The organism is Aquincola sp. J276 (assembly GCF_024700035.1).
In the GTDB taxonomy this organism is placed as follows: Bacteria; Pseudomonadota; Gammaproteobacteria; order Burkholderiales; family Burkholderiaceae_C; genus Aquincola; species Aquincola tertiaricarbonis.
This window is the reverse complement of the sequence record NZ_JAJONC010000001.1, coordinates 3436287-3492319: the sequence shown is the minus strand read 5'-3', so window position 1 is coordinate 3492319 and position 56033 is coordinate 3436287. Positions and strand designations below refer to the sequence as shown.

At 70.0% G+C, this 56033-nt stretch carries 53 protein-coding genes and 1 pseudogene (2 of these 54 cut by a window edge); 5 read left to right on the top strand and 49 right to left on the bottom strand.

What is annotated here, in order from left to right; all coding sequences use genetic code 11:
- Positions 1-158, bottom strand: partial view of a tripartite tricarboxylate transporter substrate binding protein gene (locus tag LRS14_RS16220; RefSeq protein WP_257800167.1) — the 5' end (the start) only. Its footprint begins 829 nt before the window's first position; 158 of the gene's 987 nt are visible here — the first part of the coding sequence; its start codon is at positions 156-158; the stop codon falls past the left edge of the window.
- A 238-nt stretch (positions 159-396) separates the two neighbouring features.
- On the opposite strand from LRS14_RS16220, the gene aqpZ reads away from it, so the two are divergent.
- Positions 397-1083: an aquaporin Z gene (gene aqpZ / locus LRS14_RS16215; protein WP_257800166.1), complete on the top strand. Its 687-nt coding sequence runs from the start codon at positions 397-399 to the stop codon at positions 1081-1083.
- On the opposite strand, the gene LRS14_RS16210 is transcribed toward aqpZ, so the two are convergent.
- The 19 genes from LRS14_RS16210 to LRS14_RS16120 form a co-directional block, all read right to left on the bottom strand.
- On the bottom strand, positions 1053-1280 hold the full coding sequence (locus LRS14_RS16210) for a hypothetical protein (protein ID WP_046111044.1): 228 nt from the start codon (positions 1278-1280) through the stop codon (positions 1053-1055). The two genes, aqpZ and LRS14_RS16210, sit on opposite strands and share 31 nt — an antisense overlap.
- Before the next feature lie 17 nt (positions 1281-1297).
- On the bottom strand, positions 1298-2233 hold the full coding sequence (gene lpxC / locus LRS14_RS16205) for a UDP-3-O-acyl-N-acetylglucosamine deacetylase (RefSeq protein WP_257800165.1): 936 nt from the start codon (positions 2231-2233) through the stop codon (positions 1298-1300).
- A 62-nt stretch (positions 2234-2295) separates the two neighbouring features.
- Positions 2296-3531: a cystathionine gamma-synthase family protein gene (locus LRS14_RS16200; RefSeq protein ID WP_257800164.1), complete on the bottom strand. Its 1236-nt coding sequence runs from the start codon at positions 3529-3531 to the stop codon at positions 2296-2298.
- Positions 3532-3680: 149 nt separating this feature from the next.
- Positions 3681-4904, bottom strand: coding sequence for a cell division protein FtsZ (gene ftsZ / locus LRS14_RS16195; protein WP_046111042.1), 1224 nt, complete (start codon positions 4902-4904; stop codon positions 3681-3683).
- A gap of 89 nt (positions 4905-4993) precedes the next feature.
- Entirely contained in the window at positions 4994-6223 is a 1230-nt protein-coding gene (ftsA, locus tag LRS14_RS16190) for a cell division protein FtsA (RefSeq protein WP_046111041.1), read from the bottom strand.
- An 18-nt stretch (positions 6224-6241) separates the two neighbouring features.
- The gene (locus LRS14_RS16185) at positions 6242-7057 is read right to left on the bottom strand and encodes a cell division protein FtsQ/DivIB (RefSeq protein ID WP_046111040.1); all 816 of its coding nucleotides are present in this window, start codon (positions 7055-7057) and stop codon (positions 6242-6244) included.
- 4 nt (positions 7058-7061) lie between these two features.
- Complete coding sequence (locus LRS14_RS16180) at positions 7062-8048, bottom strand: D-alanine--D-alanine ligase (RefSeq protein ID WP_257800163.1); 987 nt, start codon at positions 8046-8048, stop codon at positions 7062-7064.
- Positions 8045-9454, bottom strand: coding sequence for a UDP-N-acetylmuramate--L-alanine ligase (gene murC / locus LRS14_RS16175; RefSeq protein WP_046111038.1), 1410 nt, complete (start codon positions 9452-9454; stop codon positions 8045-8047). Before murC ends, LRS14_RS16180 begins: the two co-directional genes overlap by 4 nt.
- A gap of 128 nt (positions 9455-9582) precedes the next feature.
- Positions 9583-10629, bottom strand: coding sequence for an undecaprenyldiphospho-muramoylpentapeptide beta-N-acetylglucosaminyltransferase (murG, locus tag LRS14_RS16170; RefSeq protein WP_404977560.1), 1047 nt, complete (start codon positions 10627-10629; stop codon positions 9583-9585).
- Positions 10626-11912: a putative lipid II flippase FtsW gene (gene ftsW / locus LRS14_RS16165; protein WP_257800162.1), complete on the bottom strand. Its 1287-nt coding sequence runs from the start codon at positions 11910-11912 to the stop codon at positions 10626-10628. Before ftsW ends, murG begins: the two co-directional genes overlap by 4 nt.
- Positions 11912-13717: a UDP-N-acetylmuramoyl-L-alanine--D-glutamate ligase gene (gene murD, locus LRS14_RS16160; RefSeq protein ID WP_257800161.1), complete on the bottom strand. Its 1806-nt coding sequence runs from the start codon at positions 13715-13717 to the stop codon at positions 11912-11914. Before murD ends, ftsW begins: the two co-directional genes overlap by 1 nt.
- Positions 13718-13725: 8 nt before the next feature.
- Entirely contained in the window at positions 13726-14907 is a 1182-nt protein-coding gene (gene mraY / locus LRS14_RS16155; protein WP_046111036.1) for a phospho-N-acetylmuramoyl-pentapeptide-transferase, read from the bottom strand.
- The gene (gene murF, locus LRS14_RS16150) at positions 14897-16297 is read right to left on the bottom strand and encodes a UDP-N-acetylmuramoyl-tripeptide--D-alanyl-D-alanine ligase (protein ID WP_404977559.1); all 1401 of its coding nucleotides are present in this window, start codon (positions 16295-16297) and stop codon (positions 14897-14899) included. The genes mraY and murF overlap by 11 nt, the downstream gene beginning before the upstream one ends.
- Positions 16294-17871: a UDP-N-acetylmuramoyl-L-alanyl-D-glutamate--2,6-diaminopimelate ligase gene (locus tag LRS14_RS16145; protein ID WP_257800160.1), complete on the bottom strand. Its 1578-nt coding sequence runs from the start codon at positions 17869-17871 to the stop codon at positions 16294-16296. The genes murF and LRS14_RS16145 overlap by 4 nt, the downstream gene beginning before the upstream one ends.
- Complete coding sequence (locus LRS14_RS16140) at positions 17872-19620, bottom strand: penicillin-binding protein 2 (protein WP_257800497.1); 1749 nt, start codon at positions 19618-19620, stop codon at positions 17872-17874.
- 89 nt (positions 19621-19709) lie between these two features.
- Complete coding sequence (ftsL, locus tag LRS14_RS16135) at positions 19710-20021, bottom strand: cell division protein FtsL (RefSeq protein ID WP_046111033.1); 312 nt, start codon at positions 20019-20021, stop codon at positions 19710-19712.
- Positions 20018-20995 carry a 16S rRNA (cytosine(1402)-N(4))-methyltransferase RsmH gene (gene rsmH, locus LRS14_RS16130; protein ID WP_257800159.1) on the bottom strand — a complete coding sequence of 326 codons (978 nt, stop codon included), beginning with the start codon at positions 20993-20995 and terminating at the stop codon, positions 20018-20020. The genes ftsL and rsmH overlap by 4 nt, the downstream gene beginning before the upstream one ends.
- A complete protein-coding gene (locus LRS14_RS16125) occupies positions 20995-21447 on the bottom strand; it encodes a division/cell wall cluster transcriptional repressor MraZ (RefSeq protein ID WP_257800158.1) in 453 nt (150 codons plus the stop codon). The genes rsmH and LRS14_RS16125 overlap by 1 nt, the downstream gene beginning before the upstream one ends.
- A gap of 229 nt (positions 21448-21676) precedes the next feature.
- Positions 21677-22582 carry a LysR family transcriptional regulator gene (locus tag LRS14_RS16120; RefSeq protein WP_257800157.1) on the bottom strand — a complete coding sequence of 302 codons (906 nt, stop codon included), beginning with the start codon at positions 22580-22582 and terminating at the stop codon, positions 21677-21679.
- Positions 22583-22681: 99 nt separating this feature from the next.
- On the opposite strand from LRS14_RS16120, the gene LRS14_RS16115 reads away from it, so the two are divergent.
- Both LRS14_RS16115 and dkgB read left to right on the top strand, forming a co-directional pair.
- Positions 22682-23863: an MFS transporter gene (locus LRS14_RS16115; RefSeq protein WP_046111029.1), complete on the top strand. Its 1182-nt coding sequence runs from the start codon at positions 22682-22684 to the stop codon at positions 23861-23863.
- 23 nt (positions 23864-23886) lie between these two features.
- Positions 23887-24702: a 2,5-didehydrogluconate reductase DkgB gene (gene dkgB, locus LRS14_RS16110; RefSeq protein ID WP_257800156.1), complete on the top strand. Its 816-nt coding sequence runs from the start codon at positions 23887-23889 to the stop codon at positions 24700-24702.
- Here the strand turns inward: dkgB and LRS14_RS16105 are convergent.
- The 19 genes and pseudogenes from LRS14_RS16105 to LRS14_RS16015 form a co-directional block, all read right to left on the bottom strand.
- A complete protein-coding gene (locus LRS14_RS16105) occupies positions 24699-25673 on the bottom strand; it encodes a PDR/VanB family oxidoreductase (protein ID WP_257800155.1) in 975 nt (324 codons plus the stop codon). The genes dkgB and LRS14_RS16105 overlap by 4 nt on opposite strands.
- A gap of 48 nt (positions 25674-25721) precedes the next feature.
- Positions 25722-26201, bottom strand: a complete 480-nt coding sequence (locus LRS14_RS16100) for a Rid family hydrolase (protein ID WP_310740840.1) — start codon at positions 26199-26201, stop codon at positions 25722-25724.
- 2 nt (positions 26202-26203) lie between these two features.
- Complete coding sequence (locus LRS14_RS16095) at positions 26204-27250, bottom strand: aromatic ring-hydroxylating dioxygenase subunit alpha (protein WP_257800154.1); 1047 nt, start codon at positions 27248-27250, stop codon at positions 26204-26206.
- A 32-nt stretch (positions 27251-27282) separates the two neighbouring features.
- Positions 27283-27507, bottom strand: a complete 225-nt coding sequence (locus LRS14_RS16090) for a recombinase-like helix-turn-helix domain-containing protein (RefSeq protein WP_257800153.1) — start codon at positions 27505-27507, stop codon at positions 27283-27285.
- 42 nt (positions 27508-27549) lie between these two features.
- Positions 27550-27876: a hypothetical protein gene (locus LRS14_RS16085; protein WP_046111025.1), complete on the bottom strand. Its 327-nt coding sequence runs from the start codon at positions 27874-27876 to the stop codon at positions 27550-27552.
- 10 nt (positions 27877-27886) lie between these two features.
- Positions 27887-28873, bottom strand: coding sequence for a tripartite tricarboxylate transporter substrate binding protein (locus LRS14_RS16080; RefSeq protein WP_257800495.1), 987 nt, complete (start codon positions 28871-28873; stop codon positions 27887-27889).
- Positions 28874-28878: 5 nt separating this feature from the next.
- The gene (locus LRS14_RS16075) at positions 28879-29850 is read right to left on the bottom strand and encodes a VOC family protein (RefSeq protein ID WP_257800494.1); all 972 of its coding nucleotides are present in this window, start codon (positions 29848-29850) and stop codon (positions 28879-28881) included.
- Between the two features lie 26 nt (positions 29851-29876).
- Positions 29877-31351, bottom strand: a pseudogene (locus LRS14_RS16070) (aldehyde dehydrogenase).
- 32 nt (positions 31352-31383) lie between these two features.
- A complete protein-coding gene (locus tag LRS14_RS16065; RefSeq protein ID WP_259376501.1) occupies positions 31384-32190 on the bottom strand; it encodes an aspartate dehydrogenase in 807 nt (268 codons plus the stop codon).
- 3 nt (positions 32191-32193) lie between these two features.
- A complete protein-coding gene (locus LRS14_RS16060; protein WP_257800152.1) occupies positions 32194-33888 on the bottom strand; it encodes a thiamine pyrophosphate-binding protein in 1695 nt (564 codons plus the stop codon).
- Positions 33881-34705: an SDR family oxidoreductase gene (locus LRS14_RS16055; protein ID WP_257800151.1), complete on the bottom strand. Its 825-nt coding sequence runs from the start codon at positions 34703-34705 to the stop codon at positions 33881-33883. The genes LRS14_RS16060 and LRS14_RS16055 overlap by 8 nt, the downstream gene beginning before the upstream one ends.
- A complete protein-coding gene (locus LRS14_RS16050) occupies positions 34702-35535 on the bottom strand; it encodes an IclR family transcriptional regulator (protein ID WP_257800150.1) in 834 nt (277 codons plus the stop codon). Before LRS14_RS16050 ends, LRS14_RS16055 begins: the two co-directional genes overlap by 4 nt.
- 18 nt (positions 35536-35553) lie before the next feature.
- Positions 35554-36429 (bottom strand): alpha/beta fold hydrolase, encoded by an 876-nt coding sequence (locus LRS14_RS16045; RefSeq protein ID WP_257800149.1) that lies wholly within the window; start codon positions 36427-36429, stop codon positions 35554-35556.
- Between the two features lie 75 nt (positions 36430-36504).
- Positions 36505-37050, bottom strand: a complete 546-nt coding sequence (locus LRS14_RS16040) for a cupin domain-containing protein (protein WP_257800148.1) — start codon at positions 37048-37050, stop codon at positions 36505-36507.
- A gap of 9 nt (positions 37051-37059) precedes the next feature.
- Positions 37060-37806 carry an SDR family oxidoreductase gene (locus LRS14_RS16035; protein ID WP_232315244.1) on the bottom strand — a complete coding sequence of 249 codons (747 nt, stop codon included), beginning with the start codon at positions 37804-37806 and terminating at the stop codon, positions 37060-37062.
- An 82-nt stretch (positions 37807-37888) separates the two neighbouring features.
- Positions 37889-38665 carry an ABC transporter permease gene (locus LRS14_RS16030; protein ID WP_046111015.1) on the bottom strand — a complete coding sequence of 259 codons (777 nt, stop codon included), beginning with the start codon at positions 38663-38665 and terminating at the stop codon, positions 37889-37891.
- A gap of 19 nt (positions 38666-38684) precedes the next feature.
- Positions 38685-39701: an ABC transporter substrate-binding protein gene (locus LRS14_RS16025; protein ID WP_046111014.1), complete on the bottom strand. Its 1017-nt coding sequence runs from the start codon at positions 39699-39701 to the stop codon at positions 38685-38687.
- A 56-nt stretch (positions 39702-39757) separates the two neighbouring features.
- On the bottom strand, positions 39758-40540 hold the full coding sequence (locus tag LRS14_RS16020; protein WP_257800147.1) for an ABC transporter ATP-binding protein: 783 nt from the start codon (positions 40538-40540) through the stop codon (positions 39758-39760).
- A gap of 114 nt (positions 40541-40654) precedes the next feature.
- Positions 40655-41686: a porin gene (locus tag LRS14_RS16015; RefSeq protein ID WP_257800146.1), complete on the bottom strand. Its 1032-nt coding sequence runs from the start codon at positions 41684-41686 to the stop codon at positions 40655-40657.
- A 327-nt stretch (positions 41687-42013) separates the two neighbouring features.
- Here LRS14_RS16015 and LRS14_RS16010 point away from each other — a divergent pair, with 327 nt between their 5' ends.
- On the top strand, positions 42014-43039 hold the full coding sequence (locus LRS14_RS16010) for an MBL fold metallo-hydrolase (protein WP_257800145.1): 1026 nt from the start codon (positions 42014-42016) through the stop codon (positions 43037-43039).
- Here the strand turns inward: LRS14_RS16010 and LRS14_RS16005 are convergent.
- The 5 genes from LRS14_RS16005 to LRS14_RS15985 form a co-directional block, all read right to left on the bottom strand.
- Positions 43030-43722 (bottom strand): GntR family transcriptional regulator, encoded by a 693-nt coding sequence (locus tag LRS14_RS16005; RefSeq protein ID WP_232315231.1) that lies wholly within the window; start codon positions 43720-43722, stop codon positions 43030-43032. The two genes, LRS14_RS16010 and LRS14_RS16005, sit on opposite strands and share 10 nt — an antisense overlap.
- A gap of 8 nt (positions 43723-43730) precedes the next feature.
- Positions 43731-44609, bottom strand: coding sequence for an ABC transporter permease (locus LRS14_RS16000; protein WP_046111011.1), 879 nt, complete (start codon positions 44607-44609; stop codon positions 43731-43733).
- Complete coding sequence (locus LRS14_RS15995; protein ID WP_257800144.1) at positions 44609-45493, bottom strand: ABC transporter permease; 885 nt, start codon at positions 45491-45493, stop codon at positions 44609-44611. Before LRS14_RS15995 ends, LRS14_RS16000 begins: the two co-directional genes overlap by 1 nt.
- Before the next feature lie 17 nt (positions 45494-45510).
- Complete coding sequence (locus LRS14_RS15990; protein WP_046111010.1) at positions 45511-46791, bottom strand: PotD/PotF family extracellular solute-binding protein; 1281 nt, start codon at positions 46789-46791, stop codon at positions 45511-45513.
- Positions 46792-46873: 82 nt separating this feature from the next.
- Positions 46874-47887 carry an ABC transporter ATP-binding protein gene (locus LRS14_RS15985; protein ID WP_046111009.1) on the bottom strand — a complete coding sequence of 338 codons (1014 nt, stop codon included), beginning with the start codon at positions 47885-47887 and terminating at the stop codon, positions 46874-46876.
- A gap of 164 nt (positions 47888-48051) precedes the next feature.
- On the opposite strand from LRS14_RS15985, the gene LRS14_RS15980 reads away from it, so the two are divergent.
- Positions 48052-48786, top strand: a complete 735-nt coding sequence (locus LRS14_RS15980) for an aspartate/glutamate racemase family protein (protein ID WP_257800143.1) — start codon at positions 48052-48054, stop codon at positions 48784-48786.
- A gap of 58 nt (positions 48787-48844) precedes the next feature.
- Here the strand turns inward: LRS14_RS15980 and LRS14_RS15975 are convergent, their stop codons facing one another.
- From LRS14_RS15975 to LRS14_RS15955, 5 genes are all read right to left on the bottom strand, one after another.
- A complete protein-coding gene (locus tag LRS14_RS15975) occupies positions 48845-49480 on the bottom strand; it encodes a PEP-CTERM sorting domain-containing protein (RefSeq protein WP_257800142.1) in 636 nt (211 codons plus the stop codon).
- Between the two features lie 90 nt (positions 49481-49570).
- Positions 49571-52138, bottom strand: coding sequence for an SdrD B-like domain-containing protein (locus LRS14_RS15970; protein ID WP_257800141.1), 2568 nt, complete (start codon positions 52136-52138; stop codon positions 49571-49573).
- The gene (locus tag LRS14_RS15965) at positions 52071-53921 is read right to left on the bottom strand and encodes an SdrD B-like domain-containing protein (protein ID WP_257800140.1); all 1851 of its coding nucleotides are present in this window, start codon (positions 53919-53921) and stop codon (positions 52071-52073) included. The genes LRS14_RS15970 and LRS14_RS15965 overlap by 68 nt, the downstream gene beginning before the upstream one ends.
- A 324-nt stretch (positions 53922-54245) precedes the next feature.
- On the bottom strand, positions 54246-55691 hold the full coding sequence (locus tag LRS14_RS15960; RefSeq protein WP_257800139.1) for a TolC family protein: 1446 nt from the start codon (positions 55689-55691) through the stop codon (positions 54246-54248).
- Positions 55691-56033, bottom strand: the 3' end of a protein-coding gene (locus tag LRS14_RS15955; RefSeq protein WP_257800138.1) for an HlyD family type I secretion periplasmic adaptor subunit. 971 nt of this gene lie beyond the right edge of the window; the window shows 343 of its 1314 coding nt (coding positions 972-1314); its start codon lies off the right edge, out of view — the gene reads right to left on this strand; it ends in the stop codon at positions 55691-55693. The genes LRS14_RS15960 and LRS14_RS15955 overlap by 1 nt, the downstream gene beginning before the upstream one ends.

Here is a 56033-nt window from a genome sequence, read left to right as displayed (position 1 = left end):
GCAGTGACGTCGGTGAAGCCGCCCGGCGGATAGGGCACGACGATGCGGATCGGCTTGGACGGCCAGGCGGCGCCCTGCGCCCACACGGCGGGCGTGGCCACCAGGGCGCTGGCGCCCAGCAGCTGTCGGTGGAACTGGCGGCGGGAGGGATTGCGCATGCGGATCAACTTCCAGAAGGCTTCGGTCGAGCCCATCTTCCTCGCCGCGCGAAGCGGCCGCCAGATGAAGAACCCGCCCAGCTTGTCGCGCAGGTGACGCAGCTGGCACGGGAAGCCGGCATCAGTTCACGAATCAGGGAGAGACGCTCATCACTTATCACCAAGCCTGTCACAGTTCGCCGCCACCTGTAACAGCGGCAGGGTCCGCGCAGGCTTCGACAACAAGAGGAGTGATCTGATGAAAGCAACCACCGCCGAATTCCTCGGCACTTTGTGGCTGGTGCTGGGCGGCTGCGGCAGCGCCGTACTGGCCGCAGCGTTCCCTGAAGTGGGCATCGGCCTGCACGGCGTCTCGCTGGCCTTCGGCCTCACGGTGCTGACCATGGCCTATGCCATCGGCCACATCTCGGGCTGCCACCTGAACCCGGCCGTGTCCGTGGGCTTGTGGGCCGGCGGCCGCTTCGACGGCGGCAAGCTGGTGCCCTACATCCTGGCCCAGGTGGCCGGGGCGGTGGCCGCAGGCGCCGTGCTGTACCTCATCGCCAGCGGCAAGCCCGGCTTCGCGGCTGGCGGCTTCGCATCCAACGGCTTCGGCGAGCATTCGCCCGGCCAGTACGGCATGGCCGCCGCGCTGGTGTGCGAGGTGGTGCTCACGGCCTTCTTCCTGTTCGTGATCCTGGGCGCCACCGACGGCCGTGCGCCGGCGGGCTTCGCGCCCATCGCCATCGGCCTGTGCCTGACGCTGATCCACCTGGTCAGCATCCCGGTGACCAACACCTCGGTCAACCCGGCCCGCTCCACCGGCGTGGCGCTGTTCGCCGATGCCTGGGCGCTGCAGCAGCTGTGGCTGTTCTGGCTGGCGCCGATCGCCGGCGGCGTGATCGGCGCGCTGGCCTACCGCGTGGTGGGCGGCGGCAGGGACTGAGCGGGCAAGGACTGCGGCGGCCAGAACAGCCGCTCCGCGATCAGCACCGCGAAGAAGCCCACGGACGCGATGAGCGTCCATTTCATGATGAGCCAGCCACGCCGGCGCCAGCGGGCGTCGCGCGTGGCGGCGTACATCACGAAGCACACCACGCTGGCCAGCGCCAGCAGTCCGATCAGCACCCGGAAGAAAACCATCGGCCGTCAGCCCCCGCTCACCAGGCGGGGGCCAGCTCGGCGAAGCCGGCCGGCGCGTCGCGTTCGTCGTCGAAGCTGACGATCTCCCAGGCGCTGCGGTCGGCCATCAGCTTGCGCAGCAGCCTGTTGTTGAGCGCATGGCCGCCCTTGAACGAGGTGTAGCTGGCCAGCATGGGTTTGCCGGCCATGTAGAGGTCGCCGATGGCATCCAGGATCTTGTGCTTGGCGATCTCGTCGTCGTAGCGCAGGCCATCGGCATTGAGCAGCTCGCGGTCGCCGAAGACAATGGCGTTGTCCATGTTGCCGCCCAGCGTGAGGCCGCGGGCGCGCATCACGTCCACGTCCTTGGCGAAGCCGATGGTGCGGGCGCGCGCGATCTCGCGCTTGTACTGGCCGCTGCCCATCTCGAACACCACGCGCTGGCCGGTGGCATCCACCGCCGGATGGTTGAACTCGATCTCGAAGGTGAGGCGGTAGCCATGGTGCGGCTCCAGCCGCGCCCACTTGAGCGCAGCGCCCTCGCCTTCGCGCAGCTCCACCGGCTTGAGCACGCGGATGAAGCGCTTGGGCGCGTCCTGCAACACGATGCCGGCGCTCTGCAGCAGGAACACGAAGCTGGCGGCCGAGCCGTCGAGGATGGGCACCTCGTCGGCGGTGATGTCGATCTGCAGGTTGTCCAGGCCCAGGCCGCAGCAGGCCGACATCAGGTGCTCCACCGTCTGCACCTTGGGTGCGCCAGGGTCGCCGCCGGCGGAGATGGTCGAGGCCATGCGGGTGTCGCTCACCGCCTCGGCCGAGACCGGGATGTCCACCGGCTGCGGCAGGTCGATGCGACGGAACACGATGCCGTGGTCCGGCGGCGCCGGCCGCAGCGTCAGCTCGACCTTGCGGCCGCTGTGCACGCCCACGCCCACGGCGCGGGTGAGGGACTGGAGGGTTCGTTGGCGCAGCATGGCCGCATTGTCGGCCATGCCCCCCGGCCGCGCACCGCGGCGGGGCTTGCGCGCCCGCGGCTTCAGCCGGCCAGGGCCTGCTCGAAGTCGGCGATCAGGTCGCGCTCGTCCTCCAGGCCCACCGACAGCCGGATCATGCCGTCGGCGATGCCCATGTCGGCGCGCACCTCGGCGCCCGCTTCCCAGAAGATGGTGGGCGCCACCGGGATGATGAGCGTGCGGGTGTCGGCCAGGCCGGTGGCGCTGACCGGCAGGCGCAGCCGGTCGATCACCGGCACGAGCCGGGCCGGGTCGGCCAGTTCGAAGCTCAGCAGCCAGGAGCCGGACTTGAAGTGCTTCTTCGCCGCCGCATGCTGCGGATGGTTCTCCAGCATCGGGTAGTGCACGCGGGCGACGGCGGGATGGGCCTGCAGCCACTTCGCCAGCGCGAAGGCCGTGGCGCTGGTGCGGTCGCAGCGCAGCTCCAGCGTCTCCGCGCCCACCATGATGCGGTGCGCATGGTCCGACGACAGCGCCCCGCCCATGTCACGCAGGCCCTTCTTGCGGATCTGGGTCAGGCCCCACTGCTTCGCATCGCCGCTGCGGTAGTTGGCGAAGATGTTGGGATAGCCCTGCCAGTCGAACAGGCCGGTGTCGGTCACCGTGCCGCCCAGTGCATCGCCATGGCCGGCGATCGACTTGGTCAGCGCATTGATCACCAGGCTGGCGCCCACGCTGCGCGGCTGGAACAGGTAGGGCGAGGTGACGGTGTTGTCCACCACGTACAGCAGCCCGCGCTCGCGGCACAGCCGGCCGATGGCTTCCAGGTCGGGGATGCGGGTGCCGGGGTTGGAGATGGTCTCGACGAACACCAGCCGCGTGCTGGGGCGCAAGGCCGCTTCCACGTTGGCGACGTCGCCGGTGTCCACCCGGGTGGTGGCGATGCCCAGGTCGGCCAGCGTGCCGTACAGGCTGTTGGTGTTGCCGAAGACGAACTTGCTGGACACCACATGGTCGCCCGCACGCAGCAGCGTGAGGAAGGTGGCCGTGATGGCCGCCATGCCGGTGGCGAAGCTGATGCTGCCCAGGCCGCCTTCCATGCGGGTGACCAGCGCTTCCAATGCGGCGGTGGTGGGCGTGCCCTGGCGGGCGTAGTTGAAGCCGCCCTTGATGCGGCCCTGGAACACGCCGATCAGGTCCTCCACCTTCTGGAAGCCGTACTGCACCGAGGTGTGGATCGGCATGTGCACCGCCCCATGCTCGGCGCCAGCGTCCTGGGCCGCGTGCACGGTGCGGGTGGTGAATCCGTAGTCGCTCATGTCATGTTCTCGCGGGCGCCGACGCGGCGCCCTCGATCACATTTTCACAGACGACAAGGCCCCCCGCGGCCGCCGCCCGGCCGCCCGAAGGCGGCCGCGCAACCCGCTTGGCGGGTGGCGTCATGTACTCATGACGCCGGGTGCCCCATTCAATCGGCCTGCTTGCGGAGAAAGGCGGGAATCTCGATCTCGTCCATGCCGTTGCTGGCCAGCGCGTCCACCTTGGCAGCCGCCTGCGTGCGGCCGTTGCGCCAGACGCTGGGGGTGCTGAGCTGGCTGTAGTCGTGCTGCATCGGCGCGCCGCCCAGGCCGTTCACGTTCATCGGCTGCGCCACCTGGTTCAGGATGGGCAGGTTGTCCGTGCCGGTGCGCAGCATCGGGGCGCTGTGCACCACGCTGATGGGGGCCTGCGCGCGGCGGGCCGGCGACAGGCCGGTGGCGATCACCGTTACACGCAGTTGGTCGCCCAGGCTGTCGTCGTAGGCCGTGCCGTAAATCACGTGCGCATCGTCCGCGGCATAGCGGCGGATGGTGTTCATCGCATTGCGGCTCTCGGCCAGCTTGAAGGTGTTCTTGCTCGCCGCGATCAGCACCAGCACGCCCTTGGCGCCCGACAGGTCGATGCCTTCCAGCAGCGGGCAGGCCACGGCCTGTTCCGCGGCCTTGGTGGCGCGGTCCGGGCCGCCGGCCTGCGCCGTGCCCATCATCGCCTTGCCCGGCTCGCTCATCACGGTCTTCACGTCCTCGAAGTCGACGTTGACCAGACCCGGCACGTGGATGATGTCGCTGATGCCGCCGACCGCATTGCGCAGCACGTCGTTGGCATGGGCGAAGGCTTCTTCCTGGGTGATGTCGTCGCCCAGCACTTCCAGCAGCTTTTCGTTGAGCACCACGATCAGCGAGTCGACGTTGGCCTCCAGCTCGGCGATGCCTTCGTCGGCGGCCTTCAGGCGGCGGTTGCCTTCGAACTCGAAGGGCTTGGTCACCACGCCCACGGTCAGGATGCCCATCTCCTTGGCCACGCGCGCGATCACCGGCGCGGCGCCGGTGCCGGTGCCGCCGCCCATGCCGGCGGTGATGAACAGCATGTGGGCGCCGTCGATCGACGCCTTGATGCGGTCCACCGCCTCCTCGGCCGCGGCGCGGCCGGCAGCCGGCTTGGCACCGGCGCCGAGGCCGGTGGTGCCCAGCTGGATGACGCTGTTCGCGCTGCTGCGGCTGAGCGCCTGCGCGTCCGTGTTGGCGCAGACGAAGTCCACGCCCTGAACGCCCTTGGCGATCATGTGATCGACAGCGTTGCCGCCGCCACCACCGACGCCGATCACGCGGATCTGAGTGCCTTGGTCGAATTCCTCGATCATTTCGATGGCCATTGTTGACTCCTTGCCTAGCAGTTGCCGTTGATTCATATCGACGCTCATTGCGTCCCGCCTGTACGAAGCCTCATGACGGGCTTCTTCTACTAAAACACCCCAAAAAACCAATCCTTGACGCGGCCGAACAGCGTCTCCACCGAGCCCGCCTGCGCGGCGGCCTTGTGGCCCCGCGCCCGCCCCAGCCGCGCCTCCTCCAGCAAACCCATCACCGTGGCCGAGCGCGGATTGGCCACCATGTCGTGCAGCGCACCGCTGTACGTCGGCAGGCCCTTGCGCACCGGCTTGAGGAAGATGTCCTCGCCCAGTTCCACCATGCCCGGCATCACCGCCGAGCCGCCCGTGATCACGATGCCGCTGGACAGCAGCTCCTCGTAGCCGCTGTCGCGGATGACCTGGTGCACCAGCGAGAAGATCTCCTCCACCCGCGGCTCGATCACGCCCGACAAAGCCTGTCTGGACAACATGCGCGGCGCGCGGTCGCCCAGGCCGGGTACTTCCAGGTTCTCGCTCGGGTCGGCCAGCAGCTGCTTGGCCACGCCGTACTCCACCTTGATCTCTTCCGCGTCCTTGGTGGGCGTGCGCAGCGCCATCGCGATGTCGCTGGTGATCAGGTCGCCGGCAATCGGGATCACGGCCGTGTGGCGGATCGCGCCGTCGGTGAAGATGGCCACGTCGGTGGTGCCGGCGCCGATGTCCACCAGCGCCACGCCCAGGTCCTTCTCGTCCTCGGTCAGCACCGCATGGCTGGAGGCGCTGGGATTGAGCACCAGCAGGTTCACTTCCAGCCCGCAGCGGCGCACGCACTTGATGATGTTCTCGGCCGCGCTCTGCGCGCCGGTGGCGATGTGCACCTTGACCTCGAGCCGGCCGCCGCTCATGCCGATCGGCTCCTTCACCTCGTGGCCGTCGATGACGAATTCCTGCGGCTCCACCAGCAGCAGACGCTGGTCGTTGGGGATGTTGATGGCCTTGGCCGTCTCCACCACGCGGGTGACGTCCACCGGCGTCACCTCCTTGTCGCGCACGATGACCATGCCGGTGGAGTTCTGGCCGCGGATGTGGCTGCCGGTGATGCCGGTGTAGACGCTGGTGATCTTGCAGTCGGCCATCATCTCGGCCTCCTTCAAGGCCTGCTGGATGCTCTGCACCGTGGCGTCGATGTTGACCACCACGCCGCGCTTGAGGCCATGCGACGAGGCCACCCCCAGGCCCGCCACCCGCAGCTCCCCGCTGGGCAGCACTTCAGCCACCACGGCCATCACCTTGGCGGTGCCGATGTCGAGCCCGACGACGAGATCCTTGTATTCCTTGGCCATCTGTGTGTCCTGATGTCTTTAGCGTTGCCGTGCCGCGGGGCGCGGCGCGGGCTTGGGTCGCACCGGCGGGGGCGGCGCGACCAGCGTGCTCACGCCCTCGATGCGCAGCGCATAGGCATCGTTGTGCCGGAGATCGGCGTACTGCAGCGCACGGCCGGGGTACTGCGCCAGTACCTGCGGCAGCGTGCGCACGAAACGTTCGGTGCGCTCGGCCAGGGCGTCCTCGGTGCCGCGGCCGATCTCGAGGGTGGCGCCGCCCTCCAGCTCGGCGCGGATGGAGCCGCGACGCGACTGGCGCAGCGCCGTCACATCGGCCTGCAGCGGTGCCAGCAGCGGCTGCAGCCGGCGGTACAGCGAGAGCATCTGGGCGGCGCTGCCGTCCGGGCCGGACAGGCGCGGCAGGCCCTCGTCCTCCACGTCGCCCAGGTTGGCCTCGAACACGTCGCCCTGCACGTTCACCAGGCGCTCGTCGCCTTCCTCGTTCTCCCAGAACGCGGCGGCCTCGTGCTCGGTGAGGGTGACCGCCAGCCGGTTGGGCCACACCCGGCGCACGATGGCCTGGCGCACCCAGGGCACCGTCTCGAAGGCCGCGCGGGCGGCCGCCAGGTTGATGGTGAAGAAGTTGCCCTGCAGCTGCGGCGCGGCATTGGCGCGGATGGTGGCCACGCTGCTGCGCGACAACTCGCCATCCACCACGATGCCGCGCAGCGCGAACATCGGCAGCCGGGCCACCCAGGCCACCAGCGCCGCGGCCAGCACCAGACCGGCGAGCACGAACACGGTGTTGGCCACCGCGTTGGTCAGGCGCACGTCGTTGGGCAGGGCCATGTTCATGCGTTCACGCATCCTGGTTCGGGCGGGCGCTGTCCAACCGGGCGTCCGCCAGCAGGTTCAGGCACAGCTGCTCGTAGCTGATGCCGGCGGCGCGGGCCGACATCGGCACCAGCGAGTGGCCGGTCATGCCCGGCGAGGTGTTCATCTCCAGCAGGAAGGGCTTGCGGTCGCTGGCGCGCACCATCAGGTCGGCCCGGCCCCAGCCGCGGCAGCCCAGCGTGCGATAGGCCTGCAGCACGATGCGCTGGATCTCGCGCTCCTCGGCCTCGGGCAGGCCGCTGGGCACCAGGTAGTGCACGTCGTCGGTGAAGTACTTGTTCTGGTAGTCGTAGGCCCCTTCGGGCGCCACGATGCGGATCACCGGCAGCGCATGCGCATCGGCACCTTCGCCCAGCACCGGGCAGGTCACTTCCTCGCCGTCGATGAATTCCTCGCACAGCACCTCGGGGTCGTAGCCCGCGGCCAGCTGCACGGCTTCCTGCATCTGCGAGTAGCCCGCCACCTTGGTCACGCCGATGGACGAGCCCTCGTGCGGCGGCTTGACGATCAACGGCAGGCCGAGGTCGTCGGGCACGGTGCGGATGCGCTCGTGCGTCTGTTCGGCGGGCGTGAGGCAGGCATAACGCGGCGTGGGCAGGCCCTCGGCCAGCCAGATGCGCTTGGTCATCACCTTGTCCATCGCCACCGCCGAGGCCATCACGCCCGAGCCGGTGTACGGGATGCCCAGCAGCTCCAGCGCGCCTTGGACCGTGCCGTCCTCGCCATGGCGGCCGTGCAGCGCGATGAACACGCGCTGGAAGCCTTCGTGCTTCAGCGCCGACAGCTCGCGCTGCGCGGGGTCGAAGGCATAGGCGTCCACGCCCATGGCCTTGAGCGCATTCAGCACGCCGGTGCCCGACATCAGCGACACCTCGCGCTCGGCCGAGCTGCCGCCCATCAGCACGGCGGTCTTGCCCAGGGCCTTCGGATCGATCGTCGGCGCACTGCTCATGCCGCCACTCCCAGCAGATCCACCACCTTGGCCGGCACCGCACCGATGCTGCCAGCCCCCATCGAGATCACCACGTCGCCCGCACGCGCCTGCTTGGCGATGGTGGCGGGCAGTTCGTTGATGTCGTCAACGAACACCGGGTCCACCTGGCCGGCCACGCGCAGCGCGCGGGCCAGCGCCCGGCCGTCGGCGGCCACGATGGGCTGCTCGCCGGCGGCATACACCTCGGTCAGCAGCACCGCGTCGGCGGTGCCCAGCACCTTCACGAAGTCCTCGAAGCAGTCGCGCGTGCGGGTGAAGCGGTGCGGCTGGAAGGCCAGCACCAGCCGGCGGCCCGGGAAGGCGCCGCGTGCGGCTGCCACCACCGCGGCCATCTCCACCGGGTGGTGGCCGTAGTCGTCGATCAGCGTGAACTCGCCACCTTCGGACGCCGGCAGCTCGCCGTAGCGCTGGAAGCGCCGGCCCACGCCGCCGAAGGCCGCCAGGGCGCTGACGATGGGCGCATCGGGCAGCTCCAACTCGGTGGCCACGGCCACCGCGGCCAGCGCGTTGCGCACGTTGTGCTCGCCGGGCAGGTTCAGCGTGATGTCCAGGTCGGGCATGCGCACGCCGTTGCGGCGCTGCGCAGTGAAGCGCATCTGGCCGCCGGGCAGCGCCTGCACGTTGACGGCGCGGATCTGCACGTCCTCGTTGAAGCCGTAGGTCACCACCGGGCGCGACACCATCGGGATCACCGAGCGCACGCCGGGATCGTCCGCACACACGATGGCCGCGCCGTAGAACGGCATGCGGTGCAGGAAGTCCACGAAGGCCGCCTTCAGCCTGGCGAAGTCGTGGCCGTAGGTGTCCATGTGGTCGGCATCGATGTTGGTGATGACCGACAGGATGGGCGACAGGTTGAGGAAGGAGGCGTCCGACTCGTCGGCCTCCACCACGATGTACTCGCCCGAGCCCAGCCGCGAGTTGGCGCCGGCGCTGTTGAGGCGGCCGCCGATCACGAAGGTGGGGTCGATGCCGGCCTCGGCCAGCACGCTGGTGACCAGCGAGGTGGTGGTCGTCTTGCCGTGGGTGCCGGCGATGGCGATGCCCTTGCGCAGGCGCATCAGCTCGGCCAGCATCACCGCGCGCGGCACCACCGGCACGCGGCGGCTGCGCGCGGCGATCACCTCGGGGTTGTCGCCATGCACCGCGGTGCTGATGACCACGGCCTCGGCACCGGCGATGTTGGCCGCGTCATGCCCCACCGCCACGCGGATGCCCAGCCCGGCCAGGCGGCGCACCACGACGCTGTCGCTCTGGTCGGAGCCCGAGATGACGTAGCCCAGGTTGTGCAGCACCTCGGCGATGCCGCTCATGCCGGAGCCGCCGATCCCTACGAAGTGAATATGTTTAACGGCGTGCTTCATGTCCGCCCCTCGTCAGCCGAGTACGTCTGCCGATCCCCCGCGGGGATGCGGGCCGGCTTGGGAGCGGCCCGGCGCTCGTCCCGCTGTTGTTCTTGCCTGCGGCTCATTTCGCCACCAGCCTTTCAATCTCATCCGCCACACGGGCCGCGGCGCGGGGGCGGGCCAGGGTGGGCTTTCTCGGCCATGGCCAGCAGGGCCGCGCGGTCGGTGGCCTGGAACAGCTCGGCCAGTTTCTGCGGGCTCAGCTCGGCCTGCGGCAGGTGCACCGCGGCGCCGTGCTGGGCCATGAACAGCGCGTTGTCGCGCTGGTGGGAGGTGGTGCTGACGATCAGCGGCACCAGCACGCTGGGCACGCCGGCGGCGCACAGCTCGCTCACCGTCACCGCGCCGGCGCGGCACACCACCAGGTCGCATTCGGCCAGGCGGCGCGACATGTCCTCGATGAAGGGCAGCACCTCGGCCTGCACCCGCACCTCGGCATAGGCCGCGCGCACCGACTCCACATGCGCCGCGCCGGTCTGGTGGATGACGATGGGCCGCTGGTCGGCCTCGATCAGCGCCAGCGCGGCGGGCAGCGCCTGGTTGAGCACCCGTGCGCCCAGGCTGCCGCCCAGCACCAGCACCCGCAGCGGGCCGCTGCGGCCGGCAAAGCGCTGGGCCGGCACCGGCAGCGCCTCGATCTCGGCGCGCACCGGGTTGCCGGTGACCACCGAGTGGCGCGTGCGCGCCGCATCGGCGCCGTCGAAGCCGAAGGCCACGCGGTCGGCGAAAGGCAGCAAGCCCTTGTTGGACAGCAGCAGCGCCGCATCGGCATTGACCAGCACCAGCGGCTTGCGCATCAGGCCGGCCATCAGCCCGCCCGGGAAGCACACGTAGCCGCCCATGCCCAGCACCGCGTCGGCACTGCGGCGGCGCAGGATGTTCAGGCTTTCGGCGAAGGAGCCGACGAGCTTGAACGCTCCCTTGACCGCATGCAGCAGCCCCTTGCCGCGCAAGCCGGCGAAGCCCAGGCGGTCGATGGGAATGCCCGCCGCGGGCACCAGCGTGTTCTCCATGCCGGCGGGCGTGCCCATCCAGCTCACGGTCCAGCCGCGGGCCTGCATCTCGCGGGCCACCGCGATGCCGGGAATGATGTGGCCGCCGGTGCCCGCCGCCATGATGATCAGATGGCTCATGCTCTGCCGCCCCGCATCAGCGCGCGGTTTTCCATGTCGGTGCGCAGCACGATGGCCAGGGCCACCAGGTTCATCACGATGGCGCTGCCGCCGTAGCTCATCAGCGGCAGCGTGAGGCCCTTGGTGGGCAGCACGCCCAGGTTCACGCCCATGTTGATGAAGGACTGGCCGCCCATCCAGATGCCGATGCCCTGCACCATCAGGCCGGCGAACACGCGGTCCAGCGCGATGGCCTGGCGGCCGATGTGGAAGATGCGGCGGGTGAGCCAGAAGAAGGCGGCCACCACCGCCAGCACGCCGATCAGGCCCAGCTCCTCGCCCACCACGGCAAGCAGGAAGTCGGTGTGCGCCTCGGGCAGGTAGTGCAGCTTCTCCAGGCTGCCGCCCAGGCCCTGGCCGAAGATCTCGCCGCGGCCGAAGGCGATCAGCGAATGGGTGAGCTGGTAGGCCTTGCCCTGCGCATAGTCGGGATTCCAGGGGTCCAGGTACGCGAAGATGCGCTGGCGGCGGAACTCGCTGAACACGATCATCAGCACGAAGGCGCCCACCAGCACCGCCACGCTCAGGAAGAACATGCGGCCGTTGACGCCACCCAGGAACAGGATGCCCAGCGCCATCGCGGCGATGACCATGAAGGCGCCCATGTCCGGCTCGGCCAGCAGCAGGATGCCGATGACGCCCAGCGCCACCGCCATCGGCGTGACGGCGCGGAAGAAGTTTTCCCGCGCATCCATCTTGCGCACCATGTAGCTGGCCGCGTACATCGCGATGCCCAGCTTGGCCAGCTCGCTGGGCTGGAAGTTCATGATGCCCAGCGGAATCCAGCGCCGCGCGCCGTTCACGCCCTTGCCCACGCCGGGGATGAGCACCGCCACCAGCAGCACCAGCGCGATGACGAAGATCCAAGGCGCCCACTTCTCCCATTCGCTCATCGGGATCTGCAGCACCAGCACCACCACCACGCAGGCCAGGAAGATGGACAGCATGTGCCGGGTGAGGAAGTGCGTGGAGGCGTAGCGCGCGAACTTCGGGTTGTCGGGCAGGGCCACCGAGGCCGAATACACCATCACCAGGCCCAGGGCCAGCAAGGCCACCACCACCCAGATGAACGTGCGGTCGATGCCCTGCACCGCCGTGGGCCGGGACGAGCTGGGCACCCAGTCGCGCACCGGCACGCGGTGGCTGCCGTCGTCGTCGGGCTTGCGCGCGAAGGGCGCGCGCAGGTTGCCCAGCCGCTCGCGCAGGCCGGCCAGCATCGAAGGCATCTGCAGGCTGCGGGCCATCAGACGTGCTCCCCGTGTTCGGCCGCATGGGCCTGCACCGCCTGCACGAACACCTCGGCGCGGTGGGCGTAGTTGCGGAACATGTCGAGGCTGGCGCAGGCGGGGCTGAGCAGCACTGCATCACCCGGCTGCGCCTGCTCGAAGCACCAGGCCACGGCCTGCGGCAGCGCCTCGTGGCGGCGCAGCGCGATGTGCTGCAAGGCCAGGCCGCTGCGCTCGGCCTCGGCGGCCAGTGCATCGGCAATGGCGTCGGCATCGCGGCCGATCAGGGCCACGGCCCGTGCATGGCGGGCCAGCGGCACAGCCAGCGGCGCGAAGTCCTGGCCCTTGCCGTCGCCGCCCAGGATGGCCACCAGCTTGCCCGGGGCCTTGTCGGCGCCCAGGCCCAGCAGCGCGGCCACGGTGGCGCCCACGTTGGTGCCCTTGCTGTCGTCGAAGGCTTCCACGCCTTCCACGCTGGCGACGAACTCCACCCGGTGCGGCTCGCCGCGGTATTCGCGCAGGCCGTGCAGCATCGGCGCCAGCGGGCATCCGATGGCACTGGCCAGCGCCAGCGCGGCCAGTGCATTGGCGGCGTTGTGGCGGCCGCGGATGCGCAGCGCATCGGCGGGCATCAGCCGCTGCAGGTGGATCTCGGGTTCGTCGCCCGCGCGGCGCTTCTCGGTGGGGTCGGCTTCCAGCGCCCGCACCAGCCAGGCGATGCCGTTCTCGGTCACCAGGCCGAAGTCGCCGGGCGCGCGCGGCGCGTCCAGCCCGAAGCGCAGCGCGCGGCGGGCCACGGTGCGCGGCAGCTTGCCCTTGGCGGGCTTGAAGGGTTTGCCGGTGGTGGTGTTGATCACCGGCAGCGGGGCCGGCACCAGGCCTTCCACGGCGGGATCGTCGCGGTTGACCACCAGCACCGCCTGCTCGCCCCAGATGCGGGCCTTGGCCTCGCCATAGGCGCGCATGTCGCCGTGCCAGTCCAGGTGGTCCTGGCTGAGGTTGAGGATGGTGGCCGCGCTGGGCTCGAAGCCGCGCACGCCGTGCAGCTGGAAGCTGGACAGCTCCAGCACCCAGACCTCGGGCAGCGCCTGGAACAGCGGCGCGGCCGGGGGCGGGGGCGCCAGCACCAGCGGTGCGTCGTCGGGGAGCGATGCGGCTTCGTTGGCGGCGGCCTCGGGCTCGTCGCCGTCGATGCCCGCCTCGGCCTCGGGGTCAAGGGCGTCGGTGCCTTCGGACTCGGGCGCCGTTTGGGCGGCCGCGGGCACGGCTGCCGGCTCCGCCACGGGGGCGGCAGGCTCGGCCTCCGGCTCCTGCGCCAGCAGCGCGGCCAGGGTGTCCAGCATCGTCGGGCCGATGTTGCCGGCCACGGCCACGCGCTTGTCGCAGCGCTCCACCAGCAGCGCGGTCAGCGCGGTGGTGGTGGTCTTGCCATTGGTGCCGGTGATGGCCAGCACCTGCGGCGCATAACCCCGCGTGGCCTTCAGCTCGGCCAATGCGCGGGCAAATAGGTCCAGCTCGCCCTGCACCGGGATGCCGGCGGCAGCGGCTTCCTCCAGCAGCGGGCGGATGCGCTCGTCCAGCGGCGACAGGCCCGGGCTCTTCAGCACCAGCTCCACGCCCTGCAGCGCCTCGGCCGGCTGCAGCGGGCCGCTGGACAACTGCACCTGCGGCAGCTCGGCGCGCAACGTGGCAGCCTGCGGCGGCTGCTCGCGCGAATCCCATACGCGCACGGTGGCGCCGCCGGCCACGCACCAGCGCACCATCGCTAGCCCGGAATCGCCCAGGCCCAGCACCAGCAGGTGGCGGTCAGTCAGGTGGTCCATGGTCGTCATCAGCGCAGCTTGAGGCTGGCCAGGCCGATGAGGCACAGCAGCATGGTGATGATCCAGAAGCGCACGACGACCTGCGTCTCGCGCCATCCGCTCTTCTCGAAGTGGTGGTGCAGCGGCGCCATCTTCAGGATGCGCCGGCCCTCGCCGTACTTCTTCTTGGTGTACTTGAACCAGGTGACCTGGGCCATGACCGACAGCGCCTCGGCCACGAACACGCCGCCCATGATGGCCAGCACGATCTCCTGGCGGGTGATGACGGCGATGGTGCCCAGTGCGCCGCCCAGCGCCAGCGCGCCCACGTCGCCCATGAACACCTGCGCCGGATGGGTGTTGAACCACAGGAAGGCCAGGCCGGCGCCGGCCAGCGCCGAGCAGAAGATCAGCAGCTCGCCCGAGCCGGGGATGTACGGGAACAGCAGGTAGCGCGAGTACACCGAGCTGCCCACCACGTACGAGAACACGCCCAGCGCCGAGCCCACCAGCACCACCGGCATGATGGCCAGGCCGTCCAGGCCGTCGGTGAGGTTGACCGCATTGCTGCTGCCCACGATCACCAGGTAGGTGAGGATGATGAAGCCCCACACGCCCAGCGGATAGCTCACCGTCTTGAAGAACGGCACCATCAGGTCGGCGCTGGGCGGCAGCTCGTTGCTGAAGCCGCTCTGCACCCACTGCACGAACAGCTCCAGCACCCGCAGGTTGGAGGTCTCGGACACGCTGAAGGCCAGGTACAGCGCGGCCACCAGGCCGATCAGCGACTGCCAGAAGTACTTCTCGCGCGAGGGCATGCCCTCGGGGTTCTTCTGCACCACCTTGCGCCAGTCGTCGGCCCAGCCGATGGCGCCGAAGCCGAAGGTGACCAGCATCACGATCCAGACGAAGCGGTTGCTCCAGTCGAACCACAGCAGCGTGGACACGCCGATGCCGATGAGGATGAGCACGCCGCCCATGGTGGGCGTGCCGCTCTTGGCCAGGTGCGTCTGCATGCCGTAGCCGCGGATCGGCTGGCCGATCTTCAGCGCCGTCAGCCGGCGGATCACCCAGGGCCCGAAGGCCAGGCCGATCAGCAGCGAGGTCATCGCGGCCAGCACCGCCCGGAAGGTGAGGTACTGGAACACCCGCAGGAAGCCCAGCTCCTCCGGATACAGCGTCTGCAGCCACTGCGCCAGGCTAAGCAGCATCGGTGCCTCCGGCGTTCTGCAGGGCGGCAACCACACGCTCCATGCGCATGAAGCGCGATCCCTTGACCACCACCGAGCCGCCGGCCGGCAGCTCGGGCAGCGCGGCGATCAGTGCTTCCACCGTGGCGAAATGGCGGCCGGCCGCATGCGCGGCCGCGGCCTCGGCGCTGGCGGCACCGGCGGCCCACAGCAGCTCGATGCCGCAGGCCTGCGCATGCGCGCCGACCTCGGCATGGAACTCGGGGCCACGGTCGCCCACCTCGCCCATGTCGCCCATCAGCAGCGCGCGCGGCGCCGGCAGCGTGGCCAGCACGTCGATGGCGGCGCGCATGGAATCGGGGTTGGCGTTGTAGCTGTCGTCGATGAGCACCAGCGGCTGGCCGCGGTGGCTCAGGGTCTGCAGCTGCGAGCGGCCCTTGACCGGGGCGAAGCCCTGCAGCCCCTGCACGATGGCCGACAGCGGCGCACCGGCAGCCAGCGCGCAGGCGGCGGCGGCCAGCGCATTGCGCAGGTTGTGCTCGCCGGCCACCGCCAGCGTCAGGCTGGCCGGGCCGGCCGGCGTGTGCAGCGTGATGGCCCAGTGGGCGCCCATCCACATCGCCTCGCAGGTGAGGTCGGCCTCGCCCTGGCGGGCGAAGGTCAGGTGCGGGCGGCTGCCGGCCAGCTGCAGCCACAGCGGCGCATAGGTGTCGTCGGCCGGGAACACGGCCACGCCGGTGGGGCCCAGGGCCTCGATCACGCTGCCGTTCTCGCGGGCCACGGCTTCCACCGTGGCCATGAATTCCTGGTGCTCGCGCTGGGCGTTGTTCACCAGCGCCACCGTGGGCGCGGCGATGCGCGCCAGCAGCGCGATCTCGCCCGGGTGGTTCATGCCCAGCTCGACCACCGCGGCACGGTGCCAGCGCTGCGCATCCTGCCGCAGGCGCAGCAGCGTCAGCGGCACGCCGATGTGGTTGTTGTAGTTGCCTTCGGTGGCCAGCGCGCCGTCGGCCAGCCAGGCGCGCAGGATGGCCGCGGTCATCTGCGTGACGGTGGTCTTGCCGTTGCTGCCGGTGACGGCGATCAGCGGCAGCTCATGCTTGCGGCGCCAGGCTGCGGCCAGGAATTCCAGCGCGCGCTGCACGTCGGGCACCTGCAGGCCGGGCAGGCCGGCGGCTTGCAGGCCATGTTCGGCCAGCGCGGCCACGGCGCCGGCCTCGCGGGCCTGGGGCAGGAAGTCGTGGGCATCGAAGCGCTCGCCGCGCAGCGCGACGAACAGGTCGCCGGGCTGCAGCGTGCGGGTGTCGCTGTGCACGCGGTGCACCGGCGTGGCGGCGTCGCCCACCAGCACGGTGTCGGGCAGCAGCGTGGCCAGCTCGCCCAGCGTCGTCATCGGCAGCACGGTGCTCATTGCGCCTGCCCTCCACCCGCAGCGATCTGCTGTGCCTGGCGCGCGGCCAGCGCGGCCAGGGCCTCGGCGGCGTCGGAGAACGGGTGCTTCACGCCCTGGATCTCCTGGTAGTCCTCATGGCCCTTGCCGGCCAGCAGGATGACGTCGTTCGGGCCAGCACTGTTCACCGCCTCGGCGATGGCGGCGCGGCGGTCGGCGATGACGGTGGCATCCACATGGCCGCGCTCGATGCCGGCCGCGATCTGCGCCAGGATGGCCTCGGGGTCCTCGCCGCGCGGGTTGTCGCTGGTCAGCAGCACGCGCTGCGCCAGCCGCGCCGCGATCGCGCCCATCTGCGGCCGCTTGGTGGCGTCGCGGTTGCCGCCGCAGCCGAACACGCAGATCAGCCGACCGCCGCGTGCCTGCGCGAACGGGCGCAGCGCCAGCAGCGCCTTTTCCAGCGCGTCGGGCGTGTGGGCATAGTCGACCACCAGCTCGGGCAGCGGCGCTTGCGAGTTGAGCTGCACACGCTGCATGCGGCCGGGCACCGGGGTGAAGAAGGGCACCACGCTGGCGGCGTCGTGCAGCGAGACGCCCAGCGCCCGCAGCCCGCCGATCACCACCAGCAGGTTGTGCACGTTGAAGTCGCCGATCAGCGTGCTGCGCACCAGCGCGCCGCGGTCGCCTTCGATCACCTCGAAGGCCAGGCCGCCGTCGGCATAGCCGATGTTCTGCGCGCGCAGCCGGGCGGTCTGCTGGGCCGAGACGGTCCAGCGCTCGGCCGCGAAGGGCTCGCGCGCCAGCGCCTCGCCCTGCGGATCGTCGATGTTGATGACCGCGGACTTCAGGCCCGGCCAGTCGAACAGCGCCCGCTTGGCGGCCCAGTAGGCCTCCATCGAGCCGTGGTAGTCCAGGTGGTCCTGCGTGAAGTTGGTGAACAGCGCCACCCGCACGCGCAGCCCGTCCAGCCGGTGCTCGGCGATGCCGATGGACGAGGCCTCGATGGCGCAGGCATGGATGCCGCCATCGTGGAAGGTGCGCAGCGCGCGGTGCAGCGTCACCGGGTCCGGCGTGGTCAGGCCGGTGAAGGTGATGCTGCCCGGCTGGGCATCGCTGGGCTGGCCGTCCGTGGTGGATGCAGCGGTCGCGGGGATGGCCAGCGGCGGCTCGCCGATGCCCAGCGTGCCGATGACGCCGCAGCGCCGGCCCAGCATGGCCAGGGCCTGCGCCGTCCACCAGGCGGTGGAGGTCTTGCCGTTGGTGCCGGTGGTGGCCACCACGTCCATCTGGGCGCTGGGGTGGCCGAAGAAGGCATCGGCGATGGGGCCGGTGGCCGCCTTCAGCTGGGGCAGCGAGGCGATGCGGGCATTGTCGAAGGCGAAGCTCTCCACGCCCTCGTGCTCCACCAGGCAGGTGGCGGCACCGGCCACCAGGGCCGAGCGCGCGAACTGGCGTCCATCGGTGGCGTAGCCGGGCCAGGCGATGAAGGCATCACCCGGCTGCACCTGGCGGCTGTCGGCGCGCAAGGTGCCGGTGACCCACTCGCGCAGCCAGCGGGCTGCGGCGTCGGGGGATTTGAGGCGGGTCAGGGACACTTAGAAACTTTCCTGCGCGGCCGGGATGTCACGGGTGACGATCTGCGGCTGCACCTCGATGTCGGGCGGCACGCCCAGCATGCGCAGCGTGTTCTGCACCACCTGGCTGAACACGGGCGCGGCCACGGTGCCGCCGAAATATTGGCCATTGGTCGGTTCGTCGACCATCACGGCGACGACGATGCGCGGGTCGCTGATCGGCGCGATGCCGACGAACCATGCGCGGTACTTGTTGCCGGCGTACGAACGGCCTTCCTGCTTGTGGGCGGTACCCGTCTTGCCGCCCACCGAATAACCCACCGCCTGCGACTGCGGCGCCGTGCCGCCCTTCTGCGAAACGCTGTGCAGCATCTCGCGCATGGCCTTAGCCACCTCGGGGCGGAACACCTGCACGCCCTGCACCGGCTGGTTCTGCTTGAGCATGGTCACGGGGATGACCTCGCCGTCGCGCGCGAACACGGTGTAGGCCCGCGCCAGCTGGAACAGCGAGGCCGACAGGCCGTAGCCGTAGCTCATGGTGGCCTGCTCGATGGGCCGCCAGGTCTTCCACGGGCGCAGCCGGCCGGTGACGGCGCCGGGAAAGCGCAGCTGCGGCTTCTGCCCCAGGCCCACCGCGGCGAACACGTCGTACATCTCCTTGCGGTCCATCTGCATCGCCATCTTCACGGTGCCGACGTTGCTGGACTTCTGGATCACCTCGCTGACCGACAGCACGCCATAGGCATGCGAGTCGCTGATGGTGCTGCCGGTGATGGTGATGCGGCCCGGCGCCACGTTGATGGGCGTGCTGGGCGTGACGCGGCGGGTTTCCAGCGCCCACGACACGATCAGCGGCTTCATCGTGGAGCCGGGCTCGAAGGTGTCGGTCAGCGCGCGGTTGCGCAGCTGCGCACCGGTGAGGCGGCGGCGGTTGCCGGGGTCGAAGCTCGGGTAGTTCGCCAGCGCCAGCACCTCGCCGGTCTTGGCATCCAGCACCACCACGCTGCCGGCCTTGGCCTTGTGCTCGGCCACCGCGTCGCGGATGCGCTGGTAGGCGAAGAACTGCACCTTGGAATCCACCGACAGCTGGATGTCCTGGCCATTGGCCGCGTCCACCTGCGGGCCCATGTCCTCCACCACGCGGCCCAGGCGGTCCTTGACCACCTCGCGCGAGCCGTTGCGCCCGCGCAGTTCCTGCTCGAAGGCCAGCTCGATGCCTTCCTGGCCCACGTCTTCCAGGTTGGTGAAGCCCACCAGGTGCGCCGCCGCCTCGCCCTCGGGGTACTTGCGGCGGTACTCGTTGACCTCGTACACGCCTTCGATCTTCAGCGCGCGGATCTTCTTCCACAGCTCGTCGTCCACCTGGCGCTTGAGCCAGGCGAAGCGGCTGCCGTTGTCCAGCGTCTTGTCGAGCTCGGGAAGCGGCATCTCCAGCAGGCGGGCCAGCTCGCGGCGCTGCTCGGGCGTGGCCTTGACGTCGCGCGGGATCGCCCAGATGGACGGCACCGACACGCTGGTGGCCAGCAGCAGGCCGTTGCGGTCGAGGATGCGGCCGCGGCTGGCGCGCAGCTCCAGCGTGTGCGCATAGCGCTTCTCGCCTTCGCTCAGGTAGAACTCGGTGCCGATGGCCTGGATGTAGACCGCGCGGCCCACCAGCAGGCAAAAGCCGAGGCCCACCAGGCCGACGATGAACTTGCTGCGGCCCGGCGGCGTCTTGGCGGCCAGCAGCGGGCTCTGCGCATACGACAGGCTGCGCACGCTGGCGGCCATGCGGCGGCGGCCGTCGTTGTCCTTCGGCGGGCGCGGGCGCTTGCTCATGGTGGCGCCGCCGCTCGCGGGCTTCTTGCGGAACAGGCCCATCACCGCACCTCCGGCGCGCTGGCGGCCGCAGCCGCGGTGGCGGCATGGCCGGTATCGGTCACGTACTGGGTCACGGCGGCATTGGCCGTGCGCATCTGCAGCCGGTCGCGCGCCACCTTCTCCACGCGCAGGTGGGTGGCCTGGGCCTGGCGCTCGGCCTCCAGGCGCTTGTAGTCCACTTCCAGCCGGGCGTGCAGGGTCTTGGCGCGTTCGATCTCGTTGAACAGCCGGCGCGTGTCGTAGGTGGTCTTCACCAGGAACAGGCAGCTGGCCAGCAGCGCGGCCAGCAGCAGGATGTTGAGCCGCGTCACAGCGCCTGCCCTTCCACCGGGGCGGCCTTGCGCTCGGCCACGCGCAGGATGGCCGAGCGAGAACGCGCATTGGCGGCCACCTCGTCGGCCGAGGGCTTCACCCGGCCGAGCGAATGCAGCCGCGTGGGCGCGGGCTCGGCGAAGGGCGCGCGGCGGTCGTACACCTGCTTGCTCTCGCGCGCGATGAAGGTCTTGACGATGCGGTCTTCCAGCGAATGGAAGCTGATGACGGCCAGCCGGCCGCCCGGGGCCAGCAGGTCGACGGTGTCGCTCAGGACCTGTTCGAGCTCTTCAAGCTCGGCGTTGACGAAAATCCGAAGAGCCTGAAAGGTGCGCGTGGCGGGGTTCTGCCCCGGCTCGCGGGTCTTGACCGCACGAGCCACGACCTCGGACAGCTGGCCTGTGGTTCGAACGGGGTTCCCGCCCTCGCGCCGAGCAACAAGCGCCTTTGCAATCTGCACAGCAAACCGTTCTTCGCCATAGTCTCGTACCACCTGTGCAATCTGGCGCTCGTCGGCGCGGGCCAGGAAATCCGCGGCGCTTTCGCCCCGGGTCGGGTCCATGCGCATGTCCAGCGGGCCGTCGAAGCGGAAGCTGAAGCCCCGCTGCGGGTCGTCGATCTGCGGCGACGACACGCCCAGGTCCAGCAGGATGCCGTCGACCCGGTGCACGCCGATGCCGGCCAGGCGCTCCCGCATGTCGCGGAAGCTGGCATGGAAGATGGCGAAACGCGGGTCTGAAACCCGCGTCGGCGCTGACTCGTCGGTGGCAGCGGCAATGGCGGCTGGGTCCTTGTCGAAGGCGATCAGCCGGCCATGCGGCGACAGCCGCTTGAGCAGTTCGCGCGAGTGGCCGCCGCGGCCGAAGGTGCCGTCCACGTAGATGCCGTCGGCGCGATGGAACCAGCCTTCGACGGCTTCTTCCAGCATCACGCTGATGTGCTGCAGGGGGGCGGCGGCGGGCGTGCTGCTCATCACAGGCCCATGTCGATGAACGATTGGGCGACGTCGCCCTTGGCCAGCTGCTCTTCCTCGTAGGCAGCCAGGCGGGCGGCGTCCCACAGCTCGAAGCGCTGGCCGGTGCCCAGCAGCATCACGTCCTTGTCCAGGCCGGCCCAGGTGCGCAGCTCCGGCGCGATGAGCACGCGCGAGCCGCTGTCGATCTCCACGTCCACCGCGCTGCCGACGAACAGCCGGCGCATCACATCCCCGCCGGCGCCCATGGCCAGGATGCGGTCGCGAAAATGCTCCCAAGCGGGACGGGGAAACACCAGCAGGCAGCGGTTGGGATGCTTGGTGATGGTGAGCTTGTCCTGTGCCACGGCAGCCAGCACGTCGCGATGGCGGGCCGGGACGGTCATCCGCCCTTTTCCGTCCAGCGACAACGCTGAGCCCCCTGAAACACAAAACTCACCCTTTTCCCCCACAAACCGCCACTATCCCCCACTGTAGCCGACGCACCGGTGTGGGTCAACGCGCGCTGTCAGAAAAATCAATGAAATCAACTACTTACAGCCGCATCGCGAAGTAAGTACACGAAAAAATAGCTTCAAAAATAAGGACTTGCAGGGGGCACTGAAAGTGATGGGTGAGATGCAGCAACGTTGGGAGTGCCCGTCGGGCGTTGCGCGTCGGAGTCGGGCGCAGTCCCACCCGTCATCCCCACCCGGCTTCGCCGATCTGCTGCGCCAGGAAGTCCAGGAAGCAGCCGACGCGGGACGCCAGCTCGGTGTTCCGGTAGAACACGGCGTGGATCGGCTGCAGCAGCTCCACCGTGTCGCGCGGCAGCAGCTGCAGCAGGGCGCCGGCGCGGCGGTCCTGCGCCGTCATGAAGTCGGACAGGCAGACGACGCCGGCCCCTTCCAGCGCCAGCCGGCGCAGCGTCTCGCCGCTGCTGGCCTTGATCGCAGGCTGCACCCTCAGCCGGTCGCCCTGCGGCCCGCGCAACGGCCACAGGTTCAGTGACTCGGGCTGGTTGAAGCCCAGCAGCCGGTGACCCGGGCCGGTGAGCTCCGCCACCGTCTTGGGCCGGCCGCGCGCCTTCAGGTAGCCGGGGCTGGCCAGCACCCGCACCGCGCTGTGGCCCAGCGGCCGCGCGCGCAGGGTCGAATCGACCAGCGGCCCGATGCGGATGGCGACGTCGGTGTCCTGCTGCAGCAGGTCGATCGGCAGGTCGTCGGTGTTCAGCTCCAGCTCGATCAGCGGGTACAGCGCCTGGAAGGCGGCCACCCGCGGCGCCACTGCATGCAGCATGAAGGGCACCGCGGCATTCACCCGCAGCCGTCCGGCGGGCTGCTGGCGGCGGGCGGCCATCTGCTCCTCGGCCTCGTCCACCGCGGCCAGGATGTCGCGGGCCCGTGCCAGGAAGGCGCGGCCCTCGTCGGTGAGCGACAGCCGGCGCGTGGTGCGGTTCAGCAACGTGGTGCCCAGCTTCTGTTCCAGCCGCCGCAGCGCCCGGCTGATGCCGGAGACCGTCTGGCCCAGCTGCTCGGCCGCGGCGGTGACGGAGCCGGTGTCCACCACCGTGCGCAGCGCCAGCAGCTCGTCCAGCGTCGTCTTCATTCTTGACTCCAATTCAAGGGTCTTGTGCCCAGCACCTGATTTTTCCGCAAGAGCCGCGCACCCACACTCCGCCCCGACCTGCACAACCCGGAGTACCCCATGCCGCTTGCCTTGTTCGCGCTGACGCTCAGCGCCTTCGCCATCGGAACCACCGAATTCGTCATCGTCGGCCTGCTGCCCACGGTGGCGGCCGACCTGGGCGTGAGCCTGCCCTCGGCGGGCCTGCTGGTCAGCCTGTACGCGCTGGGCGTGGCCGTGGGCGCGCCGGTGCTCACCGCCCTCACCGGCCGCGTGCCGCGCAAGCTGCTGCTGCTGTCGCTGATGGCCCTGTTCACCGCCGGCAACCTGCTGGCCTGGCAGGCGCCGGGCTACGAGTCGCTGATCGCCGCCCGGGTGCTCACCGGCCTGGCGCACGGCGTGTTCTTCTCGATCGGCTCCACCATTGCCACCAGCCTGGTGCCCAAGGACAAGGCGGCGAGCGCGATCGCCATCATGTTCACCGGGCTGACGGTGGCGCTGGTGACCGGCGTGCCGCTGGGCACCTTCATCGGCCAGCACTTCGGCTGGCGCGAGACCTTCCTGGCGGTGGCCGGCCTGGGCGCGGTGGCCTTCGTCGGCAGCCTGCTGCTGGTGCCACGCCGCATCGCCCACACGCCGCCGGCCTCGCTGGCGCAGCAGGCCCGTGTGCTGGCCGAGCCGCGGCTGCTGCTGGTGTACGCCACCACCGCGGTGGGCTATGGCGGCAGCTTCATCCCCTTCACCTTCCTGGCGCCCATCCTCACCGAGGTGGCCGGCTTCAGCACCGGCGCGGTGGCTTGGGTGATGGCGGTGTACGGCGTGTCGGTGGCCGTGGGCAACCTGTGGGGCGGCCGGCTGGCCGACCGCCGCGGCCCGATCCCGGCGCTGAAGCTGGTCTTCGCGCTGCTGGCCGCGGTGCTGTTCGCCCTGACCTTCACCGCGCACCACCCCTGGCTGGCCGTGCTGACGGTGCTGGCCTGGGGCGCGGTGGCCTTCGGCAACGTGCCGGGCCTGCAGGTGTACGTGGTGCGCCAGGCCGAGCACCACACGCCCGACGCGGTGGACGTCGCCTCGGGCCTGAACATCGCCGCCTTCAACCTGGGCATCGCCGGCGCGGCCTGGGCCGGCGGGCTCATCGTCACCCACCTGGGGCTGATGCACACGCCCTGGATCGGCGCACTGGTGGTACTGGTGGCGCTGGCCCTCACCGCCTGCAGCGGTGCGCTCGACCGCCGCGGCGCCCGCCGCTTCGCAGCTGCCTAGACAACTTCACCAAGGACATGACCATGACCGTGCACCCCATTCCCCCGTTCGGCCTCGGCACCTTCCGCCTGAAGGGCCAGACCGTCATCGACTCGGTGACCACCGCACTCGAACTCGGCTACCGCGCGATCGACACCGCCCAGATCTACGGCAACGAAGCCGAGGTGGGCCAGGCCATCGAACGCAGCGGCGTGCCGCGCGACGAGCTGTTCGTCACCACCAAGGTCTGGACCGAGCACCTGGCCGGCGACCGGTTGCTGCCCAGCCTGCGCGAGAGCCTGGACAAGCTGCGCATGGACGCGGTGGACCTGACACTGATCCACTGGCCCTCGCCCGGCGGCGCGGTGCCGTTGGCCGAATCCATCGAGGCGCTGCTGGCCGCCCGCCAGCAGGGGCTGACGCGGCAGATCGGCGTCTCCAACTTCACCGTCGCGCTGCTGCAGGAGGCCATCGACGCGGCCGGCGCCGGCCAGATCGCCACCAACCAGGTGGAGCTGCACCCCTACCTGCAGAACCGCACGCTGGCCGGGTTCGCGCGCAGCCAGGGCGTGCCGCTCAACTCGTACATGACGCTGGGCTACGGCAAGGTGCTGGCCGACGAGGTGCTGGCCGGCATCGCCGCGGCGCACGGCGTGGCCCCCGCCCAGGTGGCGCTGGCGTGGGCGATGCAGCTGGGGCATGCGGTGATCCCGTCGTCGACGAAGCGGGCGAACCTGCAGGCCAACCTGGCGGCGCAGGACCTGAAGCTGACCGACGACGAGATGACCCGCATCGCCACGCTGGACCGCGGTGAGCGGCTGGTGAACCCGGCCGGGCTGGCGCCGGCGTGGGATGTCTAGACATCCAGCACCAGCCGCTTGCCCTTGCAGCTGGACACGCAGATCATCATCGTGCGGCCGGATTCACGCTCGATCTTGGTGAGGATGCCGTCGCGGTGGTCGAGTTCGCCGTCGAATTCGAGCACCGCGGTCTCGCAGGCGCCGCACACGCCTTCCTTGCAGCTGTGGTCGGGGTTGAGGCCGGCGTCGATCAGGCTGTCGAGCACCGACTTGCCGGGCGGCACCTCCACCACCTTGCCGCTGCGGGCGCACTCCACCACGAAGCTCTGCGTGGCCGCGGGCGCCTCCACCGGCGCGGCGGCAAAGCGCTCGATGTGGGCGGCGGGGTAGTTGAGCTTCTCGCAGGCGCGCTCGAAGGCGTCGAGCATCGGGCCCGGGCCGCAGCAGTAGAAGTGGCTGTCGGCCTTGCGGCCGGCCAGCAGTGCGGCCAGGTCCGGAGGGCCGCCGGCCGACTCGTCGAAGTGCCAGGTCACCGGCACCTCGTGCTGCCGGGCCAGCGCCTCGATCTCGGCCACGAAGGCCGCTTCCTCGCGCTTGCGCGCGCAGTAGATCAGCTCCACCGGCCGGCCGATGGCCACCAGCCGCTGCAGCATGCACCAGATGGGCGTGACGCCGATGCCGCCGGCCACCAGCACCGAACGCGGCGCGTCCTCATGCAGCTTGAAGTTGTTGCGCGGTGCCGAGATGCTGATGCGGCTGCCCACCCGCAGCTGCTCGTGCACGTAGCGCGAGCCGCCGCGGCTCTTGCGGTCGTGCAGGATGCCGACCACGTAGCGTCCGCTGTCGCTGGCCGGGTTGCACAGCGAGTAGCTGCGCACCAGGCCGTTGGGCAGGTGCAGGTCGATGTGCGAGCCGGCCTCGAAGACCGGGAACGCCACGTCCCTGGCAGCGGGGCGGAACTCGACGCTGACGATGCCTTCCGCCTCGTGGCGCATCGCGTAGACCAGGGCGTTCAGGGTCGGGGAAGACATGGCACTCAGCCTCAGGTGGCAGGGGTTCGGTCGGGGTTCAGGCGGGCTTCAGGCGGTGGCGAGCACGGCCTGCCGCAGATCGGCATCCAGGCGGGCGATGGCGTCCACCTCCACCCGCAGTTCGGGCTGCACCAGCGCGCTCACGGCCACCAGGGTGGAGGCGGGAAACAGCGCGCCGGGCAGCACCTCGGCAAAGAAGTCGCGGCGGGCACGGCCCACGGCCTCGCGGTCGGCGATGTCGGTCAGGTACAGCGTGAGCTTGACGATGTTGTGCACGCCGCCGCCGGCCGCCTCCACCAGCGCCTGCAGCCTGCGCAGGCACACCAGCGCCTGCTGGTACGCGTCCATCGGCGTGCCGGCGGCCGTGGCCTGCTGCGCGGCGGCGCCGGCCGTCTGGCCGGACATCACCACCTCGTTGCCGAGCACCAGGGCTTGCGACCAGGTGGCATGGGGCACGTCGGGCACGGCGGCGCAGGCCACCTTTCGCACGGGCGTGGCCAGGGCCGGGGTCACGGGCAGGGCGGCCACCGTCAGGCCTTGGCCGGGGCCGCGGCGGTCGCCGCCAGCTGCGCCTGCGCCAGGCCCTTCAGGTGCCGGCGCAGCCGCACGATGCCCAGGTCGTGCTGGTACAGCTGCTCATGCTGGTTGGCGTCGGGCTCCATGTTCTCGATCAGCACGCGGTCCTGTTCCAGCACGTGCCAGTGGCGTGCCTCCAGCCGGTTCTTGTAGAGGAAGCGCCAGGTGTCGCGCTGCCAGCCCGGTGGCAGCTTGCGCACGCGCCAGTGAAAGGCACAGCTCAGCGTGGGGCTGACCGGCGTGTAGCTGCCGATGATGATGAAGTTGCCGCCGGGGCCGCCGGTCTTCGGGTAAGGGATCTCCAGCCGCATCCAGTGGATGCCGGTGTCGGCCCACTCGGTCCAGTCGAAGTTGACGTTGCGCTGGCCTTCCTTCTCGAACACGAAGCCGGTGTCGGTGGGCCGGATGCCGAACTTGGCCGTGGATTCGCCCTCGGCCATCGAATGCGACTGCTTGTGCAGGAAGGTGCCGTGCATCGGGTCCATCACGTTGTCCAGCACGTAGCGGTAGTCACCCTTCCATTCGGCGTAGCAGAGGAAGGACGAGAACTGGCTGTCGTCGGTCAGCTGCTCGGGCAGCTGCAGCGGCGGCGGCGTGTCCACCGGCTCCTTCGAGTTGTACATGAACACCGCGCCCGCGGCTTCGCGCACATGAAAGTGGCGGGTGGCCTGGCTGCCTTCCAGCTTGCAGCCGGGGCTGCCGGGCACCTTGGTCACCACGCCGTCGCAGCGCACTTCCACGCCGTGGTACGGGCAGGCGATGCGGTCGCCCAGCACCACGCCCTGCGACAGCGGCGCGCCGCGGTGCGGGCAGCGGTCTTCCAGCGCGTGCAGCACGCCTTGCGTGTCGCGCCAGAACACCAGCTTGCGGCCCAGCCGGCGCAGCGACACCGGCCGGTCCTGGATGAAGCCCGACGGGCAGATGGGATACCAGAGGTCCTTCAGGCCGATTTCGAGCAACTGGTCGACCGGATCGGCGGCAACGGCGATGGGGATGTTCATGGTGCTTCCTCGGATGCGTGGATGCCGCGCGCTCAGGCGCCCAGGCGCGCCATCTCGGCGCGGTAGTTCTCTTCCGTCCAGGGCGTGCCGCTGGGCGTGGTCATGTTGCTGCGGTTCAGGTGCTCCACCAGCGCGGGCAGCTCGGTCACGCCGGCGGCGAAGGCGCGCTCGATGGCGTCGCCCAGCAGGTCTTCATACGGGGTGGGCGGGCGCTGGCGCGCCTGGTGTGCGTCGAGATAGCGGTCGGTGGATTGCATCGTCGGCCTCCTGCGGGGCAAGGGATGGGGAGTGGCGGTGGCTCACTGGCCGCCGTTGCGCACGCGCTCGCGGATGCGTTCGCGCACGGGGATGAAGTCGTAGGTGGGATGGCACTCGGTGGTGAACACGCCCCAGGCGCGGCGTTCCAGCTCCACGTTCACCAGCGGCAGCTTGTCGGGCGGCAGCTCCAGCGTGAGGATCTGGCCCAGGCCCATCGCCACCGTCCAGGAGACGATGCGCGTGCCCTCGGGCGGGAACTGCTCCCACCAGTCGGCCGCCTTCATGCGCTGCTGCACGTCGTCCAGCGTCAGGCCGGGGTGGTGCTTGAGCACCACCGTCAGCAGCATCAGGTTGGCTTGTTCGCTCATGACCGCTGCCTCACTCGGCCACGATGCCGCGCGACTTGATGATGGGCGCCCACACCGCGGTTTCCTTGCGGATGTGGGCGGCGAAGTCGGCCGGCGTCATCGTGGCGTCGGAAAGGCCCTGGGCCGCCAGCTTGTCGCGCATCGCCGGCTCGGCCAGCAGCGCATGGGCATCCTTGGCCAGTTGCTCGACCACCGCGGCCGGCGTGCCGGCCGGCGCCAGCAGGCCGTACCACGAGGTGACCACCACGCCCGGAATGCCCTGCTCGGCCAGCGTGGGGATGTCGGGCGCCACCGGGCTGCGCGCGGCCTCGGTGATGCCCAGCGCCACCAGCTTGCCTTCCTTGATGAAGGGCAGCGTGGCCGGCAGGTTGCTGAACATCAGCGGCACCACGCCGCCCAGCACGTCGTTCAACGCCGGGCCGGTGCCCTTGTAGGGCACGTGGGTGATGTCCACCTCGGCCTGCTGCTTGAACAGCTCACCCGCCAGATGCAGGCCGCTGCCCACGCCGGGCGAGGCGTAGAACAGCGTGGCCGGCTTCGCCTTGGCCAGCGCCACCACCTCCCTGGCCGTCTTGATCTTCAGCGCAGGGCTGGCCACCAGCACGTTGGGCGCCTTGGCCAGCATCGTCACCGGCACGAAGTCCCGCTCGATGTTGAACGGGAAGTTCGGCATCAAGGTCGGGTTGATCGTGAGGTTGCCGGCCGGCACCACCAGCAGCGTATGGCCATCGGGCTTGGCGCGCTTGACGCGGTCGATGCCCAGGTTGCCGGCCGCACCGGCCACGTTGTCCACCACGGCCGCCTGGCCATAGCGCTTGCCCAGGGCCTCGGCCAGCAGGCGGGCCAGCGTGTCCACCGGCCCGCCGGGCGGGAACGGCGCCACGATGGTGAAGCGGCCTTCGGCCAGCTGCTTCTCGGCGGGCGACTGTGCCTGCGCGGCCAGCGGCAGGGCCAGCGCGAGGCCGGCGGCCAGCAGCACTCGTCTAGACAGGTTCATGCGGTTCACTTCTTCTCCGTCAGGAACTTGCCCTGGGGCGCATCGGCGTTCTTCTGCCGGCGGGTGTGGCCATCCAGGCCGCCATCCACCGCCCATTCGGCGAACACCGTGGGGCCCGGCTCGAACTCGCGCGGCTGCCAGTCGCCGGTGAGCTGGTCCTCGTCGGCGTAGTACTCGATCAGGCCGCCAGCCGGGTTCTTGAAGTACCAGAAGTAGGCCGACGAGATCGGGTGCCGGCCCGGGCCGAGCTGGGTTTCCCAGCCGCAGCGCGAGAAGTGCAGGCCGCCGCCGAACACCTCGTGGATGTCGCGCACGGTGAAGGCCACGTGGTTCAGCCCGCGCTTGCCCGAGGGCAGCTGCAGCAGGAAGATGTCGTGATGCCCACCCTCCGGCGCGCAGCGCAGGAAGGCGCCGCGGTTGGGGTAGCTGTCGGAAGCGACGAAGCCCAGCTTGTTGCGGTAGAAGGCGCTGGTGGCATTCACGTCGGAAGCAAAGAACACCACGTGCCCCACCTCGATCGGCGTGGCGCGGTCGTAGATCGGGCTGGGCTGGTTGACGCGCAGCTTGTCGTTCCAGGTGTTGCTGGGGCCGCACTCGATCTGCACCGCATGCTTGCGGGTGCGCTGCAGGCGCACGGCCACGCCGTTGGGGTCGGTGCAGCCGATGCGGCGGGCGCCGTCGGCCTGCGTGTCGACGAAGCCGGGCTGGTCGGCGATGGCCGCGGCATAGCGGTCGAGGTCGGCATCGCTCTCCACGCCCCACACCACCTCGCACAGCGTCGGACCGTCTTCCGGGCCAGGCGGCAGGCCGGGCAGGCCCAGCCGGGCCACCACCACGCGGCAGCCGTTCAGGCTCTCGAACACCAGCGCATCGGCCGACTCGCTGGCCAGCGCCAGGCCCCAGTCGGCGAAGAAACGCTTGCAGGTGGGCAGGTCGTCTGCCACGTAGGTGATCTGGTCGATTCCGAGAACGCTCATTGCGGATTCCTTCTGGCCGCCGGGGCTCAATTTGCCCAGGGATGGGGTGTTCGTTGGTACCCCAGTACATGCTCTTCTGCTCCATGTACTGGAAGATGCCTTCGCGGCCCTTCTCGCGGCCCAGGCCACTGTCGCGCCAGCCGCCGAAGGGCGTGGAGATTGAGAACTGCTTGTAGGTGTTGACCCAGACGGTGCCGGCCTGCACCGCCCGGCCCAGGCGCCAGGCCCGCTTGAAGTCGCGGCTCCACACGCCGGCGGCCAGCGCATAGATGCTGTCGTTGGCCTGCTCGATCAAGCGTTCTTCGGTGTCAAAAGGCATCGCGACCAGCACCGGGCCGAAGATCTCTTCCTGCGCCGTGCGGGCCTGGTTGCCCAGGCCTTCCAAAATGGTGGGCGCGTAGAAGTAGCCGGCTTCCAGCGCGCGCCCGTGCGGCCGCACGCCGCCGGTGCGGATGCGGCCGCCCTCGCTCACGCCCAGCGCCACGTAGCGCTCGATGCCTTCGCGGTGGCGGGCGGTGATCAGCGGGCCCATCTGCGTGCGCTCGTCGGCCGGGTCGCCTACGCGCAGCGCGGCGGCGCGCTCGGTCAGCCGGGTCATGAACTCGTCGTAGATCGGCTGCGCGACGAAGAGGCGCGAGCCCGCAATGCACGACTCGCCCGAGCTGCTGAAGATGCCGTACAGCACGCCGTTGACCGCATGGTCGAGGTCGGCGTCTTCCAGCACCATGGTGGGCGACTTGCCGCCCAGCTCCAGCGACACCGGCATCATCTTGTCGGCCGCGATGTGCGCGATGTGCTTGCCGGTGGTGGTGCCGCCGGTGAAGGACACCCGCTTGACGAGCGGATGCTTCGTGATGGCGTCGCCGATCACCGAGCCCTTGCCCGGCAACACGCTGACGATGCCGCGCGGCACGCCGGCCTGCTCGCACAGCCGGGCCAGTTCCAGCGCCATCAGCGGCGTGACCTCGGCCGGCTTGACGACCACCGCGTTGCCCGCGGCCAGTGCCGGCGCCAGCTTCTGCGCCTCGCTGGCGATCGGCGAATTCCACGGCGTGATGGCGGCCACCACGCCCATCGGCTCATGCACGCTCATCGTGACGAAGGGCCCGCGCGAGGGCGTGATGGTTTCTTCCAGCGTCTCGCAGGCCGCGGCGAAGAACTGGAAGGTGCCGGCCGCACTGGCCACCAGCGCACGCGTCTCGCTGATCGGCTTGCCGTTATCCAGCCGCTGCTGCTGGGCCAGGCCTTCCGCGTTTTCGCGGATCAGCTGCGCCACCCGGTACAGCACCGCGGCGCGCTCGTGCGGCAGCTTCTGCGCCCAGCCGCTGGTGCGGAAGGCGTGGTCGGCGCCGCGGATGGCCTCGTCCACGTCGGCCAGGCTGGCGGCGCGCAGGCGGGCGATGGGCTCGCCGGTGGCGGGGTAGAGGCTTTCGTACTCCTCGCCGCCGCCCAGGCGCCATTCGCCGGCCACGTTGATCTTCAGCAGGTCCAGTTGCGGCATCTCGGTTCTCAGCTCAGTTCACGCGTGGGGGTTCAAACGGCCAGCGGCGCCACGCGGTGGCGCAAAGCCCGCACCGCGCTGTAGACCGTCAGGGCCGAGGTCTTGGGATTGGCCGCCAGCGGCTGGTTGCGCATCGTCAGCTCGAAGCTGCCGAAGGCACCTTCGGCTTCCACCGTGTGCACGTTCTCGCTCACGCCGGGGTCGGCGATGAGCCGCACCTGCGTCTCGTCCAGGCCCAGCCCGGCCAGCGACACGGTGGCCGCGACGTTGGCGTTCTTGGGGTACAGCCGCGCGGCTTCACGCGCGCTGCCTTCGAAGATCACCGTCGCCTCGGCCAGCGCATCCAGCTGCCGGCCCTGCTCGGCCGGCGTGCCGGCCCAGGCCCGCGGCGGCTTGCGGCCGGTGTAGCGCACGCGGGCCAGGCCGCCGATGCGGGCCGCGGCCAGCGCGTCGATGCCGCCGATCGCGCCAGGAATCAGCTGCACCTGGGTGCCGCCCTCGGCCGCCGCGGCTTCCAGCGCCTCGGCCAGGCCCGGCGCCGACAGCGCACCCACCGAGGCCACGATGCAGGGCACGCCGCGGCGCAGCGCCGGCAGCACATGGTGCTCGATGGCGGCGTGGCCGGCGGCCTCCAGCAGCAGCTCGATACCCTGGGACGGCACGGCCTCGGTCACCTCGGCGCCGGGTGCCAGCCGCTGTGCCACCGCACGGGCGCCAGCCAGCGAAGAGCCCGGCACCACGATGGCGGCCACCCGCAGGCCGGCATCGGCGCGCAGCAGCTCCAGCACCGCGGTGCCAATGGCGCCGCAGCCGACGAGGGCGATGTTCAGCACCGGCATGGCTCAGGCCTTCGCGATCGCGGGGATCTGCTGCACGGTGTTGGTCGGCGGGCCGGCGAAGGCGCTCTTGAAGGCGCCGATGCGCAGCATGTCGATCTCCACCAGGAAGGGGCCCTGCCGGTCCACCGCCTGCGCCAGCACCGCGGGCAGGTCGGCCAGGTCGCCCACCCGCGCATGCGGCAGCGCCAGCGAGGCGCACAACTGCGCATAGTCCGGCGTGTGCAGGTCGACGTAGCAGCGGCGGCCGCCGTACTGCGCGTCCTGGATGTTCTTGATGACGCCGTAGCCCTGGTCGTTCATCAGCACCACCACCAGGTTGCAGCGCTCCTGCACCATGGTGGCCAGCTCGCCCAGGTTGAGGATGAAGCCGCCGTCGCCGGCCAGGCAGAAGGTCTTGCGGCCGGAGCCGGTGGCCTCGGCGCCGATGGCCGCGCCGATGGCCATCGGCATGCCCTGTCCGATGCCGCCGCCGGTGGCGTGCACGCCGGCGCTGGGCTCGAAGATGCGCAGCTCGCGGTTGCCCCAGGTGCTGTTGGACACGGTCACGTCGCGCACCCAGTTGAACTGGCGGCCGGCGATCTTCTGCAGCTCCTGCACCAGGCGGGCGTAAGGCCCCAGGCCGTCATGCAGCGTCGCCACCACCCGCTCGTGCACGGCCTTGAGGTCGGCCAGCAGCGCCGGATCGGCGCGGAAGCTGCGGGCCTCCAGCCGGTCGGCCAGGCCCTGCAGCACGAGCCTGCTGTCGCCGCACACGAAGGCGTCGCTGGCGTAGCAGCGGCCTTCGGCGGCGGGATCGGCATCGGCGCGGTACAGCGGGCGCGGCAGCTGGAGTTCGTACTTCAGCGTCTCGTTGCCGCGCAGGCGCGAACCCACCACCAGCATCGCGTCGCAGGTTTGGTAGAAGGCTTCCACCGGCTTGTGGATGTTGTAGGCGCCCAGCGAGCCGGCATCGTCCTCGGCCACGATGCCGCGGCCCTGCACGGTCGTGACCACGCCGAAGCCCAGCGCCTGCAGCCGCTTGACGGCCGCGCCGGCATGGCGCGCACCGCCGCCCAGCCACAGCATGGGCCGGCGTGCCGAGGCCAGCTTGTCGGCCAGCGCATCGAGCACAACCTCGCTGGGCACCGCGGTGGCCACCGGCAGCGGGCTCAGGTCGGCCGGCATGGCGACCAGCGCCGACTGGATGTCGATGGGGATCTCGATGCTCACCGGGCCCGTGGGCGCGGTCAGCGCGCACTGGACCGCCTGCTTCAGCGTGCCCAGCGCCGTCTCCACGCTGCGCACGCGGAAAGCGGCCTTGCTCACCGCCTTCAGCATCGTCAGCTGGTCGGGCGCCTCATGGATGTACGACATGCCCTTGTCCAGGTAGGGCGTCTCGATCTGGCCGGTGATGTGCAGCAGCGGCGAGCCGGCGGTGAGCGCTTCGACCAGGCTGCCGGCGATGTTGCCGGCGGCCGGGCCGGTGCTGGTGAGGCACACGCCCAGGCTGGCGGTGGAGCGGGCATAGGCATCGGCCATGTTGCCGGCGCCGGCCTCGCCCCGCGCGGGCACGAAGCGCACCGCACCCCGCTGCGCGAAGGCATCGAGGATGGGCATGTTGTGGATCGAGATGACGCCGAAGGCCGTCTTGACGCCGCACTGCTCGAGGAAGGCCGCGACGACGGCGCCGACGGTCACGGGGGTGTTGGTTTCAGGCATGGCGCGAATGGCCTCCGGAGATGTCGATGTGGCCGCCGGTGGTGTAGGAGGCCAGCGGGGATGCGAGGAACACCAGGGCGCGCGCGGCTTCCGCGGGCAGGCCCAGGCGGCCCAGGGGAATGTGCTTGGTCTTGGCAAGCTGGGCGCTCCAGGCGGCCCAGTCCTGCGATTGGTCTTCGCGCGCCTCGAAGCGGCGGCGCCATTGGCCCGACTCCACCAGCCCGATCAGGATGCCGTTGACGCGCACGCCCTGCGGCGCGAACTCGGTGGCCATCGAGCGCACCAGGTTCAACAGGCCGGCGCGGGCGGCCGAGGTGGCCACCATGTGCGGCTCGGGCTGGCGCGCCAGCAGCGAATTGGCGCAGGTGACCGAGGCATCGCCCAGCGCCTGGCGCTGCTGCACCAGTTGCGGCAGGAAGGCGCGCGTGGGGTGGATCACCGAGAAGAACTTGAGCTGCAGCTCCTGCGTCCAGGCTTCGTCGGTGGTGTCGGCGAAGGTGGACACGCGGCCCTGCCCCGCGTTGTTGATGAGCATGGCGGCCGGGCCCAGCGCGGCCTGGCTGGCGTCGGCGAAGGCCTGCACCGCGGCCTTATCCAGCACGTCGCAGGGCTGCGCGAAGAGCCGGGCCTGCGGATGCTGCTCGCGCAGTCCGGCCACGGCGCTGTCCAGCCGCTGGGCATCACGGCCGCACAGCGCCACCGCGGCGCCGCAGGCCAGCAGCAGCTCGACCGTGGCCAGGCCGATGCCGGACGATCCGCCGGTGACCACGGCCACACGGCCCGCCAGCGCGTCAGGGGCAAAGAAGTGACTGTTCATCGCAGCGGCACCACGTTGCGCCGGGCCGAGGCCGGCGCGTAGTTCAAAAGAGCCGACAGCTCACCGGCCGCGTCACGCACGCGGCGCACCATGTCGTCCATGCGGCTGCCATCGATGTGGGCCGAGGTGATGGTGGCGCCCAGCGCGGCCACCACGCGGCCGCTGTGGTCGCGCACCGGCGCGGCGATGGTGGAGATGTTCGATTCGAAGAAGCCCTCGCCCTGCACGTAGCCGCGCTCGCGGTCGGCCTGCACCATGTTGAACAGCTCGATCACCGTGCGCGGCGTGCTGGGCGAGAAGTTCTCCAGCCGGTCTTCCGGGTACATGGCGCGCAGCTCCGGCAGCGTGAGGTCTTCCAGCAGCACGCGGCCCAGCACCGTGGCATGCGCCGGCAGCCGCGTGCCCACCGTCACCGAGCTGGCGAAGGGCGTGGGCGCCGTCACCTTGGCCACGTAGACGATGGAGCGGCCATCGCGCACGACCAGGTTGCAGGGGTAGCCGATGGCATCGCTCAGGCGGTTGAGGATGGGCAGGCCCAGCTCGGTGAGTTCCAGCGAAGCCAGGTACTCGAAGCCCAGCCGCAGCACCGCCAGCCCCAGCCGGTATTCGCGGCCGCCTTCGGTCTTCTCGATGAAGCCCATGCTTTCCAGCGTGGCCAGCAGGCGGAAGACCGTGGAGCGCGGCAGGCCGAAGCGGCGGGCCAGCTCAGGCGCGCCCAGCGTGCGGTTCTCGCGGGTGAATTCGCCCAGGATGCGCAGGCCGCGCTCCAGGGCCGGCACGATGTAGCGGTCGTTGCCGTCGTCGGCCAGGTCGGCCTCGGTCGTGCTCATTCGGTGTCTCCCTCGCTCTCAGGCTGCTGGTGCCGCAGCCTTGTCCAGGCAGGTCGCCAGCAGCGCGGCCACGGCCTGCGGCCGCTCCACGTAGCTGGCGTGGCCGGCCTGCTCGATGTACTGCAGCGTCACGCCGCAGGCTTGCGCCACCTCGGCACAGGCTTCGGGCGGCGTGATGACGTCCAGCGCGCCCACCGCCACATCCACCGCCATGGCCGGCGGCAGGTAGCGCAGCAGGTCGTCGCCGCACAGCAGGGCCACCGCCTGGCGGTAGCCGTGTTCGTTCAGTCGCGCCATGTTCCAGCGCACGCGTCGTTGCGTGGCCTCGTCCGCATGAGCCGACAGCAGCCGGCCGCTGCGCTGGCGCGCGCTGCCTTCGATGCCCAGTTGCGCGAGCGTGGCCAGCCGTTCGTCGCGCACCTTCGCGCCCTGCGCGGCACGGTCGGGCGCGCCGTAACCGCGGGCCGGGCTGATGAGCACCAGCCGCGCCACGCGCCCCGCCAGCACACCGCCGGCCTGCGTGGCCGCGGCGGCGGTGAGCGCGCCCAGCGAATGGCCCACGAGCATGCAGCGATCGATGCCCAGCGCGTCCAGCAGCTCGCGCACGCGCTGCGCATAGTCGGTCGCCCTCGGCTCGGCCATCGGCAGTGGCGTCGATTCGCCGTAGCCCGGGGCGTCCCAGGCGATGACCTCGGCGCGGTCGCCCAGCAGCAGCGCCACGTCCACCCAGGAGGCCGACCCCGAGCCGATGCCGTGCAGGCACACCACCGGCAGGCCCTGCCCGCAGCGGCGCACCGCCACCACGTTGCCACCGCCCACGTCGATGCGCTGCACGCCGAACAGGGCATGCAGCCGGTCGAGCTCGGCGGTGGGAAGGGACAGGTCGTCGGGCATGGTGTGTGTTCTCAAGCAGGCCAACGCGGAACCGGCTTGGCCGGGCCGCTGTTGGCGCCCCCTGGGGGGCCGCCGTCAGGCGGTACGGGGGGGTTCTCTTTTGATCTTGGCGAGCGGGTGATCGGGCGGGTAGGTCGGCGTGATCGGCTTCTTGGCGCCCAGCATCACGCACATCAACGCGTCTTCCTCGCCGATGTTGATCTCCTCGCGGTACACGCCTGGCGGCACCGAGATCAGGTCACGCTCGCCGAGGATGGCCTCGAAGCGCTCGCCGTCCTTCTCCAGCACCACCTTGATCTTGCCGCGCAGCACGAAGAAGACCTCTTCCACGTCGGTGTGCAGGTGCGACGGGCCGATGTGGCCGGCCGGGATCAGCATGGTGGAGAAGGTGAAGTGCTCGTTGGGCACGGTGTTGTTGTCGGCCGAGACGCCGGTGCCGCCGGTGCCCAGGTAGCGCATCTGCGCGCGGCGGTACTTGGGGTCGTAGTCGGCCTGGAACTTCAGGGCGTCCCAGTCGTAGCGGCGGGTCTGGAAGCGCGCCACGCGGCTGTTCATCCAGTCGTCGAAGCTGGCGCCCTCGGGGCGGTCCCAGCTCTTTTTGTCTTGGGTCGGGTCGTTCATGGTTTCTCCTCAATGCATCACAAAGCCGCCATTGACGGCGAGCAGCTGGCCGGTGACGAAGCGCGACAGCCCCGACAGCGCGAACAGCACCGCGCCGCACACATCGGCGGCCTGCTGCTCGCGCGGGATGGCGCGGCCTTCTAGGTACTTCTCGTGCCGGGCCTTGGGCACGTATTCGGTGGCTTCCACCAGCGTGAGGCCGGGCGCCACCGCATTGACGGTGATGCCGTCGCCGCCCCACTCGCGCGCCAGCGAATGCGTCATCGAGATGACGGCGCCCTTGCTGGCCACGTAGGCCAGCAGCTTGGGCGCGCCCCACAGCGCGGTGTCGGAGGCCAGGTTGACGATGGCGCCCTGCCCGCTGGCCTTGAGCGCCGCATGGCAGGCGCGGCTCATCAGCCAGGTGCCGCGCACGTTGACGTCCATCACCCGGTCCCACATCTCCACCTCCAGCGCATGCGGGTCGCGGCCGCCGGAGTTGGTGATGGCGGCGTTGTTGACCAAGCCGTCGAGCCCGCCCAGCGCAGCGACAGCCGCGGCGGCACAGGCCTCGATGCTGGCCGGATCGCTCAGGTCGGCCACCACGGCATGCACGTCGGCACCCGCGTCGCGCAGCGCCTGCACCTCGGTGTGCAGCAGGTCGGCCAGGATGTCGGCCAGCACCACGCGGGCGCCGGCCTGGGCGATGCACTTGGCAAACGCCAGCCCCAGGCCGCGCGCGGCGCCGGTGACCAGCACGCGGCGGCCGGCCAGCATCTGCGGCGGCACCTGGGCCAGCAGGGCGGCCAGCGCGGCGGCGTCGGGGGTTCCGGTGACGGTGGTCATGTCGGCAGCCTCTTCAGACGGTGGTGACGTTGGCCCGCGGGATGTAGTGCAGCAGCCGGCGCTCGGCCCACACCACCGCCGCATAGGCCAGGATGCCGATGAGCGTGAGCGCCACGATGGCCACGAACACGCCGGCCGTGTTGCCCTGCCCTTCGGAATCCACCAGCAGGTAGCCCAGGCCCAGGTTGCCGCCGACCAGCTCGCCCACCGTCACGCCGATGACGGCCAGCGTGGCGGCGATGCGCAGGCCGCTGAACAGCGCCGGCATGGCCGAAGGAAACTCCACCAGGCGGAAGATCTGCAAGCGGCCTGCGTTGAGCGTGCGCACCAGGTTCACCATGTCGGGGTCGACGGTGCGCACGGCCGACAGCACGTTGATCATCACCGGGAAGAAGACGATCAGCACCGCCACCAGGATCTTCGGGTACACGGTATAGCCCAGCCACATCACGAACAGCGGCGCAAAGGCCACCTTGGGCGCGATCTGCAGCGCCAGGATGTAGGGCGACAGGATGGCCTCGGTGCGTGGCGACAGGCCCAGCGCCACGCCGAACATCACGCCCAGCAGCGAGCCGAGGGCAAAGCCCACCACCACTTCCAGCGCGGTGATGGAAAAGTGCTTGAGCAGCTCGCTGCCCTGCCACATGCGGCCGGCCTCCTCCACCACGCGGGTGAACTTGGGCAGCACGAACTCGGGCATGCCGAGCGCACCGGGCGCCCACTGCCACGCGGCCAGGAACACCAGCAGCACGGCCAGGCTGCCCAGCGGCGTCGAGAGGTTGGATCGCATCGCGCTTGGGTCCTGAAGCTCAGCGGGCGACGCCGGTGAACTGGTTGGTGTACAGGTCGGCCAGCGGCTGCGCCTTGGCCACGATGCCTTCGTCGACGTAGAACTTCTGCACCGCGTCCAGTCGCTTCTCGTCCATCTGGCCCAGCACCTTCTGGTTGGCGTAGACGTACTGGTTGTACAGCGCGAACACCCGCTCGATCTGCGCTTCCTTGCCGGCGTAGGCGGGCACCGCCTTCACGTAGGTGGCGGCCGCGGCCTTGGGGTCCTTCATGATGTCCTGCATGCCGCGCAGCGTGGCGCGCACCAGGCGCTTGATCAGCTCGGGGTTCTTCTTGATGACGTCGTCGGAGGCCAGGATGGCCTGCGCCATGCTCTGGAAGTGCTGCTCGCGCGGCAGCAGCTTGACCTTCACGCCTGCGTCCTCGGCATTCACCACCCAGTCGGGCACGCCGGCCATGGCCTCGGACTTCTTCCCCGCGAACAGCTGCCACACGCCGGTGGGGCCGGCCGCCTGGGCCTGCACGTCGGTCTTGGTGAGGCCGGCCTTGCGCAGCGAGCCGAGCAGCGCGTAGTAGGTGGTGTCGGTATAGGCCATGACGGTCATCGTCTTGCCCTTCAGGTCGGCCACCGAGTTGATGCCGCTGCCTTCGTAGGTGCTGATCATCGTCAGCGAGCCGGCGCCCAGCACCGCCACCGCCTTCACCGGCACGCCGTTGGCGCGCACGATGATGGGCGTGTCGCCGATGGCGCCGCCGATCACCGCGTTGCCGGCGCCGATCTGCTTGGCCACGTCCACCCCGCCGCGGGCGGTGACGAAGGTGACCTTGATGTTCTCGTCGGCGTAGTAGCCGTTCTGCTGCGCCAGCATCCAGGGCGCGAAGGCCGGCGAGTTGGGCGGCGCGGGCAGGAGGTAGGTGACTTCCTCGGGCGCGGCCTGGGCAGCCAGCGGCAGCAGCGCGGCGGCGCTGCATGCCAGCACCGAGGCCCGCACGGCGGCCAGCGAACGGGCGAGGACGGAAGTGACGAAGCGGGTCATGGTGTTCCTTGCGTTGGGGGCAGGCGAAGCGGTACAGGCTTCAGGGCGGGTGGCGTTCAATGCAGGGCCCTCTGCTTGCCCACCTTCAGCAGCTCCATCAGGCGGCCCTGCAGCGGGCCGATGGCGGGCAGCTTGCGGCGCTCCAGCGGGTTGTCGCGCAGCGGCAGGTCGACGACGATCTCCTCGATGATGGTGCCGGGGCGCTCGCTCATCACCAGCACGCGGTCCGACAGCGCGATGGCCTCGATCAAGTCGTGGGTGATGAACAACGCCGTCTTCTTCTGCTCGTACAGCGTCTTGGCGAGGTCCTGCTGCAGCACCATCTTGGTCTGCGCGTCCAGCGCGCTGAAGGGCTCGTCCAGCAGCAGCACCTGCGGATCGACCGCCAGCGTGCGGGCCAGCGCAGCGCGCTGGCGCATGCCGCCCGAGAGCTGGTACGGATAGTGGTCGCCGAAGCCCGCGAGGTGGCACTTGGCCAAGAGGTGGTCGGCGGTCTCTCGGCGCCGGGACTTGTCCACGCCGTCGATCTCCATGCCCAGCTCCACGTTCTGGCGGATGGTGCGCCAGGGCATCAGCAGGTCCTTCTGCAGCATGAAGGCCACCTGCCGCACCGGGCCGGTGACGCGCTGGCCGCAGACCTTGACCTCGCCTTCGGTAGGCAGGTACAGGCCCGAGCCCATGTTCAACAACGTGCTCTTGCCGCAGCCCGAGGGACCGATGATGGACACCACCTCGCCGGTGCGAATGGCCAGGCTGAGGTCGGTGACCGCATTGGCCGGATTCGGGTTGCGCGCGGTCGGAAACCGCTTTGCCACGCCGCAGAACTCGATCTCGTACATCGTGAGGCCTGTTGATTCGCCTGTAAAACAGCGATCCATTAATGAAACCAGCCACTACCTTAGTGGATGACTGGCCGGCAACCACCCGGGTTTACCCCAGGTGGCCGGCCGGCATCAGAAGTTGTGGCGCACACCGAGCGCGGTGGTGGCAGCGCGGTCCTGGCCCTTCAGCTTGTCGAACATCACCACGGCATACACGTCGGTGCGCTTGGACAGCTGGTGGTCATAGGCGAGCGTGGTGAAGGACCGCTTGCTGTCGCGCGCACCGGTGGTCTTGGCCTCGCCATAGGACGCCAGCACCTTGCCCACCGCGCCCACCGGCAGCGAGAAGCCGGCCTGCAGCGTGCGGTCGCGGGTGTCGCTGCCGGCGGCCACGGCGCTGCCGGTGCGGGTGTCGTCCTCCTCGATGCGGCCCACCTGGCCGAACACCTTCACCGGCCCGAAGTCGTAGGAAGCGCCCAGCTGCCAGGCGGTTTCCTCGCCGGCGCTGAAGGCGGTCTGCACCTTCTGCGCGGCCAGGCCGACGGCCAGCGCGCCGCCGGCGTACTGCAGGCTGCCGCCCACGTTGGGGCCCTCGCCGGCACCTTCGCCGGCCGACACCAGCACATGGCCGGTAAAGGCGCCCAGCCTGGGCGTGCTGTAGCCCACGGCATTGTTCCAGCCGCTGTCGCCGGCCAGCTTGCCGATGCCACCCTGGTAGATGGTGCGGATGGCGGGCGAGAAGCCGAACGAGTCGAGGAACGGGTTGTACGACAGCGTATTGACGAAAAACGGCGTGCCGATGCGGCCCAGCCGGATCAGGCCGAAGCTGCCGCGCAGGCCGACGTTGGCATTGCGCGACCAGAAGGCGTCGCCGGCAAAGCGCCCGGCCTCGCCACTGTCCATGCGCATGAAGTGCTCCAGCGTCACGATGGCCTGCAGGCCGCCGCCCAGGTCTTCCGTCGCGCGGAAGCCCAGGTAGCTGGTGGCCATGCGGCCGGAGGCCACCTGCTCGGTGCGCTTGCCGCCGCTCTCCTTGAAGCTGCCCACGCTGACGTCGGCCAGGCCGTAGACCTGGGCCGTCTGTGCCTGGGCGCTGCCGAGGCTGCAGGCGGCCAGGGCAGCCAGCGCGGTGGCGCGGAAAAAGGGGCGGGAGGCGATTTGCACGATGAACAACTCCTGAGGGATCGACGGCGGGAACGGCCATGCCATGTCAAAGGCATGTTTCATAGATGAACAACGGATCTATCTATGAAACGGCAGTTTGCACGGAGCGTGCCAGGGGCCGCATGGGGGTTTGTGCGGGTCCGCTGCCCGCGGGCTGTGCGGCGCGCCCCGCATCGGCGCGGCGGCCGCCCCGGGGCTGTGCGTCGGCTTGCGCAACACATTGATGCGGGCCGTCGAATCACTTCTCTCATTGATGCGGATTAGCATGCAGCCGCCCTTCACTTCGGATCGACTGCCATGCCGCTCGCGTTCACCCACTCCCGCCCCATGCTGGCTGCCGCGGCGCTGCTGCTGGCCACCGCCGCCGGCGCGCAGGCGCCCCTGCCGCCGCCTGCTTCCACCACCGGCGCCCGGTACGTGGAGCCTTCCACCACCACGCTGCCGCAGCCCGACGAGCGCGTGGGCTCGCTGCTCACCCGCAGCCTGGGCGACGCGGCCATCGTGCAGAAGCTGGGGCCGCGCACCTGGTGGGCGCACAAGACCTTCTACAACGCACTCTTCTATGTGGGCGACCAGGGCGTGCTGGTGTTCGATGCGCCCCAGTACCGCACCGAGGCCATCCTCAAGGGCATCCGCACGGTGACGGACAAGCCGATCACCGCCATCGTCTACTCCCACTTCCACGCGGACCACATCGCCGACGTGCAGCTGCTGCTCGACGACGCCAGGCGGTCGGGCGTCAAGCCGCGGCTGATCGCCACCACGCAGACGGCCAGCAAGATGAAGCGGCTGGGCAGCACGCTGCCACTGCCCACCGAAACCGTGCGCTGGCCCGACGGCAGCTTCCGCTTCGAGAACTTGCAGGTGCAGGTGCACGGCTTCACCCATGCCTTCCACACCGACGACCATTCGGCCTGGCTGCTGAAGGGCCAGGGCGTGCTGCATGTACCCGACCTGCTCAACGGCGACCAGCTGCCCTTCCTCGGCTTCGCCATCTCGGAAACCGCGGTGAACCTGCCGGCCAACCTGCGGCAGGTGGGCGCCATGAAGTGGGACTGGCTGTCCGGCGGCCACGGCAACGTGGCCACGCAGGCCGACCTGGACCTGTACCTGCGCTACTTCGCCGACCTGCGCGCCGCCCTGAAGAAGGCGTCCCAGGAGATCGACTACTTCGGCTTCGTGGACCCGGCCAAGGCGAACAACCACGCCGAGTTCACCGCCGGCTGGCAGGCCGCGGTGGTGGACGCGGCGGTGGAAGCCCTGCGCCCGCAGTACGGCAGCTTCTATGGCTACATCGCCAACACCCGGGCCAACGCCCGCTTCGTGCTGCAGGTGCTGGACTCCTACCTCTGACGGTAGGCCGCGAACAGGTCGCGCAGCACGGGCGTGTCGGCCGCCACCGGCGGGCCGACCACCGACTGCTCGATCTCCCGCAGGTGGCGCCGCATCTCGGCCGCAGCGGCGGCGCCGCTGCCCTGGCGCAGCACCGCGATCAGCTCCTGGTGCCGATGGGCCACGCAGGCCGGCTGGCCGGCCCGTTCATGCAGCGCCAGCAGCAAGGAGGTAGTGGGCAGCAGCTCGTCCAGCATGCGGACGAACAGCGGGTTGCCGGCCAGCCGCGCCAGCTCCCGATGGAACTCGCCGGAATGGCGGATGGCGGACGACCGGTCGCCGCGCGCCAGCGCCTGCGATTCGGCATCCACCACCGCGGCCAGCCGCTCCAGCGCCGCTTCGTCCAGCCGGCCGGCCAGCCGGCGCATCACCTCACACTCCACCACCCGGCGGGCATCGAACACCTGCGCGGCTTCCGCCGGCCCGGGCTGCGGCACCGTGGCGCCGCGGTGGTGCTGCAGCGCCACCACCCGGTCCTGCGCCAGCCGGTGCAACGCCTGGCGCACCACCGTGCGCGAGACGGCGAAGGACTCGGCCAGTTCCTCCTCGCGCAGCCGGGTGCCCGGCGCCAGCCGGTGCTCCAGGATGGCGGCGTAGATGGCGTCGTAGATGCGCTGGGTGCTGGGCGCGGAGGCCGGCGGCACCGGCGCCTTCATCCGCGGCGCCGGCTTTGCCACAGCCACACCACGGCCAGCGTGACCGCCATCACCGCGAACGACACCACGGTGGTGACGGTGCCCAGCGCATAGATCACCGGCGTGGTGACGGTGGTGGTCAGGCCCTGCAGCTCCAGCGGCAGGGTGTTGAGGTCGCCCATGGCCTGCGACGAGCGCGCGATCTCGTCCCAGCTGAGCGTGAAGCCGAACATGCCCACGCCGACGAGGCTGGGCCCGATCAACGGCAGCACCACGTGCACGAAGCGCTGCCAGGGCGTGGCGCCCAGGTCGCGCGCGGCTTCCTCATATGCCGGGTTGAAGCGGTTGAAGATGGCGAACATGATCAGCAGGCCGAAGGGCAGTGTCCAGGTGAGCTGCGCGCCCAGGCCCGAGGTGAACATGCCCAGCGCGGTGGCGTAGGTCTCGAACAGGCTGGGGAACCACGCCTCCAGCATCGCCTTGATGCCGCCGTCCAGCAGCCGGAACAGCAGGCCAATGCCCAGCGACACGATGATGGACGGCATGATCAGGCTGGCCACCACGGCATAGAACAGCGGCGTGCCGCCCGGCAGCTTCTTGCGGTAGGCCAGCCCCGCCAGCAGCGACAGCGCGACCGTGAGCACCATCACCACCAAGCCCAGCAGCAGCGAGCGGCGGAAGGCGGCGCCGATGTCGATGACGCCGATGCCCTCCCACAGCGTTCGGAACCAGTGCAGCGACCAGCCGCGCATCGGGAAGGTGAGCCCGCCTTCGGGCCCCTGGAAGCTGAGCACGAAGATGGCCAGCATCGGCCCGTACAGGAACAGCACGAACAGCACGAACACGAAGGCCAGCGGCCAGAAGCCGGGCGCGCGCTTGTCTCGGGTGCCGGCCATCACAGCTCCTTGCGCAGGTTCACCAGCCGCATCAGCGCGACGATCATCATCAGCACCACCACCAGCAGGATGACCGCATTGGCCGCCGCCGCCGGAAACTGCAGGTAGCTGGCCTGCACCTGGATGACCTTGCCCACCGAGGCGATCTGCTGGCCGCCCATCACGCCCACGGTGACGAAGTCGCCCATCACCAGCGCGATGACGAAGATGGAACCGATGATCAGCCCGGTGCGGGTGAGCGGCAGCACGACGTGCACCACCGTCTGCCACGGCGTGGCACCGTTGTCGCGCGCGGCCTCGATCAGCGCGCGGTCGATGCGCATCATCGAGTTGAAGATCGGCACGATCATGAACATCGTGTACAGGTGCACGAAGGCCAGGATCACCGCGAAGTCGGAGAACAGCAGCCAATCCAGCGGCTGCTCGATCAGGCCCATGCCCAGCAGCGTCTGGTTGACCAGCCCGTTGCGGCCCAGCAGCGGCACCCACGAGATCATGCGGATGACGTTGCTGGTCCAGAAGGGCACGGTGCAGATGATGAAGAGCACCGTCTGCACCAGCGTGCTCTTCACATGGAAGGCCATGAAGTAGGCCAGCGCGAAGCCCAGCACCGCGGTGACGAGCCACACCACGAAGCTGAACTTGAGCGTGGACCCGTAGGTCTTGAGGGTGACGCACAGGTCGCCCCCGCCGCCCAGGCCGCAGCCCTTGAAGATGTCGGCATAACTCTGCAGCGTGAACGCCGGGATCAGCTCGTAGTCCGTCGCCTGCCAGAAGCTCACCATCACGATGAGCGTCAGCGGCACGACAAAGAACACGAGGAACACCGCCGCCAGCGGCCCGGCCTGCAGCCAGGCCACGAGGTTCTTGCGCGCCGACATCATCGCGGTCTACCTCGGGCTCAAGCAGCTACGAATTCATTCCACTTCTGGACCATGTAGGTGTTCTCGTCCATCAGCGCGTTCCAGCAGGCGATGCCGCCCATGCGCTGTTCGTACGAGCCGCCGTCGCGCTTGCTGCCGGCCTTGGCCAGCAGCTCGCCATTGGGCGCCTTGATGTCCTTTTCGGCGGCCTTGCCTTCCATCCAGTAGGCCCACTCGTAGGGCTCCATCTTGGCCTTGGCCGTCTCCAGCACCGCGCTGTAGTAGCCCTGGCGGTTGAGGTAGGCGCCGGCCCAGCCGTCGAGGAACCAGTTGATGAACTCGTAGGCGCCATCGAGCTTGCGGCCCGACAGCGTGGCCGGCAGCCCGAAGCCGGCCGCCCAGGCCCGATAGCCTTCCTTCAGCGGCTGGAACACGCAGTCGATGCCCTTGGTGCGCACCGCCGTCACGGCCGGGCTCCACATCGACTGGATCACCACCTCGCCCGAGGCCATCAGGTTCACGCTCTCGTTGAAGTCCTTCCACAGGCTGCGGAACTGGCCGGCCTTCTTGGCCTCGATCAGCGTCTTGATCGTCAGGTCGATCTCGGCCTTGGTCATGTTGCCCTTGTCAGGGTACTTGTACAGACCCATCGCCTCCACCACCATCGCCGCGTCCATGATGCCGATGGACGGGATGTTGAGGATGGCGGCCTTGCCCTTGAACTCCGGGTTCAGCAGCTCCTTCCAGCTCTCGATCGGGCGCTTGATCAGGTCGGGCCGGATGCCCAGCGTGTCGGCGTTGTAGGTGGTGGGGATCAGCGACATGAACTGCGTGGGCGCCTTGGCGAACACCTTGCTCTTCTCGCCTTCCAGGTAGATCACCTTCTTCGGCGCCGTGCCCTGGTCGCCCACCGCCTTGCCGGCCACCATGCCGGTGGTGAACAGCGAGGTGATCTTGTCGGCGTTCTTGATCTTCCTGGTGTCGATGCCCTTCAGGTTGCCGGTGGGCACGATCTTCTTCAGCGAGAAGTACTCGGTGTCGATCAGGTCGAACGAGTTGGGCGAGGTGACGGCGCGCTGCGTCACCACGTCGGTGTTGACCGGGATGTACTGGATCTTGATGCCGGTGTCGGCCTCGAACTTCTCGGCGATCTTCTTGTCCTGGTTCACCGCGGTGCCCAGGTAGCGCAGCGTGATCTTCTCCTGCGCCTGCACGAACGGGAAGCCGGTGAGCCCGGTGGCGGCCACGCCCACGCCGGCAGCGGCCTTGAGCAGGCGGCGGCGCGGCAGGCCGGCGGTGGTCGGGTGGTCGGTCGTCATATCGCAGGTCTCCTGAAAGGCAGGGAGTGAAAGCCGGCGTACCGCTGCATGCGGACACCGTGCGGCGGATCTCGTAAAAAGCTCAGCCTTCCAGCACGTGGGCGTCGGCCTCGTGCCAGCTCATGGCCACGCGCTGGCCGGGCTCCAGCGGGTTGGCATGGAATTGCGCATCGGGCACCAGCGCCACCCAGCCTGGGCCGGCGACCGCGTCGTCGGCGGCATCGTGTTCATCCAGCCGCGTGGCCAGGTGCACCTGCACATGGCTGCCCTGGTATTCCACGGCCTTGACGCTGACGGCCATGCCGGGGCCGCCCGTGGGCGCCAGCAGCGTGCGGTCGCTGCGCACCGCCACCGCGCCGGAAGGCGTGTCCACCACGTTGTGCGCACCGATGAAGCGGGCGATGAAGGCGGTGCGCGGCCGCTCGAACACGTCGCGCGCAGTGCCCGACTGCTCGATGCGGCCCTGGTTCATCACCACCACCAGGTCGGCCAGCGCCATGGCCTCTTCCTGCGAGTGGGTGACGTGCACGAAGGTCATGCCCAGCTCACGGTGCCAGCGCTGCAGTTCCGCCCGCATCTTGATGCGCAGGAAGGGATCGAGCGCCGACAGCGGCTCATCCAGCAGCAGCACGCGCGGCTGCGTCATCAGCGCGCGGGCCAGCGCCACGCGCTGCTGCTGGCCGCCCGACAACGCGGCCGGCAGGCGGTGGGCATAGGGCGTCATCGCCACCAGGTCGAGCAGCTCGCGGGCACGCTTCTCGCGCGTCGGCTTGTCCACGCCCTTCATGCGGGCGCTGAAGGCCACGTTGTCGAGCACGCTGAGGTGGGGGAACAGCGCATAGCTCTGGAACATCATCGCGGTGCCGCGCTGCGCCGGCTCCAGGTGCGTGATCTCGCGGCCCGAGAGCAGCACATGGCCTTCGGTCGGCTCCTCATGGCCGGCCACCATGCGCAGCGTGGAGGTCTTGCCACAGCCCGAAGGCCCGAGCAGGCAGCAGTAGCTGCCGCCCTTGATCTTCAGGTCGATGCCGGCCACGGCCACCGCGTCGCCGTAATGCTTGGCCAGCGAAACCAGTTCCAGGTCGGTGCGTTCCATCGTGGGCAGCTTTGTATGCAATGCATGTGCCAATGGCGCGCGTCCGCCGGTGCACCGAAGCGGGCGCGGCACTTGCGGTGCCTTGTGCGGCCTGCACTGACAGGGCGCGCGGCGCCCTCTTTGTATGCAATGCCGCCCCGCCACGCACCACGACCGGTCCTGCCATGAAGCTGCTCGTCATCAACCCCAACACCTCCGCGCCGATGACGGCGCAGATCGCCGCCGCCGCCCGCACGGTGGCCGCGCCGGGCACGGAGATCGTGGCCATGCAGCCCGACTTCGGACCGGCGTCCATCGAGGGCCACTACGACGACGCCTTCGCCGCCGCCGGCGTGGCGCAGCAGGTGCGGCTGCACGGCGCGGCGGTGGACGGCGTGGTCATCGCCTGCTTCGGCGACCCCGGCCTGGACGCCGCGCGGGAGGCCACGGCCGCACCGGTGATCGGCATCGCCGAGGCGGCCTTCCATGCCGCCTCGTTCCTGGCCACGGGTTTCTCGGTGGTGACGACGATGACGCGCACCTGCGTGATCGCCGAGCACCTGCTGCACAAGTACGGCTTCGAGCGGCGCTGCCGGGGCGTGCACGGCACCGACATCCCGGTGCTGGAGCTGGAAGCCGCCGGCACGGCGCTGGTGGCACGCATCGAGGCGGCGGCGCGGCAGGCGTTGTTGCAGGACCGCAGCGGCGCCATCGTGCTGGGCTGCGCCGGCATGGCCGACCTGGCCACGCAGCTGCAGCAGCGCCTGGGCGTGCCGGTGATCGACGGCGTGGGCGCGGCGGTGAAGTTCGCCGAAAGTCTGGCGGCCCTCGGCCTGCACACCAGCAAGGCCGGCGACTACGCCACGCCGCTGCCCAAGACCTATGCAGGCTGGGCGGCGCCGCTGGGCTTCCAGCCATGAAAAAGGCGCCCGGAGGGCGCCTGTCACCACGGGGCCGCAGCGGCGGCCCGCTTGACGTTCAGCGAGCCTGGGTGCCGCGGCGGCGGGCCATCAGACCCACGGCGCCCAGGCCGGCCAGCATCAGCGCATAGGTTTCGGGCTCCGGCACCGGGGTGGCCTGCAGCACGTCCTGGTACGTCGCGTTCGACCACTGTGTCAGCGTGTACTTCTGGGCGAACGGATCGTTGTCCGCACGCACGGTGGTCAGCCAGTCCAGCGCGGTGGTCTTCGCGCCGGCCACGCTGACGAAGGTGAAGTCCGCCACCTCGGTACCACCGGTCAGCTCCCACAGCGCCAGCTGGAAAGCGACGGCGCCTGCTTGCGTCAGGATGGAGGTGTCGAAGAAGCGGTCATACAGCTCCTGCACTTCTGCGGGGCCGCTGAAGGCGCTGGCCACATAGCTGTGGACAGCGCTCGTGGCGCCCTGGCTCTGCTCCACGCAGTAGGCCAGGAACGAGGTGCCGGTGGTCAGGTTCTGGCTTTCGAACAGCCCCGGGCCTTCTGTGCCAGCCGGCGAGATAGCCAGGCCGCCCGCCAGCTTGCCATCGGGCGTGTAGTAGGCGCGGTTGACCGAAAGATCGTCGGCGTGGGCGGCCGAAACGGCCAGCAGGGCTGCGGCGGCAAGGCCGCACAGACGGAAATGACGTTGGTTCATGGGTGGGTTCCTCTCCCTTCGGGTGGTTCGATCCAGTTGCCGGGCGGCGGCCAGCTGCCGCCCGGCTCCCTCCTGCAAGGCCTTGCGGCCTTACGCAACCGCAGCGGTGGCGCTGAGGTCCGCGTTCTTCATCGCGGCAATCACCTGCCGCATCAGTGCTGCGCTGTCGTCGCCGCAGCCGGCCGTGGCCAGGCCGCTGGCGTCCGCGCCGCCGCTGCAGCCGCCGGCAAAGGCACGGTCCAGCAACGCGTCGTCGGCAGACAGCAAGTTGTCCAGCACGGGCAGCGCGGCCGCCTGGGCGGCGGCGGCGTCGTCGGCGTAGACGTTGAAATACACATCCACCATCTCCACCGCGCTGCCGTCCAGGCGGGTGGCGCTGCCGGCTTCGCCCAGCACGTTGCCCAGCTGGTCGATGCTCTGGTCGAGGTAGGCGGTGTTCAGGCTGGCGATGCCGGCTTCGGCCAGCGTGCGCAGCTCGCCGGCGTCGGTGGCGTGGTTGCCATTGGCGTCCTGCCACACCTTGAGCTCGGCAAAGCGGGCATCGGCGCTGTCCACCACGCCGTCGCCGTTGCTGTCGAAGCTGGCCAGCTTGGCAAAACCGACACCGCGCTCGGCGCCGCCGAACAGCTCGCCGATGTCGTCGATGCGGCCATTGCCATCGAGGTCCACCGCCAGGAAGGCGTCACCGCCGGAGATCCAGCCCGACTGCACGGCGTGCCCGGTGCCGAACAGGTCGAAGCTGCCGCCCGCGTCGATCAGCGCGGTGGTCTGGATGCCGTTGCCGTCCAGGTCCAGCACGATCGGGCTGTAGGTGTAGTAGGTGCTGGTATCGCCGATGGACACGGTCTTGGTCGGCTCGCAGAACTCGGTGAAGGCATTGCCGCCGCTGAGCTGCAGCTGGAAGCTCTCCCAGGCGGCTTCCTTGTAGTTGCTGCCCACGAAGTCCAGGTCGGCGTAGACCTTTTCCTTCCAGGCATCGACGTTGAAGGCGGCCGAGGTGGTCTGGCCGGCGCGGATGGTGACCGCGAAGCCCGCGGTGCTGGCCGGCACCCAGTTGCCGGCGAGGTCGCGCACGCTGAAGTCCCAGTTCTGCGCGGCCGGCCCGGTGGCGGTGTTGTAGCGGGTGCCGTAGACGGGGTCGAAGTACTGGTTGGCGAAGAACTGGCCGTTGACTTCGGTGTAGCCACCGCCGGCCGTGATGACCTGATTGGACTGCGGGCCGGTGACCATCTGCGCGCTGCCGTTGACGATGCTCACGAAAACAGTGGTGTCCACCGCCAGCGCACGGTCCAGCTGCAGTGCGTAGCTGGCACTGCTGCCCTCGTAGATGCAGTCGGCGCCCACCAGCGTGACACAGGCCTGCTGGGTCAGGCCGGCGTCGATGGTGAGGTTGTCGTTGCAGTCGGCCAGCGTGAAGGCGGCGCTTTCGTAGGCCACCGACGGCGTGGCCATCAGGCGCACGTTGTCGATGATGCCGCCCACGCTGTCGTCGTCGCCATGCTGCTCGCGGAACGACAGGCGATGCGTGCCGCCGGTGCCGGTGACGTTGAAGCTGTAGGTGCTCAGCGTGGTGCTGGTGGGGTCGATCTGCGCCAGGCGCGTGCCGTTCCACCACACCTCCACGGTGTTGGTCCAGCTGGCATAACCGGCGCGCGCGGCCAGGTCCACCGACAAGGTGTAGCTTTGGCCGGCGGCGGTCTGCACGTCCTGGTACAGGCCGGTGCCGTAGGTCCAGGTGCGGTTGGCGTCCAGCTCGGCCACGAAGCTGCCGGTGGCGCCGTTGACGCCGAAGTTGTACGCGGCCTGCACCTCGATGCTGTCACCCAGGCCGCACCAGCCGGCGGACGACTGCTCGAAGCTGCCGTTGACGATCAGGTTCGGGCCGGCGGCCACGTTCAATGCGCGGAAGTCCGAATCCAGCGCGTCGTTGTTGCCGACGTCGGCGGCGGTGAGCTGGTAGCCGGTCGGCAGGCCGATGGCCACCTTGTAGCTGCCCCAGGCCACGTCGGTGAAGCGGTAGTTGCCTGCGGCGTCGGTGGTGGTGCTGCGCACGGTGTCGTCGCCGGTGCCGAATTGGCCGTCGTGGCCGGCGCCGATGAGCTTCACGGCCACGCCCGCGACGCCGGCTTCGCCCGCGTCCTGCAGGCCGTTGCCGTTGGCGTCCAGCCAGACGCGGTCGCCCACGTCCACCAGGCAGGGCTTGAGGCCGGCGTCCAGGCTGCGGTTGTTCTCGCCGGCGGCCAGCGTCACCAGGGCGCTGGTAGCGGTATTGCCGGTGCCGGACCACAGCACGTCGCTGTCGATGGCGTCGTTGCTGCCCGCATTGGCCAGCGTGAACTCCTGGCCCTGCGGGGCCACCACCTGCACCGCGTACTGGCCGGGCGGCAGGCCGGTGAACAGGTAGGCGCCGGTGGCATCCGTGGTGGTGGTGCCCAGCACCTGGCCGGCCGGGTTCAGCAGCCGCACCGTCACACCGGCGGCGCCGGCCTCGGTGCTGTCCTGCAGGCCGTTGCCATTGGCATCGAACCACACGCGATCGCCCAGGCTGGCCGGGTGGGTCAGCACCAGGCCGGCGTCCAGCGTGAGGTTGTCATTGCAGCTGGCCACGGCGAAGCCCGCTTCGTACACCGTGCTGCTGGTGGTGCCGATCAGGCGCACGTTGTCGATGATGCCGCCGACACAGTCGTCGTCGCCCGCCTGCTCGCGCAGCGCGAGGCCGGTCCAGGCCGCCGGTGCCGGTGACGGTGAAGCTGTAGGTCTTGAGCGCGGTGGAGGTGGGCTCGATGCAGGCGATGCGCACGCCGTTCCACCACACTTCCACCGTGTTGGTGGAGGCGAGCGTGCCGGAGCGCGCCGCGACGTCCAGCGACAGGGTGTAGCTCTGGCCGGCGACGGTCTGCACATCCTGCCCGAGGCCGGTGTTGTTGCTGTAGGTGCGGTTGGCGTCCAGCTCCACCACCCGTGCGCCGGTGGCGCCAGTGACGCCGTAGGAAGCGGCGGTGTTGGTTTCGATGGTGTCGCCCAGGCCCACCCAGCCGGTGGGCTGCGTGCCGCTCAGCAGCTCGAAGCTGCCGTTGGTGATGAGGTTGACGGTGCTGGTCGTGGTGATGGCGCGGAAGTCGGAGTCCAGCGCATCGTTGGTGCCCACGTCGGCGGCGGTGAGTCCGTAACCCGCGGGCAGGCCGCCCAGCGACAGCTTGTACTGGCCCCAGGCCACGCCGTCGAACAGGTACTTGCCGCTGGCGTCGGTGGTGGTGTTGCGCACCACGTCGTCGGCGGTGCCGAAGGCGCCGTCGGCACCGGCGCCGGTCAGCTTGACGGCCACACCCGCGATGCCGCGTTCACCGGCGTCCTGCACGCCGTTGGCATTGGCGTCCCACCAGACGGTGTCGCCCACCTTGACCAGGCACACCTTCACGCCGGCATCCAGCGTGCGGTTGGTCTCGCCGGCCGCCAGGGTCACCAGGCCGCTGGTGCCGGTGTTGGTGCCGGCGCCGTTCCACACCACGTCGCTGTCCAGCGCGTCGTTGGCGCCGGCATTGGCGGTGGTGAACTGGTAGCCGTTGGGCGATGCCACCTGCACCTTGTACTGCCCGGGCAGCAGGCCGGTGAACAGGTACTGGCCGGTCGCATCGGTGGTGGTGGTGGCCACCACCTGGTTGCTGCCGTTCAGCAGGCGCACGGTGACGCCGGCAAAACCCGCCTCGCCGCTGTCCTGCAGGCCGTTGCCGTTGCCGTCCAGCCAGACGCGGTCGCCCAGCGAGGCCAGCACCGGCAGCTTGAAGGTCAGGATGTTGCAGGTGGGGTCGAGGTCGGTTGCGTTGCAGCCGACGGTGCCGCCGTCGTCACGCACCTGGAAGGACAGGCCGACGATGCCGGTCGTGCCCTGGGCCGGCAGGTAGGTCAGGCGGCCGGCGCGGATGTCGCTGGCCAGCACTTCGGTGCCGGGGCTGATGGCCACGCCGTTGAGCAGCATCTGGCCGGTGGCGGGCAGCGCGCTGATGAGCACCGACTTGAACGCGTTGCCGTCAACGTCGGTGAAGCCGAAATTGGCCTCGCTGAGCACGTAGGCGCCGGCACTGGTCAGGGCCACCACGCTGTCGGTGCCGCTGGGGGCGTCGTTCACCGAGTCGATGATGACCTTGAGCGTGAGGTTGATCCGGTCCGCACCGACGTCGACGATGACGCTCAGTGTGTCGAAACTGCCGAAGTAGTTGGGTATGGCGGCGGCGGACACCCGCACTGTGTCGTCGTCCACCTGGCTGAACAGCAGCGTGGGGGCGGGCACGTAGCCGCCCTGGCCATCGGCCACCAGCAGGGTGTCGATGGTCAGCGCGCCGTTGGCTGTGTAGCCCACCTGCGCCAGCAAGGCCGCCACATCGAAGTCCTCGTTGGTGTCCTCGCAGACATTCACCACGGTCGAATAATTGAATACGGTCATCGGGTTCCTCCTGGGGTCATGCGCTGTACGGATCAGGGCGTGTCACCTGCCAGGGGTGCCCAGCCGGCCAAGCGCCGCGGATTGTCAGGATGTTTTGATCATTTTTGAAGTGCGCACTAACAGCCCGTCAAACCCATGACGACCCGACTTGAGGGTTGGAATCGTACGTTTTTGCCGTTTATGCCGTGCCGCCCAGCACATAGGGACGCTGTTTCGTTGGTGCACCGCAACAAAACAAGCTGAAGATGTCGCTTCGGTCAATTTCGCAACTGTTGGAAACAGGCCAGCGAACCCCTAACCCTGGGGGCTGCCGGGCGGTGGTTTTCAACGCGGCAACAACCATTCGGGGGTCGGCTCAGTGCTTCGCTCGGGTATTGCCGAGGGGTCGGCGGTGGCCAGGCCCCACTGCGCGGCCAGGCTGCCGGTGAGCACGCCCAGCCGCAGCTGCGCCTGGGTCAGGCGCAGCCGGGTGTCGGCCGCCCGCTGCTCGGCGTTGAAGCGGCGGTCGCGCTGGTCGATGAGTTGCAGCAGGCTGCGCCGGCCGGCCTGGTACTGCAGCTCGCTGGCCTGCACCACCGCCTCCAGGTGGCCGCGCTGGCGCTCCAGCGCCGGCAGTGCATCGGCCGCCTGCAGCGCCTGCTGGCGCACCACGGCCAGCTCGCCGCGCAGCGCCTGCAGGCTGCGCCAGGCCTCGGCCTCGGCCGCTTCGGCACGCGCCACGTTGTCGTCGCGCCGCGCCGTGGCGGCACCGCCCAGCGGTACCTCGTAGGTCAGCGACAGCGTCCAGCTCCGGCGGTCGCGGCTCGACTCGGTCGGGGCCGTGCGCTCGGAGAGCGTCTTGCGCAGGTCCAGGTCGGCACGCGGCAGGTACTCGGGCGCGATCAGCGGCACACGGGCCTGGGCCGCCGCACGCCGTGCCGCCGCCGCCTGGCTGGCCGCATGGCCTTCCACCGCCAGCGCCCACCAGTCGTCCAGCGCCGTGGCCAGCGCCAGCCCGGTGGGCGCGGCCCAGGGCAACGCCGCCGGCTCCACCGCCTGCACGCCGGGCAGGCCGGTGATGACGGAAAACTGGGCGCGGGCGGCTGCCAGGTCGGCCGCACTGCCCTGCAGCGCCAGTTCGGCGTCGATCAACGCCGACTGCGCCAGTTGCCCATCGGCATCGGCCGACTTGCCGGCCGCCACCTGCCGCGCCACACGCTCGGCCAGGCCGCGCACTTCGGCATGGCGCTGCAGGGCGTGCTGGTGCAGCGCCTGCTGCTTCTGCAGCTCCGCCCACGCTTTGCCCACCCGCTCGCAGGCTTCTTCCAATTCGTGCCGGGCGTCGGCCTGGGCAGCGGCCAGATCGAACTCGGCTGCCGCCAGCGCACTGCGGTCAGCGCCGCCGTTGTAGAGGTTCCAGCGCACAAAACCCTCACTGCGGCGCACATGGCGTTCGACCGGGCTCTGCAGCTCGTCCACCACCTGCCGGCCCTGCCGCGCTTCCACACCCGCTGTGGGGAAAAAGCGGGAGCGCAGCTGGGTCTGCTGGGCACGGGCCGCCACCACGTTGGCGCGGGCGGCACGTAGCGCGCCGTCCTGCAGCAGCGCCTGCTGCAGCGCCACGGAGAACGTGAGCGGGCTGGCCGGCGCCGCTTCGACAGGCGCCGCCACGGCGGGCGTCGGCTGGGCGGGCGTGTGGTCGGCGGCATCGGCAGCCGACGCCGGCCCCACCGCCGGCAGCGCCAGGCCGGCGGCCAGCAGCGTAGAAGACATCCAGGCATGCCAGCTCATCACCGCTCCTGCATCGCTGAATCCAGCGTCTTCAGCACCGGCTTCAGCAGGTACTGCATCACCGTGCGGCGGCCGGTGAGGATGCTGGCTTCCACCGGCATGCCGGGGCCAATGGCCAGCTGCCGGCCGTGGTGCGTGAGGTGGTCGCGCGCGGTCTGCAGCTGCACCTCGAAGTAGGGTTGCTTGTCCTGCTCGTCCAGCAGCGCGTCGGCACCCACCCGCTGCACGGTGGCGTCCAGCGTGCCGTAGATGGAGCTGTCGAACGAGGTGACCCGCAGCGTGGCCTGCTGGCCCGCATGCAGGAAGCCGATGTCGGCCGGCTTGACGCGCACCGTGACGGTG

Coding starts and splice junctions, on each gene's coding strand:
- aqpZ (WP_257800166.1), top strand. CDS start 397: ATGAAAGCAACCACCGCCGAATTCCTCGGCACTTTGTGGCTGGTGCTG.
- LRS14_RS16210 (WP_046111044.1), bottom strand. CDS start 1,280: ATGGTTTTCTTCCGGGTGCTGATCGGACTGCTGGCGCTGGCCAGCGTG.
- lpxC (WP_257800165.1), bottom strand. CDS start 2,233: ATGCTGCGCCAACGAACCCTCCAGTCCCTCACCCGCGCCGTGGGCGTG.
- LRS14_RS16200 (WP_257800164.1), bottom strand. CDS start 3,531: ATGAGCGACTACGGATTCACCACCCGCACCGTGCACGCGGCCCAGGAC.
- ftsZ (WP_046111042.1), bottom strand. CDS start 4,904: ATGGCCATCGAAATGATCGAGGAATTCGACCAAGGCACTCAGATCCGC.
- ftsA (WP_046111041.1), bottom strand. CDS start 6,223: ATGGCCAAGGAATACAAGGATCTCGTCGTCGGGCTCGACATCGGCACC.
- LRS14_RS16185 (WP_046111040.1), bottom strand. CDS start 7,057: ATGAACATGGCCCTGCCCAACGACGTGCGCCTGACCAACGCGGTGGCC.
- LRS14_RS16180 (WP_257800163.1), bottom strand. CDS start 8,048: ATGAGCAGTGCGCCGACGATCGATCCGAAGGCCCTGGGCAAGACCGCC.
- murC (WP_046111038.1), bottom strand. CDS start 9,454: ATGAAGCACGCCGTTAAACATATTCACTTCGTAGGGATCGGCGGCTCC.
- murG (WP_404977560.1), bottom strand. CDS start 10,629: ATGAGCCATCTGATCATCATGGCGGCGGGCACCGGCGGCCACATCATT.
- ftsW (WP_257800162.1), bottom strand. CDS start 11,912: ATGGCCCGCAGCCTGCAGATGCCTTCGATGCTGGCCGGCCTGCGCGAG.
- murD (WP_257800161.1), bottom strand. CDS start 13,717: ATGGACCACCTGACTGACCGCCACCTGCTGGTGCTGGGCCTGGGCGAT.
- mraY (WP_046111036.1), bottom strand. CDS start 14,907: ATGCTGCTTAGCCTGGCGCAGTGGCTGCAGACGCTGTATCCGGAGGAG.
- murF (WP_404977559.1), bottom strand. CDS start 16,297: ATGAGCACCGTGCTGCCGATGACGACGCTGGGCGAGCTGGCCACGCTG.
- LRS14_RS16140 (WP_257800497.1), bottom strand. CDS start 19,620: ATGGCCGCCAGCGTGCGCAGCCTGTCGTATGCGCAGAGCCCGCTGCTG.
- rsmH (WP_257800159.1), bottom strand. CDS start 20,995: ATGAGCAGCACGCCCGCCGCCGCCCCCCTGCAGCACATCAGCGTGATG.
- LRS14_RS16120 (WP_257800157.1), bottom strand. CDS start 22,582: ATGAAGACGACGCTGGACGAGCTGCTGGCGCTGCGCACGGTGGTGGAC.
- LRS14_RS16115 (WP_046111029.1), top strand. CDS start 22,682: ATGCCGCTTGCCTTGTTCGCGCTGACGCTCAGCGCCTTCGCCATCGGA.
- dkgB (WP_257800156.1), top strand. CDS start 23,887: ATGACCGTGCACCCCATTCCCCCGTTCGGCCTCGGCACCTTCCGCCTG.
- LRS14_RS16105 (WP_257800155.1), bottom strand. CDS start 25,673: ATGTCTTCCCCGACCCTGAACGCCCTGGTCTACGCGATGCGCCACGAG.
- LRS14_RS16095 (WP_257800154.1), bottom strand. CDS start 27,250: ATGAACATCCCCATCGCCGTTGCCGCCGATCCGGTCGACCAGTTGCTC.
- LRS14_RS16090 (WP_257800153.1), bottom strand. CDS start 27,507: ATGCAATCCACCGACCGCTATCTCGACGCACACCAGGCGCGCCAGCGC.
- LRS14_RS16085 (WP_046111025.1), bottom strand. CDS start 27,876: ATGAGCGAACAAGCCAACCTGATGCTGCTGACGGTGGTGCTCAAGCAC.
- LRS14_RS16080 (WP_257800495.1), bottom strand. CDS start 28,873: ATGAACCTGTCTAGACGAGTGCTGCTGGCCGCCGGCCTCGCGCTGGCC.
- LRS14_RS16075 (WP_257800494.1), bottom strand. CDS start 29,850: ATGAGCGTTCTCGGAATCGACCAGATCACCTACGTGGCAGACGACCTG.
- LRS14_RS16065 (WP_259376501.1), bottom strand. CDS start 32,190: ATGCCGGTGCTGAACATCGCCCTCGTCGGCTGCGGCGCCATTGGCACC.
- LRS14_RS16060 (WP_257800152.1), bottom strand. CDS start 33,888: ATGCCTGAAACCAACACCCCCGTGACCGTCGGCGCCGTCGTCGCGGCC.
- LRS14_RS16055 (WP_257800151.1), bottom strand. CDS start 34,705: ATGAACAGTCACTTCTTTGCCCCTGACGCGCTGGCGGGCCGTGTGGCC.
- LRS14_RS16050 (WP_257800150.1), bottom strand. CDS start 35,535: ATGAGCACGACCGAGGCCGACCTGGCCGACGACGGCAACGACCGCTAC.
- LRS14_RS16045 (WP_257800149.1), bottom strand. CDS start 36,429: ATGCCCGACGACCTGTCCCTTCCCACCGCCGAGCTCGACCGGCTGCAT.
- LRS14_RS16040 (WP_257800148.1), bottom strand. CDS start 37,050: ATGAACGACCCGACCCAAGACAAAAAGAGCTGGGACCGCCCCGAGGGC.
- LRS14_RS16035 (WP_232315244.1), bottom strand. CDS start 37,806: ATGCTGGCCGGCCGCCGCGTGCTGGTCACCGGCGCCGCGCGCGGCCTG.
- LRS14_RS16030 (WP_046111015.1), bottom strand. CDS start 38,665: ATGCGATCCAACCTCTCGACGCCGCTGGGCAGCCTGGCCGTGCTGCTG.
- LRS14_RS16025 (WP_046111014.1), bottom strand. CDS start 39,701: ATGACCCGCTTCGTCACTTCCGTCCTCGCCCGTTCGCTGGCCGCCGTG.
- LRS14_RS16020 (WP_257800147.1), bottom strand. CDS start 40,540: ATGTACGAGATCGAGTTCTGCGGCGTGGCAAAGCGGTTTCCGACCGCG.
- LRS14_RS16010 (WP_257800145.1), top strand. CDS start 42,014: ATGCTGGCTGCCGCGGCGCTGCTGCTGGCCACCGCCGCCGGCGCGCAG.
- LRS14_RS16000 (WP_046111011.1), bottom strand. CDS start 44,609: ATGGCCGGCACCCGAGACAAGCGCGCGCCCGGCTTCTGGCCGCTGGCC.
- LRS14_RS15995 (WP_257800144.1), bottom strand. CDS start 45,493: ATGATGTCGGCGCGCAAGAACCTCGTGGCCTGGCTGCAGGCCGGGCCG.
- LRS14_RS15990 (WP_046111010.1), bottom strand. CDS start 46,791: ATGACGACCGACCACCCGACCACCGCCGGCCTGCCGCGCCGCCGCCTG.
- LRS14_RS15985 (WP_046111009.1), bottom strand. CDS start 47,887: ATGGAACGCACCGACCTGGAACTGGTTTCGCTGGCCAAGCATTACGGC.
- LRS14_RS15980 (WP_257800143.1), top strand. CDS start 48,052: ATGAAGCTGCTCGTCATCAACCCCAACACCTCCGCGCCGATGACGGCG.
- LRS14_RS15975 (WP_257800142.1), bottom strand. CDS start 49,480: ATGAACCAACGTCATTTCCGTCTGTGCGGCCTTGCCGCCGCAGCCCTG.
- LRS14_RS15965 (WP_257800140.1), bottom strand. CDS start 53,921: ATGACCGTATTCAATTATTCGACCGTGGTGAATGTCTGCGAGGACACC.
- LRS14_RS15960 (WP_257800139.1), bottom strand. CDS start 55,691: ATGAGCTGGCATGCCTGGATGTCTTCTACGCTGCTGGCCGCCGGCCTG.